Here is a 57,671-nt window from a genome sequence, read left to right as displayed (position 1 = left end):
TCGAGCGCGCAGGTGCGACGGCCGTGCCGGTGCGCACGCCGGACGAACTGGCGCGCGTGGACGGCCTCGTCCTGCCGGGCGGCGAATCGACCACGATGTCGCGCCTGCTGGTCACCTTCGAGTTGCTCGAACCGGTCCGGCAGCGGCTCGCCGCCGGCATGCCCGCGTACGGGTCGTGTGCCGGCATGATCCTGCTGGCCCGTACGGTCCTGGACGGCAGGCCCGACCAGGAACAGCTCGATGCCCTCGACGTCGTGGTGCGGCGCAACGCCTTCGGCAGGCAGGTCGACTCGTTCGAGGCCGACCTCGCCGTCGCCGGCGCCGGGGACGAGCCCGTGCACGCCGTCTTCATCCGCGCGCCGTGGGTCGAGAAGGCGGGTGAGGACGTGGAGGTGCTGGCCAGAGTGCCGCACACCGCGGAGGCCGGGGACGCGGCCGATAGGATCGTCGCCGTCCGTCAGGGCAGGGTGCTCGCAACGGCGTTCCACCCCGAGCTCACCGGGGACGACCGGGTGCACCGGCTGCTGGTGGGCATCGCGGAAGAAGACGTAGATCTGGAGGAGAGATGAGCGGCCACTCCAAGTGGGCCACCACCAAGCACAAGAAGGCCGCCCTCGACGCCAAGCGTGGCAAGCTGTTCGCGAAGCTGATCAAGAACATCGAGGTCGCTGCGCGTACGGGCGGGGGCGACCCGGACGCGAACCCGACGCTGTTCGACGCCATCCAGAAGGCGAAGAAGAACTCGGTCCCCGCCGACAACGTCGAGCGCGCGCGCAAGCGCGGCGCCGGTGAAGAGGCCGGCGGCGCGGACTGGCAGGAGATCACGTACGAGGGCTACGGCTCGAACGGTGTCGCCGTGCTCATCGAGTGCCTCACCGACAACAAGAACCGCGCCGCCGGCGAGGTGCGTACCGCGCTCAGCCGCAACGGCGGTTCGCTGGCGGACCCGGGCTCGGTGGCGTACCTGTTCACCCGCAAGGGCATCGTGCTCATGAACAAGGGCGACAAGTCCGAGGACGACGTGCTCATGGCGGTGCTGGACGCGGGTGCCGAAGAGGTCAACGACCTCGGCGAGAGCTTCGAGATCGTCTGCGAGCCCGGCGACCTGGTCGCGGTGCGCACGGCGGTGCAGGAAGCCGGTTACGACTACGAGTCCGCCGAGCTGAGCTTCCAGCCGTCGGTGAACGTGCCGCTCGACGTCGAGGGCGCCAAGAAGGTCTTCCGGCTGATCGACGCGCTCGAGGACTGCGACGACGTGCAGAACGTCTACACCAACTTCGACGTCTCCGACGAAGTGATGGCCGAGGCGACCGCCTGACCGTACCGGCCCTACGGCGCCCGGAACCACGGGCGTTTCGGGCCCACAGGCGTTTCGGAATCACGGCGCCCGGCGGTGGCGGGCGATACTGCCGCCGCAGGGCGCCGTCGCCGTGTACGGGGATGTGTACTCGCGCGGCGCGGGCGGTGGGATCCGCCGCGGGGGATGGGGCAGAATGCACGCCGTGAGTGTCGAGACGCCGGATTCCGCGAACACCGCCGACCCCGACGACGAGCTCCGGGAGTGGATCGTCGCCGAGGCCGAACGGCGTGGCAACGCGGTGATCAGCGTGGCGGCCGACGAACGCGGCGCCGGCTACGCCTTCACCGTGTGCGCCTGGGCGATGCACGGCATCCCTGAGGCCGTCGTGATAGGACTGCCCGCGGAGCTGGCGCCGGTGCTGCTGGACGCCTACGTCGACCGCGCGGCCACGGGCGAGGAGTTCCGCTGCGGCGAGTTGTACCGCGACTTCTTCGACGGTGTGCCCGTCACCTTCGAACGGGTCAACGCGGGCCACTACCCGGAGTTCTTCGGCAGCGCGTTCGTGGTCTATCCCGAGGGTGACTTCCCCGCACTGCAGATCATCGTGCCGACCCCCGACGGCCACTGGCCGTGGGCCGAGGCCGCGCCCGAGGGGTTCGCCTCGTGGCAGCCGGTGCTCACCGAGAGCGGCAGGCCCGAGAGCTGGACCCCCGGCGTCGACGGCCCCTGATCGCCGGCGACGCGGGCTACGCCTGCGGGCGCGTGGGTCCGGCGCGCCTGTCGGGCCCTCCGCCGGGCGGGCGGTACTGTGACGGCTCGAACGGATGTTCCCGGACAGGGGGAGACAGGTGCGCGTGCTCGGTGTGGATCCCGGGCTGACCCGGTGCGGTCTCGGTGTCGTCGACGGCGGGCTCGGCCGGTCGGTGACGTGCGTGGCCGTCGACGTGGTGCGCACGCCCGCCGACGCCGAGCTGGCGACGCGGCTGCTGCGGATCTCCGACGCGGTCGAGCATTGGCTCGACGTCCACCGTCCCGAGGCGGTCGCCGTCGAACGGGTGTTCAGCCAGCACAACGTGCGCACGGTGATGGGCACCGCGCAGGCGGGCGGTGTGGTGGCGCTGAACGCGGCGCGGCGCGGGTTGCCGGTCGTGTTCCACACCCCGAGCGAGGTGAAGGCCGCGGTGACCGGGTCGGGCCGAGCCGACAAGGCACAGGTCACCGGCATGGTCACACGGCTGCTGAAGCTCGAGTCGCAACCGAAACCCGCCGACGCCGCGGACGCGCTAGCGCTGGCGATCTGCCACCTGTGGCGGGAACCGATGCGCGAACGCCTGGCGGCGGCGGAGGAGAAGGCCGCGCAGCTGGCGCGCGCCCACAAGGCGAAACTCGCCGCGGCGGCGAAGGACAGGGCCCGGCGGGCCGCCGACGACACGAACAGCGGAAGGAACACGCGCCGGTGATCTCCTCGGTGAAAGGTGAGGTCCTGTCGATCGGTCTCGACCACGCGGTCGTCGAGGTCGGCGGAGTGGGCCTCGCGGTGCAGGCCACGCCCGCGACGCTGGCGACGCTCCGCCGCGGCGACGAGGCCCGGCTCGCGACGTCGCTGGTGGTGCGGGAGGACTCGCTGACCCTGTTCGGCTTCGCCGACACCGAGGCGCGCGACCTGTTCGCCCTTCTGCAGACCGTGTCGGGCATCGGTCCGCGGTTGGCGCTGGCGGCGCTGGCCGTGCTCGACCCGGACCAGCTCCGCACCGCGTTGGCCGACGGCAACATCACGACGCTGACGCAGGTGCCCGGAATCGGCCGCAAGGGCGCCGAACGCCTCACGCTCGAACTGCGCGACAAGGTGCTCGCAGGGGATCCGGCCGCCGGCGTGGCCGGTGCTCGGCAGGACGACGGTGCGGCGCGGGCCGAGGTCGTCGAGGCGCTCGTCGGTCTCGGGTTCGCGCAGAAGCAATCCGAGCAGGCCGTGGAGAAGGTCGCCGCCGACGACGCGGGCGCGGACACGTCCGCCCTGCTCCGCGCTGCGCTCACCACCCTCGGCACGAAACGCTGACCGGTCGCCATGCACGATGACGACATGACCGACTTCGGCGATGCGGGCTTCGAGGACGGCCCGGCGGCCGGGTTCGCCGACGCGGCCGCGGAGGCGGCGCTCTCGGCGTTCCCACAGGCGGGCGACCGCGAGGTCGAGACGGCGCTGCGGCCGAAGAAGCTCGGCGACTTCGTCGGCCAGCCGCGCGTGCGCGAGCAGCTCGAACTGGTCCTCGAAAGTGCGAGGAGACGGGGCGTGCCCCCGGACCACGTGCTGCTGTCCGGCCCGCCCGGCCTGGGCAAGACGAGCCTGGCGATGATCGTCGCCGCGGAACTCGGCGCGGCGATCCGCATCACCTCCGGCCCCGCACTGGAACGGGCGGGCGACCTCGCCGCGATGCTGTCCAACCTCGCCGAGGGCGACGTGCTGTTCATCGACGAGATCCACCGCATCGCACGGCCCGCCGAGGAGATGCTGTACCTCGCCATGGAGGACTTCCGCGTCGACGTCGTCGTCGGCAAGGGGCCCGGAGCGACCAGCATCCCGCTCGAGGTCGCACCGTTCACGCTGGTCGGCGCGACCACGCGCTCGGGGGCGCTCACCGGGCCACTGCGGGACCGATTCGGTTTCACCGGGCAGATGGAGTTCTACACGCCCGACGAACTCGGCCACGTGATCGAACGTTCCGCCGCGCTGCTGGGCATCACGATCGACGACGCGGGCCGTGCCGAGATCGCCCACCGGTCCCGCGGCACGCCGCGGATCGCGAACCGGCTGCTGCGCCGGGTCCGCGACTACGCCGAGGTGCGCGCGGACGGTCAGGCGACGCTGCCGGTCGTGCGGGCGGCGCTCGAGGTGTACGACGTCGACGAGCTCGGCCTCGACCGGCTCGACAGGGAGGTGCTCGGCGCGCTCGTGCGGTCGTTCGGCGGCGGTCCGGTCGGCGTGTCGACCCTCGCGGTGGCGGTCGGCGAGGAGCCGACGACCGTGGAAGAGGTCTGTGAGCCGTATCTCGTACGTGCCGGTATGCTCGCCCGTACCCCGCGCGGCCGGATCGCTACGGCGGCCGCCTGGGAGCACCTCGGCCTGGCGCCGCCGTCGGATGCGGCCGGGGTTGACGCCGGTGCGCCGACCCTGTTCGACTGAAACGTTGCCGGGGTGCGGTGGCAGGGGGCCGCCCGTTCGGGCGGCGTTACCTGGCACACTCGAAAGAGCACATCCAGACAAACGTGGACGTACCGCAAGGCGGAGAGACGTCCGGCGAATGGAGAACCATGGAAGGCCTTTTGCTGCCGCTCCTGCTCATGCTCGTGCTCGCGGTCCCGCTGATCATGGGCACGCGCAAGCAGAAGAAGATGGCTGCGCAGCAGCAGGAGCTGCAGAGCAGCCTTGCCCCCGGCGACCGTGTGATGACCACGTCCGGCATGTACGCGACGGTTGCCGACGCGACGGACGAGAGCACGATCGACCTCGAGATCGCCGACGGCATCGTGACGACCTGGCTGCGTCAGGCCATCCGCGAGCGCATCGACCCGGTGGCGGCCGAGGACGAGGACGAGGACTCCGTCGAAGAGGCCGCCGACGAGCAGGCCACCACCACGTCCGACTCCGAGTCCGAGTCCGTGACGACGGCCCAGGTCGCCGAGCCGCTCGAGCACAAGAAGTAAGGCAGCGAGCCCGCGACGTCCGTCGGTTCTTCATCGGATCGGCGGCAATGAATTCGCGGCTTTGCACGCAGCGTTCACGCAGCGCCGAGTAGTGTCTCGGTGCTGCGTGCGTTCGCGTTGAACCGCCTTTCGGTCGGTCCACGTGGAGCGCTGCGCATTTTCGGACTCATCGCAAGCCGCTGAACATCTTCGAGGAGAACCACCGACGTGGCACCACCGGCCGGGACGATCCGCCCGGGACGCTATCTGAGCATTTTCGTCCTCATCGTCGTCGCGCTCTATTCACTGGTGTTCTTCACCGGTGACCGCGAGCCGACCCCGAAACTGGGGATCGATCTGCAGGGCGGCACCCGGGTCACCTTGACCGCACGCACTCCCGACGGTCAGGAGCCGTCGCAGGAACAGCTCGACCAGGCCCGCCAGATCATCGAGACCCGTGTGAACGGCATCGGGGTCAGCGGCGCGGAGGTGGTGCTCGACGGGAACAACGTCGTGATCACGGTTCCGGGCGAGGAGGGTCAACAGGCCAAGAACCTGGGCCGGACCGCCAAGCTCGGCTTCCGCACGGTGATCAATGCTCAGCCGGTGCAGCAAGGCCAACAGGGCCAAAACGGTCAAGGCGGGCAAGGTCAACAGGGCCAGCAAGGCCAGCAGGGCCAAAACGGTCAAGGCGGGCAGGGGCAACAGGGCCAGGGTTCCCCGGATGTCGAGGGCAGTCCCCAGGGCGGCGGTGGCAGCCAGCCGCAGTCGGAAGAGGAAATCGCCCGTGAGATCCGCGAGGCGAAGCAGGTCCGTCAGAACCCGGCGCTGGATCCCGGCCGCAACCCTCAGCAGGGGGCGTCCCAGCAGGCTCAGCAGCTGCAACAGCAGGCAATGGCGAGCGTGACCTGCTCGCCCAACGATCCGCTGGTGGGCAACGACGAGCCGGATCGGCCCCTGGTCACGTGTAACGAAGAGGGCACCGAGAAGTATGTGCTGAGCCCGGTGTTCCTCCAAGGCACACAGATCGAGGACGCCTCGGCCCAGTTCAACCCACAGCAGGGTGGTTGGCTCGTGAACCTGCAGTTCAAGGGACAGGGAACGAGCACCTGGGCGGACTACACCGCGCAGAACACCGGCGCCAACGCCGCCTTCGTACTCGACACTCGGGTGGTGTCGGCACCGACGATCAACGAGCCGATTCCGAACGGCCAGACGCAGATCAGCGGCGAATTCACGGAGGAAGAGGCGCAAAACCTCGCCGACATTCTCAAATACGGCTCGCTCCCGCTGTCGTTCGAATCGTCCGACGCCACGACGGTGTCGCCGACGCTCGGTCTCGCCTCTCTCGAAGCAGGTTTGATCGCCGGTGCGGTCGGTATCGCGCTCGTGTTCGTCTACTGCCTCATCTACTACCGGATGCTCGGCGTGCTGACGGTCCTGTCATTGGCATTGTCCGCTGCGATCGTCTACGGCGTGCTGGTGCTGCTCGGCCGCTGGATCGGATTCACCCTCGATCTCGCGGGAGTGGCCGGATTCATCATCGCCATCGGTGTCACCGCGGACTCGTTCGTCGTCTATTTCGAACGGTTGAAGGACGAGATGCGCGAGGGCAAGTCGTTCCGGTCGGCGGTGCCGCGAGGGTGGATCCGTGCCCGGCGCACGATCCTCGCCTCCGACGCGATCATGTTCCTCTGCGCGGGGGTGCTGTACGCACTGGCGGTCGGTGAGGTCCGCGGATTCGCGTTCACGCTCGGCATGTCGACCGTGCTCGACCTGATAGTGGTGTTCCTCGTGACCCATCCGCTGGTAGCGATGGTGTCGCGGTCGAAGACGCTGTCGAGTCCGAAGCTCTCCGGGCTCGGGACCGTGCAGCGACTCGGCAGCCAGCGGCGCGGCGGTGTCCACGTCGGCCAGACGAAGGCCGCCACGAAGACGAAGGGAGCCTGACGTGTCCGAGGACGACACCAAGACCACGTCGGCTGCCGAGACGGCCGGTTCCGGCGGCGAGAAGACGTCGGTGTTCCAGCGGCTCTACACCGGTACCGGCGCGTTCGACATCGTCGGTCACCGTAAGCGCTGGTTCGTCGCGTTCGGGCTGCTGATCCTGGTGTGCATCGGCTCACTCGGGGTCAAGGGCTTCAACCTGGGCATCGAGTTCGAAGGCGGCACACAGATCCAGCTGCCCGCCCGGGGCGCGGCCGGACCGATCGATGAGGACGAGGCCAGCGACGTCGTCAGCGAGGCAAGCGGTGTCGCCGCCTCGGAAGCACAGGTCGTCGGTGTCGGCAGGTCCGCCACCATCCAGGTGCGCACGAGCACACTGGACTCGGGCCAGGTTGTCGACGTCAAGCGTGCACTGTTCGATGAGTTCCAACCGCTGGCGGCGAACGGTCAGCCCAGTGGATCGGTGATCAGTGACAGCGCGGTCAGTGCGTCGTGGGGTGGCGAGATCTCCCAGCAGGCGCTCGTCGCGCTGGCGGTGTTCCTGGTGCTGGTGACAGTCTTCCTGATCATCTACTTCGAGAAGTGGATGGCCGTGGCGGCGATGCTCGCGCTGCTGCACGACGTCGTCGTGACGGCGGGTGTGTACTCGCTGGTTGGTTTCGAGGTGACGCCTGCGACCGTGATCGGTCTGCTGACGATCCTCGGATTCTCGCTGTACGACACCGTTGTGGTGTTCGACAAGGTGAAGGAGAACACCCGCGGGCTGCTCAACCTGACCCGGCGCACCTACGCAGAAGCCGCCAACCTGGCTCTCAACCAGACGCTGATGCGGTCGATCAACACGTCGGTCATCGCGCTGCTGCCGGTGCTCGGCCTCATGGTGATCGGCTACATCCTGCTCGGTACCGGCACGCTGCAGGACCTGGCGCTGGTGCAGCTGACCGGCATGCTCGCCGGTGTCGTCTCGTCGGTGCTGCTGGCCACCCCGCTGCTCGTGACGTTCAAGATGCGAGAACCCAAGTACCGCGAGCAGGCCGAGCGCGTGGCCGAGCGCCGCGAGGAGCGGGCACGCGCAGCGCAGGCCGAGGGCGAGGCCGACGGCGTCGACCCGGACGACTACTTCGACCCGGGCGACGACGCCCAGCTCGAGAGTGAGCTGCGCAAGGAGAAGGCGGTCGCCGCCGCGGCGTCCGTACCGGCCCGCAACCAGAAGGCCCGCGACCGCAACCGTGGGCGCGACCAGCGGCCGCGGCGCTCGGGCACGCCGACCGGGAAGAGTACGGCGGGCAAGGGCTCGCCGACCGGAAAGAGGAAGCGCTCATGACCCTCGACGAGGCTCTCGGGCTGATCGCCGAACTGCCCGACTTCCCGGAGCCCGGAGTGGTCTTCCGCGACCTGACCCCGTTGTTCGGTGACCCGAAGGCTTTCGCCACGGTGATCGACGCGCTGGCCGAGGCGGTCGGTGACGTCGAGCAGCTGGCGGCGGTCGAGGCCCGCGGGTTCGTGCTCGCCGCGGCCGTCGCCTACGCCAAGGGTGTCGGCGTGACGCTCGTGCGCAAGGCGGGCAAGCTGCCGTCGGTCGGCGGCAGCGTCGACTACGACCTCGAATACGGCACGGCGACCCTCGAACTGCCCGCCGACGCGATCCGGCCCGGGGCGCGCGTGGCTGTCGTCGACGACATCCTCGCCACCGGCGGCACGGTCGCGGCGACGCAGTCGCTGCTCGCGGAAGCCGGCGCGGAGGTGCGATCGGTGGCGGTGGTGCTCGAACTGGCCGCACTCGGCGGTCGTGAGCGGCTCGGCGACGCGCCGCTGCACGTGCTGAAAACCGTGTGACCGCGCGGGCCGGATCCCGCCTGTTCGCGTGACCAGGCGGGATCCGGTCCGCAGCCGGACCGTGAACCCGTCGTGAACGCCGCCGCGCCGACCGCTTCGCACCGGGGTCTACCCTGAAGGGATAGGCACCCCCGCGCGATGAGCTGGAGGTACGGGTGAGCCAAGAGCTCGATTCCGTGGCAGCCCGGTCGAACGACGGCGACGGCCCCGCGCGGACGCAGGGCCGTGACGCTGCCCCGGCAGGCGATGCTGCCCCGGCAGACGATGCGGCACCGGCCGGGAACGGCCCCACGTCCACCGGGACCTCCGCGGCACCCGACGGTACGTCGTCGGGCCAGGCTCCCACGTCCGATCACGACACGACCGCTTCCGCGAACACGGAAGCCACCGCGGCCTCCCGCGGGAACCCGCACCCCGGGGCCACGCGGGCACCGTCCCCGACGCGGCGCGTCCGAGCGCGGCTCGCGCGGCGCATCACCGCGCAGCGCGCCGCGCCCGTCAAACAGGTCCTCGAGCCGCTGGCGGCCATCCACCGCGAACTGCACCCGAGTGCCGACCTCGGCCTGCTGCAACGCGCCTACGACGTCGCCGAACATCTGCACCGCGACCAGCGGCGCAAGTCGGGCGACCCGTACATCACCCACCCGCTGGCCGTGGCGACGATCCTGGCCGAACTCGGGATGGACACCACGACGCTCGTCGCGGCGTTGCTGCACGACACGGTCGAGGACACCGGCTACTCGCTGGACCAGCTCGGCAGCGACTTCGGCGACAAGGTCTCCCAGCTCGTCGACGGCGTCACCAAACTGGACAAGGTCAAGCTCGGCACGGCGGCGGAGGCCGAGACGATCCGCAAGATGGTCATCGCGATGGCCCGCGACCCGCGGGTGCTGGTGATCAAGTTGGCGGACCGGCTGCACAACATGCGCACGATGCGGTTCCTGCCGCCGGAGAAGCAGTCCCGCAAGGCGAAGGAGACGCTCGAGGTCCTCGCCCCGCTCGCGCACCGGCTGGGCATGTCGACGGTGAAGTGGGAACTCGAGGACCTGGCGTTCGCGATCCTGCATCCCAAGAAGTACGACGAGATCGTGCGGCTGGTCGCCGACCGCGCTCCGTCCCGCGACACGTATCTGCGCGGGGTCATCAACGAGCTGAACTCGCACCTCGAGGCGTCCCGGGTGGCAGCGAAGGTCGAGGGCAGGCCGAAGCACTACTACTCGATCCACCAGAAGATGATCGTCCGTGGCCGCGAGCTCGACGACATCCACGACCTGGTGGGCGTGCGCATCATGGTCGACGACGTCCGCGACTGCTACGCGGCCATGGGCGTCGTGCACGCGTTGTGGCAGCCGATGCCCGGCCGGTTCAAGGACTACATCGCCCAGCCGCGGTTCGGCGTGTACCAGTCGCTGCACACCACGGTGATCGGGCCGGACGGCAAGCCGCTCGAGGTGCAGATCCGTACCCACGAGATGCACCGCACGGCCGAGTACGGTATCGCGGCGCACTGGCGGTACAAGGAGACACGGGGCACCCACGGCGGCAACACCGTCGACGTCGACGAGATGGCCTGGATGCGCCAGCTCCTCGACTGGCAGCGGGAGGCCGCCGACCCCGGCGAGTTCCTCGAATCGCTGCGCTACGACCTCGCCACCCGCGAGATCTTCGTGTTCACGCCGAAGGGCGACGTGATCACGCTGCCCGTCGGCTCGACGCCGGTCGACTTCGCCTACGCGGTGCACACCGAGGTCGGCCACCGCTGCATCGGCGCCCGCGTCAACGGCAGGCTCGTCGCGTTGGAGCGCAAGCTCGAGAACGGCGAGGTCGTCGAGATCTTCACGTCCAAGGCCGAGGGCGCCGGGCCGAGCCGCGACTGGCTGCAGTTCGCCGGTTCGCCGAAGGCCCGCGCCAAGATCCGGCAGTGGTTCGCGAAGGAACGCCGCGACGAGGCCGTCGAATCGGGCAAGGAGGCCATCACCAAGGAGGTCCGCAAGGTCGGACTGCCGATCCAGCGCCTGGTGTCGGCCGATTCGATGAGCGCGGTCGCCAAGGAGCTGCGCTACAACGACATCAGCGCGCTGTACGCCGCCGTGGGGGAGAAGCACACCAGCGCCCAGCATGTCGTGCAGCGGCTCACGGCCCTCATCGGCGGTGTCGACGAGGCCGAGGAGGAACTCGCCGAGCGGGCGACGCCGTCGACGGTGACGCGGCGGCGCGGTTCGGGTGACGTCGGCGTGGTCGTGCCCGACGCCAGTGACGTGTGGACCAAGCTCGCCCGCTGCTGCACCCCGGTGCCCGGCGACGAGATCCTCGGGTTCGTGACCCGCGGCGGCGGCGTGAGCGTGCACCGCACCGACTGCACCAATGCCGACGACCTGCGGAGCCAGCCCGAGCGGCTCGTCGACGTCGAGTGGGCGCCCTCGGAATCGTCGGTGTTCCTCGTCGCCATCCAGGTCGAGGCGCTCGACCGGCACCGGTTGCTGTCGGACGTGACGAAGGTGCTCGCCGACGAGAAGGTGAACATCCTGTCCGCATCGGTCACCACGTCGAACGACCGCGTGGCCGTCAGCAAGTTCACGTTCGAGATGGGCGATCCGAAGCACCTCGGGCACGTGCTCAAGGTCGTGCGGAACGTCGAGGGCGTTTACGACGTGTACCGGGTCACGTCGGCGGCCTGAGCAGGCCGCAGGCTTCTAGCCTTACCGTCCATGACGGACGGAATCGACCTCACGCGCGACGGCGACCTCGCCCGGCTGACGCTGACCAGGCCGGCCAAGATGAACGCGATCACTCACGAGATGTGGTCGGCGATCCCGGAGATCGTCGCCGGCGTCGAGGCCGATCCTGCGGTGACGGTGCTGGTCCTGAGCGGGGAGGGCGAGCACTTCTCGGCCGGGGCGGACATCGGGGAGTTCCGGGATCTGCGGTCCACTCCGGAGGGTGTCGCGGCGTACGACAAGGCCGTGGACGCCGCCGTCGACGCGCTGGCCGGGATGGCCAAGCCGAGCATCGCCATGATTCGCGGCAACTGCATCGGCGGCGGTTGCCAGCTCTCGGTGGCCTGCGATCTGCGCTTCGCGGCGCCGGGATCCCGGTTCGGCATCACGCCCGCCAAGCTCGGCATCGTCTACCACTTCGAATCGACCCGGTTGCTCACCGAGCTCGTCGGACCGGCCCAGGCGCGCTATCTGCTGCTGTCCGGAAACCTCGTCGACGCCACCCGGGCCCGGGAGATCGGCCTCGTCACCGACGTGTTCGACGACCTCGAGAGGCAGACGGGAGAGTTCGCGGCCACGCTGTGCTCACGGTCGCAGACGTCGGTACGCGGCATGAACCGCATCATCGGGAAGATCGCCGCGGGCCTGACCGAACCGGACGACGAGGTGCACGCGCTGCGTGACGAGGCGGCCCGCGGCGCGGACTACGCCGAGGGAGTGGCGGCGTTCCTCGAACGCAGGGCCCCGAACTTCACCCACCGGTGAGCGTGAGGCCGAACGTGGCCGGTGCCGCGACGGCCCCGCCTCCCGGCACCGGCTCGCGCGAGTGAGGGAGGCCGGGACCGTCAGCCGGCGACGCTCACGTCGGTGAAGCGGACCTCGGTGTTCGGCTTGCCGCCGCCGGGGGAGGGGTCGAGCGACCCGTCGTGCCCCGCCTTCGCGACCTTGTCCAACACCTTCAGGCCCTCGTCGGAGATGGTGCCGAACACCGTGTAGTCCGGCGGGAGCTCCGCCTGGCCGTAGACCATGAAGAACTGGCTGCCGTTGGTGTCGGGCCCTGCGTTGGCCATCGCGAGGACGCCGCGGCCGTACTTCAGCTGCTGGAACGTCTCGTCGGCGAAGGTGTAGCCCGGGCCGCCCGAACCCTGACCCGTCGGGTCGCCGCACTGCAGCATCTGCAGGCCCTGGGTGCCGAGCCGGTGGCACGTGGTGTCGGTGTAGTAGTCCTGCTCGACGAGGTTCTCGAAGCTGTTGACCGCGCACGGCGCCAGCGAGCGGTCGAGCGTGACCGGGATGTCGCCCGCGGTGGAGGACAGCGTGACATCGACCGTGCCCCGGGACGAGACGTTCTGGCCGTTCGGCGGCTCGACCTGCTTGGCGGCCTCACCGTTCTCGGGGTACTTGCAGTCGGTGGGATTCGGCAGCGGCTTGCTGCGTTCGGGCGGTTCGACCCGCTGGCTGGGGATGGACACGTCCTCCGACGGTGCCGCGCTCGAACTCGCCTCGCCCTGTGCGTTCGCCGCGCCCTGGTCGTCGTCCTGGCCGGTGAACACCACGATCAGTCCCGCAGCCACGACGACGACGCCGACGGCCGCCCCGATGCCGATGATCTTGCGTCGTTTCGCACGTTCGGCCCTGCGAGCGAGCTGCCGTTCCAGCTTGCGCTTCGCTGCCTCCCGGCGCTGCTGGTTGGTCCCCACCTGGCCTCCTCGTTCACCCACGTGTTGGCTGGCGGCAGTCTATGGGCACGGTCTGTAAGACCCCGGTAGAGGGGCCGCTAGGCTGGGCGGGTCGCGGATGCGGAGGTGGGAACGTGCTGGTCGCAGGATTCCCGGCCGGGACGTTCCAGGCGAACTGCTACCTGCTCGCACCAGGTCCGGACCGGGCGTGCGTGATCGTCGACCCCGGTGAGGACGCGGGTGCGCCACTTGACCGGGTGGTCTCCGAGCACCGTCTGACACCCGCCGCGATCCTCGCCACCCACGGTCATCCGGACCATGTCCACGCGGCCGCCGAGACCGCCCGGGCCTACGACCTTCCCGTCTGGATCCGACCCGAGGACCGCCGGCTGTTGAGCAGACCGTGGCTGGGGCTGAACGACGAACTCGCGGCCGGGCTCGGCCACCGCCCGTGGCTCGAACCGGACGCGGTACGGGAACTCGGTGCCGACGGCGATCCGGAACCGGTGCTGGAACTGGCCGGACTGCGCATCGAGGCGCTGCACACACCCGGCCACACGGCCGGTTCGACAGTGTTCCGCCTGGCCACCGGGGAGGGCGGACAGATCGCCCTCACCGGCGACACCCTGCTGCCCGGTTCGGCGGGCCGCACGGACCTGCCCGGCGGGGATCCTACGGCGCTGCGCCGGTCGCTGGCGCGGCTGACGGCGACGCTCCCCGACGACACGGTCCTGCTGCCGGGCCACGGGCCGAGTACGACCATGGGACAGGAGAAGACGTCGAACCCCTGGCTGGCCGCGGAGGGGCGTGGCACCGCGGCTCCCCGCCACGCGGAGCGGGGCGATACGGGCGGCGGCCACGCCGAGCGGGGCGATACGGACGAGAGCGGAGGGCAGGGCCGGGGTCCGGCCCTCCCGCCACGTGGGCCGGCAGCTGCCGGAGAGAGGCGATCATGAACGAACCGGAGCCGACCGACCCCGACCTGCCGGACGTCACCGGTGGCGACAGCGGCGGGAAGGCCGACGACGGCGGTGACGCCGGGAACGCCGGCGGGCCGGTCGGCGCGGGCCGGTCCGCAGGAGGCGGCCACGACCCGGAGCGGATCGTGCTCCACGGCCAGGACGGGAAGCTCCGGCGCAAGCGCGCCGCCGCGGGCCTCGTGGGTGTCCTGCTGTTCGCCGCGGCGTTCGGCGGGGTGGCGGGCCTGATCGGCGGCCTCGGCCCGGGGCTGGTGGTCGCCGTGATCGTCGCCGCGGCACTGGGATTCGTGGTGGCCTCCAACGCGCGGCGGCAGGTGTGGCTCGACGGCAGGACCGTGGTCATGCGCAGCTTCGGCAGCCGCCGCGTGGACCTGGTCACCGCGTCGCGGATCGAGCTGCTGCTCAGCGATGTGCGGGGATCGCGCACCGTGAGCCTGCTCGTGACGTCGGAATCGAACAAGGCCGTGAAGGTCGACCTCGCGATCTACGCCGGCACCGGTGGCCGGGAGCTCGGCATACTGGCGCTCCGCAGGCTCGCGGACGCGCTGGCCGACAACATCGAGGCCAACGGGCTCGTCTTCTCCGAACTGCTGGTGGCGCAGCTGCGGTCAGAGGCGCGCGGCGACGGGGCGGCGGATCGGCCGCTGTACCGCATCGCCTCGCTCGCGCCGCAGGGCAAACTCGCGCAGCGGTTCACGATGGAGGCGGTGAGTCGGTTCGTCGCGTCGCTGGAGTGATGCGACGGGGCGGAGCTCCGCGGCCCTCCGCGACGTCGGCGGCGGTGGCACCGTCGCCCGGCGGGTCCCCGGACTCGTCGCCCACGTCCGCCCGGCCCGCGTCGGCGGGATCGGCCGGACAGGGGGCGGGGGAATCGGCGCGGTCGTCGGCCGCGGGGACGACGGGGTTCTCCTCCCGCACCACGATCACCGCGGCGAGCAGCGTTGTCACCGGCACCGCCGCGATGATCCCGATGCTGCCCGCGAGCGTGCGCACGATCTCGGAGGCCAGCTCCTGCGACGTCAGGATCGACCCCAGCCCGACGTCGGACAGCGACGCCAGCAGCAGCGCGGGCAGCGCCGCACCCGCGTACGCCATGACCAGCGTGTTGACGGCCGACCCGACGTGGGCGCGCCCGATCCGCAGCGCGGCGCCGTACAGCTCCCGCCACGACTGCCGCGGGTTCACGCGGTGCAGTTCCCAGACGGCGCTCGCCTGGGTGACCGTCACGTCGTCGAGCACACCGAGCGCGCCGATGACGATCCCCGCCAGCAGCAGGCCGCGCGCGTCGATGCCGTGCCCGAGCGACCCGATCAGGGTGGACGTGCTCTCGTCGAGGCCGGTCAGGCGTGCGGCGCCGGCGAACACCGCGGCGATCAGTCCGATGAGCGACAGGCTCACCATCGTCCCGAGTACTGCGGCCGACGTGCGCGCCGAGAAGCCGTGGGTCGTGTAGAGCGCGACGAACATGATGAGCCCGGCGCCGGCGATCGCCACGAGCAGCGGGTCCCCGCCGTGGAGGATCGACGGCAGCACGAACAGTCCGATGATCACCGCGGTGACGGCCAGTGCGCCGAGCGCCGCGACACCCCGCCACCGGCCCAACACCACGACGGCGAGTGCGAACAGGCCCGCCAGCAGTGCGAGCGGCAGACTGCGCTGGAAGTCCTGAACCTGGTAGGACGATCCGGCCTGCGCGTCGGCGCCGCTGTAGGACAGCACGACCGCATCGCCCGCGGCGAACCGCGGATTGCCCTGTCCCGCTGGCAGGCTCTGGGTGATCGTGCGGCCGTCGGCGGGCCCGTCGGTGAGCCTGATCTCGATCTGCTGGCACGGCCCGCCCTGACCCGGGTCGCCGACCTGTACCTGGCCCGGGGACAGACACGGGCCCAGTTCGGAGGAGATCACGTCGCCGTGGACCGGCTCACCCACGGCGTAGCCGCTGACGTCCGGCTCGCCCCACGGATACAGCAGCACGACGCCGGCCAGTGCGGCGAGGGCGAACGGCGCGAGCAGGGAGATCAGCAGGGTCCGTACCCGGCGCGAGGCCGGTGCCGCAGGCTCGTGTCCGTGTCCGTGTCCGTGTCCGTGTCCGGCTGCGGCTGTGGCTCCGGTCGACGGGGTCTGCTCGCCGGAGTGGGTGCGGCCGCCCGACCTCTCCGGCCTGTCGGCGGGCCGTGCGGTGCCTGTGCGCCGCGGACCGGTCTCCCGGCCGGGCTCGCGGCGCGACCGCGCGTGGGCGGGGTCGCGCCCGTCGGCGGCGTCGCGGACATCGGGACGTGCGCGCGGCTCGCGTCGAGGCGCCGGGCGGGAGCCCGGGTCACCGGGCCGCCTGCCGCGTACGGGCCGATCCGCGGGTGCCCTGCCGTCGTCGGTTCCCCGGCCGGGCGGGCTGCCGTCCGTCCCGGGCCGGCGTGCCCGCCGCCGCTCGTCAGCGGGACCCGCCCCGCGCCGGACACGCGGCCCGGGCCCGGGGCCGTCGGCGCCGGGCCCCTCGTGGGGCGGGATCGGTTCGGGCAGGACCGGGCCCGTGTCGTCGTCGGAGAAGTCGCGGGGCACGGGGACATCCTCGCGGGCGGGCGCGGCGGGCCGGGTGCCAGGTCCCGGAGCCGGGACGAGACACGGCGTGACAACCGGGTGAGGCCGACGGCGGGCGGGAAACCTGGTGGCGATGCGCCACGGGCGGTTCGTTAACCTGGGCCGTCGGCGGTATCGCCGCCGTCCGACTCCGTCCGACTGTATCTTTCGCTTTCCGAGAGGACCCTGCGCAGTGCTTCGCACTCACGACGCCGGCACGCTGCGTGCCGAGCACGTTGGCCAGACCGTCACCCTGACCGGCTGGGTGGCCAGGCGGCGCGATCACGGCGGGGTGATCTTCGTCGATCTGCGGGACGCCAGCGGCGTCGCCCAGATCGTGTTCCGCGAGGGCGAGATGGCCGAGCGCGCGCACAACCTGCGGGCCGAGTACTGCGTCAAGGTCACCGGCGAGGTGTCCAAGCGCCCGGAGGGCAACGAGAACCCGGAGATCACGACCGGCGACCTCGAGGTGTACGTCAACGACCTCGAGGTGCTGTCGGAGGCGGCGCCGCTGCCGTTCCCGGTGGACGAGCGCCTCGACGTCGGCGAGGAGGTGCGGCTCAAGCACCGTTACCTCGACCTGCGCCGCGACGGTCAGGCCCGCAACATGCGGCTGCGCAGCGACGTCAACCGCGTCGCGCGGAACGTGCTGCACGATGCGGACTTCGTCGAGGTCGAGACGCCCACCATGACACGGTCGACGCCCGAGGGTGCCCGGGACTTCCTCGTGCCCGCCCGGCTGCGGCCCGGCTCCTGGTACGCCCTGCCGCAGTCGCCCCAGCTGTTCAAGCAGCTGCTGATGGTCGGCGGGCTGGAGCGCTACTTCCAGATCGCCCGGTGCTACCGCGACGAGGACTTCCGCGCCGACCGGCAGCCCGAGTTCACGCAGCTCGACATCGAGATGAGCTTCGTCGAGCAGGACGACGTGATCGCGCTCGGCGAGAAGATCGTCCGCGAGCTGTGGACGCTGATCGACGTCGAGCTGCCCGAGACGTTCCGTCGGATGAGCTACGCCGAGGCGATGTCCAAGTACGGCTCGGACAAGCCCGACCTGCGGTTCGGCCTGGAACTGACCGAGCTGACCGAATTCTTCGCGAACACGCCGTTCCGCGTGTTCCAGGCGCCCTACGTCGGTGCGGTCGTCATGCCCGGCGGTGCCGACCAGCCGCGGCGCACGCTCGACGCCTGGCAGGAGTGGGCCAAGCAGCGCGGGCACAAGGGCCTCGCGTACGTCCTGGTGGGCGAGGACGGCACGCTGTCGGGACCGGTGGCCAAGAACATCTCCGACGAGGAGAAGGCCGGCCTGGCCGACGCCGTCGGGGCGAACCCCGGCGACTGCATCTTCTTCGCCGCGGGCCCGCCGAACAGTGCGCGCGCCCTGCTCGGTGCGGCGCGCGGCGAGATCGCCGACCGGCTCGACCTCGTCGACGAGAACGCCTGGTCGTTCGTGTGGATCGTCGACGCCCCGATGTTCGAGTCGGCCGACGAGACCGACGACGTCGCGGTCGGCACCGGCCAGTGGACGGCCCTGCATCACGCGTTCACCTCGCCGAAGCCCGAGTGGGTCGACACGTTCGACAGCGACCCCGGAAACGCCCTCGCCTACGCCTACGACCTCGTCTGCAACGGCAACGAGATCGGCGGCGGTTCGATTCGTATCCACCGCGGGGACGTGCAGCGCCGCGTGTTTCAGGTCATGGGCATCTCGGAGGAGGACGCGCAGGAGAAGTTCGGATTCCTGCTCGACGCGTTCCAGTACGGCCCGCCGCCGCACGGCGGCATCGCGTTCGGCTGGGACCGCATCGTGATGCTGCTTGCGGGTGCCGACTCGCTGCGCGATGTCATCGCGTTCCCGAAGACAGGCGGCGGATTCGACCCGTTGACCAGCGCGCCCGCGCCGATCACCGCGCAGCAGCGGAAGGAGGCGGGCGTCGACGCGAAACCCGCCAAACCGGCGCAGCCCGCCGAGCACGGGGCCGCCCAGTAGCGCACGCGGTCGTGGGCGGCTGCGGAGCGAGCGTTCCGGCAGTCGGGGGACGCGGGTGGGCTCCGCGACCGTTCGCGACGTGACGCCGCATGGGCCGCACGGTCGAATGTCGCCGTGTGGCGCGGATTGCGGTCATCTGATTGTGGTCACTGTTCCCGTCGCACTAGTAGGGTCGGAGCCAATGACTGTGGACACCCCTCCCGCTGACGATTCGACCGTCGGCGCAGGAGCGGACTCTTCCTCCAGTGATACCGCCATGGCCGCGGTGACGGCTGCGGAGGCGGTTCTCGCGCAGCGATTCGGCAGCACGATCTCCCTGGTCGACGCCGAGGACCTCGCCGGGAGCGGCCCCGCGACGGTGGTGCGCGCCCGGGTGGCGTCCTCGCCGTTCTCCCTGCCCCGCACGCTCGTCATCAAGCACTATCCCGACGAACCGGGCGAGGGCGAGGACGACGCGTTCGCCCGGGAGGCGGCCAGCTACCAGCTGTTCACGGCGCTGTCGGCCGACGACCGCACCTGCCCGGAGATCCTCGCGCACAGTGCGGACCATCGGCTGCTCGTGATCGACGACCTGGGCCGGGCGCCGACGCTGCAGGACAAGCTGAGCGGATCCGACGCCCGCGCGGCGGAAACCGCCCTGCTGTCCTGGGCACGGTCGCTGGGCCGGATGCACTTCAGCACGGCCAACCGCGAGGCGGACTTCAACGCCCTGCTCCGAAGGCTCGGCAAGGCCGGATCGGGCTCGGGCCAGTCGGAACAGTCCGCGCCGCCCGTCGCGGCCACGGCAGCCGTCGCGCCAGCGGCGTGCGAGCCCGCGGATGCCGCGGGCGAGGCACCCGCGCTGCTCGGGGAGACGCTCGGCATCGACACGCCACCCGACGTCGTCGCCGCGGCGCAGCGCGCCGCGGAGCAGGCGCGGTCGGCGGCGTTCCGCGCGTTCAGCCCGGTGGACCTCTGGCCCGACAACAACCTCGTCACCGGCGAGGGCGTGCGGTTCCTCGACTTCGAACGGGGACGCGTGCGCAGTGCGCTCGTCGACGCGGCACACATGCTGGTGCCGTTCGTGTCCGGCCCCGAGCCGCTGGCCCTGCCTCCGGGTGTCAGCGAGGCGATGATCACGTCGTGGCGCGCCGAGGTGGCCGACCTGTGGCCGTCGCTGGCCGAGGACGACACGCTCGACCGATATCTCGCCGACGCCGCACAGCTGCTCGTGTGGGAGGCGACGTGCCGGTGGCTGCCCGCGCTCGCCGGCGCGGAGCGCGCGTCCGGCGAGACCCGTGACAACGGCGATCGCGCACGTGGTCACGAGCCCGGCACGGCCACGGCGCGCGCGGCCGCACTCGCCACGTGGTGGCGCGACCTCGCCGACCACGTGGGCCGTGCTGGTGATCCGGCCGACGGCGCCGCTGTCGCCGCCCATGCCGGGGCCGTCGCCCGCGCGCTCGACGGGCGGTTCGGCCCGGACCTCGAACTGCCGCTGTACCCGGCGTTCCGCTGACCGTTCCCGCGCCGGGTGCGGCAGCGGTGGCGTCAAGGTTCGCCGGCCCGTATCCACCCCGTTACCCGGGTCTCACCGCGGGTGCGCACGGGCGCGCGACCGTGCCCCTGTGACGCTCGACAGCCGCGTACAGCCGGACCTTGGTCCGCGCCCCGCCGTCCTGCCCGACGCCCCCGATCCCTCCGCACAACCCGTCCAGCCCCTCCCGCACGCTCGCCCGGTGTCGCCCGCCGCGGACCCTCCGGTCGTCGAGGAGGTGCGGCCCGCGACTCCACGACGGGTGCAGCGGCTCGCCGTCCTGGGTGACTCGACGGCCGTCGGCCTCGGCGATCCGCTGCCCGGCGGCGCCTGGCGCGGCGTCGGCCCGCTGGTCGCCGAGGCGCTCGGCGTCCCGCCGGACCGCTACGCCAACGTGTCGTTCACCGGCGCGCGGGTCGGCTGCGTGCGCACCGTCCAGCTGCCCGGCGTGCTCGAGGTCGCCCCGGACGTCGCCGTCGTCATCGCGGGGATGAACGACACGCTGCGGTCCGACTTCGACACCGCGACGCTGGCGGACGACCTCGACGCCACGGTCGTCGGCCTGCAGGAGGCAGGCACGACGGTCGTCACGGTCCGCTTCCACGACCACGGGCGCGTGTTCCGGCTGCCCGGCCCGCTGCGCCGGGCGCACGCGGCCCGGGTGGGCGCGCTCAACGACGCCGTCGACACGGTCGTGGCGCGCCGCGGTGCGCTGTGCGTCGACCTCGACGTCCTGCCCGGTGCCTACGACCTGGACTCGTGGAGCGTCGACCGACTCCATCCCTCCGAACGGGGCCACCGGTTGCTGGCCCTGGCCGTCACCGACGTGCTCGCCGGCTCGGGATTCGCCGTCCCGGCGCCGGTGTCGCTCGCGTGCTCGGGAGGCGCCGCCTCCGGGACCGTCGACCACGTCGCCTGGCTGCTCGGCAAGGGGGTGCCGTGGTTGTGGCGCCGCGGCAGGGACCTGGTGCCGCACGCGGCCGGGATCGTCGCGCGCGACCTGCTCCGGTCCGGTGTACGAGCCGCGGGGACCGGCCGGGTGCCCGTCGTGTCACTACTGCGGGCGCTGCCGATTACGGTCGAGGGGTGCAGCAAGACGAACTCTTCACGGTGAACGAGGACGTGGCGCCCCCGCCGGTGTCGGACCAGCCGCAGGCGCCACCGGAGCCGCCACCCGGCTCGCCGCTGGCCGTCCGGATGCGGCCCGCGTCGCTCGACGAGGTCGTCGGCCAGCAGCATCTGCTCGGCGAGGGCGCGCCACTGCGCAGGCTCGTGGAGGGTGCGGCCCCGGCGTCGGTGCTGCTCTACGGCCCGCCGGGCACGGGTAAGACGACGCTCGCGAACCTCGTGTCGACGGCTACGGGCAGGCGGTTCGTCGCGCTGTCGGCGCTGTCGGCGGGCGTGAAGGAGGTCCGCGGGGTCATCGAGGAGGCCCGCAGGCGGCGCAAGTACAACGCCGAGGACACCGTGCTGTTCATCGACGAGGTGCACCGGTTCTCCAAGACCCAGCAGGACGCGCTGCTCGGGGCCGTCGAGGACCGAACCGTGCTGCTCGTCGCGGCCACGACGGAGAACCCGTCGTTCTCGATCGTCTCGCCGCTGCTGTCGCGGTCGCTGGTGCTGCAGCTGCGGCCGCTCACCGACGACGACGTCGCCGAGTTGCTCGGCCGGGCGCTCACCGACGAGCGTGGCCTGGGGGGCCGGTTCGAGCTCACCGACGAGGCCCACGGCCACCTCGTGCGGCTCGCCTCCGGCGACGCCCGGCGCGCCCTGACGGCCCTGGAGGCCGCCGCGGATGCGGTGAGCGTCTCTGCGGCCCCGGACGAGACGGCCGTGGTCGGCCTGGAAACCGTCGAGGCGACCGTGGACAAGGCCGCCGTCCGCTACGACCGGGACGGCGACCAGCACTACGACGTGATCAGCGCGTTCATCAAGTCGATCCGCGGCTCGGACGTCGACGCCGCCGTCCACTACCTGGCGCGGATGATCGAGGCGGGGGAGGACCCGCGGTTCATCGCCCGCCGCCTCGTCGTGCACGCGAGCGAGGACATCGGCATGGCGGACCCGACGGCGCTGCAGTCCGCGGTCGCCGCCGCCCACGCGGTGCAGTTCATCGGCATGCCCGAGGGCAGGCTCGCGCTGGCGCAGGCGACCGTGCACCTGGCGACCGCGCCGAAGTCCAACGCCGTCATCGCAGCCATCGACGGTGCGCTCGCCGACGTCAGGGCCGGTGGTGCCGGAACGGTGCCGCCGCACCTGCGGGACGGCCACTACACCGGAGCCGCGGCACTCGGCCACGCGCAGGGTTACCGCTACCCGCACGACGTGCCCGAGGGCGTGCTCGCCCAGCAGTACCCGCCGGACGAGCTGGTCGGCCGCGACTACTACGCCCCCACGCAGCGCGGCGCCGAGCGGACGTTGGCCGAGCGCGTGCCGCGGCTGCGGCGCACCATCCGCGGCGAACGTGGGGACCCGGGGGAGGGCCGGTGACGACCGCGTGCATGCGTACTCGCCCCGCCGCGACCGCCCCCGCACGAGCCCGTACGACGCACGGGTGCGACACGCTGGGTCACCGAGAGGCAGGGCTGCCGGTCCGAACGGGGTGGCGCACGGTAGCCTCACAGTTCCCATCGACCCAAGGGACCGTCTCACCGATCCATGAATAGGGAGGGCACGTGTCGGCAGGGCAGATCGCCGCACTGGTCGCCGCGGGCGCCTTCGTGCTGCTGGTGTTGTTCTTGGTGATCGCGCTGGTCAAGCTCGGTCGTACGCTCGACGAAGCCACGGTCGCGATCCGCAAGGCGCACGAGAACACCGACCCGCTGTTGCACGGGGCCAGCGACACGATCACGCACGTCAACACCCAACTGGAACGGGTCGACGGCATCACGTCCGATGTGCGGACCGTATCCGGCAACGCCTCCGCGCTGTCGTCGGTGTTCACCGCGACGCTCGGCGGGCCGCTGGTGAAGACCGCGGCGCTGTCGTACGGCATGAGCAAGGCGATCAAGGCGCGCCGCGCGGCGAAGGCCGAGAACGGCAAGCACACGCTCCGGCGCGGGAGGAAGAGCAAGCGATGAAACGCCTGTTCTGGCTGGGAGTCGGCGTGGCCGCAGGCGTCACGCTGTCCCGCAAGGCCAGTGAGACCGCTCGTCAAGCCACTCCGGTGGGCGTAGCCTCGAACCTGGGTGACGCCGTGCGTGAACTCGCCGGCGCCGTCGGCGCGTTCGGGGCGGACGTCCGGGCCGGCATGAGTGAGCGGGAGCAGGAGCTGAATCGGGTCGTGGACCGCCCGGTGACGCAGGTCCGGCCCCCGGAGCCCGGCAAGCCGGCGCAGGAGGCGCGGGTGCCGTATCCGGAGTCGGCGCCCCCGCAGGCGGGTGCGCCCGGTCAGTCCGCTGGACGCCCGCCGCGCCCCGCTCGCCCCGCGGGCCAGGCCGGTCAGCAGGGCCGCCCCCAACAGGGACGTGGCCAGGGTGGCAGGCCGTCGGCGCAGCGCAGGCCCCGAGCTCCGCGGGCGGAAGGCTGAGGCCACCAGGCCACCAGGCCACCAGGCCACCGGGCGCCGACGCCCACCCGCGCCTTCCGCCGCCCCCGGTCCGACGCCGTAGGCGGTCTGCCGAACCAGACCGCCGCTCCCACCGGCGGCGCACTCCCCGGCGATGCCGTCGCTCATACCGCTGCGACGGTCGGGGAACCCGGAACCGGCGACCACCCCGGTGCACCCGCCGGCCCGGAACCGCCGCCACATCTGCGAGGAAGCTCCAGTGGAAACACACGAAATCAGCAAACGGTTCCTCGACCACTTCGAGAACCACGGCCACACCCGCGTGCCCAGCGCGTCCCTGATCCTGGACGACCCGACGTTGCTGTTCGTCAACGCGGGCATGGTCCAGTTCAAGCCGTACTTCCTCGGCGAGGTCCCGCCGCCGTACCCGCGTGCGACGAGTGTGCAGAAGTGCGTGCGCACCGGCGACATCGACGAAGTCGGCAAGACCACGCGCCACAACACGTTCTTCCAGATGGCCGGGAACTTCTCGTTCGGCGACTACTTCAAGGAAGGCGCCATCGAGCGGGCCTGGGAGCTGCTGACGTCCTCGCAGGACGCCGGCGGCCTCGGCTTCGACCCGGCACGGCTCTGGGTGACCGTCTACGAACACGACGCCGAGGCCGCGGGCCTGTGGCGGGAGATCACCGGCATCCCGTCCGAGCGCATCCAGGTGCGTGACGGCAAGGACAATTACTGGGACATGGGTGTGCCCGGTCCCGGTGGCCCGTGCTCGGAGATCTACTACGACCGCGGCCCGGAGTACGGCCGCGACGGCGGCCCCGTGGTCGACGAGGACCGGTACCTCGAGATCTGGAACCTCGTGTTCATGCAGGACATCCGCGGCGAACAGAGCCCCAAGCTGGGCCACGCGCCGATCGGTGAGCTGCCGCAGAAGAACATCGACACGGGCATGGGCATCGAGCGGGTCGCGTTCCTGCTGCAGGGCGTGGACAACGTCTACGAGACCGACCTGGTGCGCCCGGTGATCGCGCGGGCCGAGGAGTTCTCGGGCAGGCGGTACGGTTCCGACCACGCCGACGACGTGCGCTTCCGCGTCATCGCAGACCACGCCCGTTCCGGCGCGATGCTCATCGGCGACGGCGTCACGCCCGGTAACGAGGCCCGGGGCTATGTGCTGCGGCGGCTGCTGCGACGGATCGTCCGCGCCGTTCGGCTGCTCGGTGTCCACGAACCGGTGCTGCCCGAGTTCGCCCAGGTGGTGCGCGATGCAATGGCGCCGTCCTACCCGGAGATCGCCCGCGACTTCGACCGCATCAGCGACGTCATGCGCCAGGAGGAGGAGTCGTTCCTGGCGACCCTGACCAGCGGCTCGCGCATCTTCGACCTGGCCGCCCAGGAGACGAAGCGCTCCGGCGGGGCGATCCTGGCCGGTGACAAGGCGTTCCAGCTGCACGACACCTACGGCTTCCCGATCGACCTGACCCTCGAGATGGCGGCCGAACAAGGCCTGTCCGTCGACGAGGACGGCTTCCGCACGCTCATGGAGGAACAGCGGCAGCGGGCGAAGGCCGACGCGGCCTCGCGCAAGACCGGTCACGGTGACCTGTCGGTCTACCGGCGCCTGCTCGAACAGCACGGCGAAACGGAGTTCCTCGGGTACACCGACCTGCAGGCCGCGGCCAAGGTCCTCGGACTGCTCTCGGACGGTCAGCCGGTGTCCGTCCTCGGCGAGGGCAGCAAGGCCGAAATCATCCTCGACCGCACCCCGTTCTACGGCGAGAGCGGTGGTCAGATCGCCGACACCGGCGTGCTCGTGGGCCCCGGCGTCGAGGTCACGATCACCGACGTGCAGAAGCTCGTGCCGGGCCTGTTCGTCCACCGCGGCGAGGTCACAGGCGGTGAGCTCGCGCTCGACACGGAGCTGACGGCGTCGGTCGACGAGACGCGGCGGCAGTCGGTCGCGCGGTCGCACTCGGCGACGCACCTGGTGCACGCCGCGGTCCGGGGTGCGTACGGGAACCGCGCCGCGCAGGCCGGTTCGCTGAACTCGCCCGGCCGGATGCGGTTCGACTTCACCACGCCGGGCGCCGTCTCGTCGGACGTGCTGACCGAGGTCGAGGAAGAGGTCAACGACTACCTGCAGACCGACGTCGAGGTGTCCGCGTACACGACGACGAAGGACAAGGCGCTCGAACTCGGCGCGATCGCGCTGTTCGGTGAGAAGTACGGCAACGACGTGCGGGTGGTCGACATGGGCGACTACTCGCGCGAACTGTGCGGCGGCACCCACGTCGGCCGGATCGGTGAGCTCGGCCTGGTCAAGCTCGTGTCCGACGCGTCGATCGGTTCGGGCGTGCACCGCGTCGAGGCGCTCGTCGGCACCGACGCTCTCCGTCAGGTGCGGAAGGAGCAGCTCCTCGTGTCGCAGCTGGCGGGCACGCTGAAGGTGCCCGCCGAGCGGGTTCCCGAGCGCATCGAGGACGTGCTGGCGCGCCTGCGCAGTGCGGAGAAGGAGATCGAGCAGCTCAAGACCCAGCAGGTGCTCGGTTCGGCGGGCTCGCTGGCCGACGGCGCCGAGGACGTCGCGGGTGTCGCTCTGGTCGCGCGGAAGCTCGACGGCGGCGTCGACGCGGCCGGGGTGCGCGCCCTCGCGGGCGAGGTTCGCAACCGGCTCGGCTCCCGCCCCGGTGTCGTCGCGCTGTTCGCACCGTCCGACGACGGCAAGGTCAGCTTCGTCGTCGCGACGACGTCGGCCGCCCGAGACAAGGGTCTCGCCGCGGGCAAGCTCGTCCCGTCGTTCGCCGAGGCCGTCGGCGGCCGTGGCGGTGGCAAGCCGGACATGGCGCAGGGCGGCGGCAGCAACCCGGCCGGTATCGACCAGGCGATCGCGGCGTTGCGGAACGCCCTCACGAACGGGTGAGCGACGTGGAACCGGACCGGCCCGGGGTCGACGACCCCGGGCCTGGTCGTCGGCTCGCCGTGGATGTCGGCTCCGTCCGGGTCGGGGTGGCACTGAGCGATCCCGGGCCCATGCTGGCGACTCCGCTCGTTACGCTGGCCCGGGACTCGGAGGGGAATACCGACATCGGCGAGCTCGCGGGGCTCGCCGCCGAACACGACGTGGTCGAGGTGATCGTGGGACTCCCCAGGACGTTGGCCGACCGGCACGGTTCCGCCGCCGAGATCGCGGCGGAGTACGCGCGGCGACTCGGCGAGCGGATCGCGATTCCGGTGCGACTGGCGGACGAGCGGCTGACGACCGTCACCGCGAGCCGGATGTTGTCGCAGCGCGGTGTCAAAGGCAAGAAGCAGCGTGCGGTCGTGGACCAAGCCGCGGCCGTGGAGATCCTGCAGGCGTGGCTCGACGCCCGTGGCGCGGCGATCGCGAGGGGGACCGGACCGGCATGACGAGCCCGCACGACGGACCCCCGCCGCGCGACCCGCGTGACCCCCGTCCTCCCCGCCGCCGTGGCACGGCGGCGCCGAGCGCGAACGAGCCCCCGCAACCGGACGCCCCCCGGCCTTCGGAGCCACGGCATTCGGACTCCCGGCCTGCTGAGCCACCGCGTCCGCCCGCTGCCCGTCGTCCGGACGGGCAGCCCCCGCGCGGTCCGTCCCACGATCGGCAGCAGCCCCCGGGGCCGCCGCCCGGCCCGCCGCCGAAGCATCCGCGCAGGCAGCCGCCGCCCGAGGGTGGGGCGCGCCGCGGCCCACAGGAACCACCATCGGCGCCTCCACGTCGGCCCGAACCGCCGCGCACCCCGCAGGAGGAGGCGCCGCAGGAGCGCGGCGACCGCTCGCGGCCGTCGATGCCCCCCGCCGGATCCGTGCCTCCCGCGGGCGAGGACGGGCCGCGTCCGCCACGGCACGCGCGACACCGCGCAGACGGCGCCCCGCCGGAGCCTCCGCGCGCGCCCCGGCCCCGCCGCGCGCCGGGTCACGACCCCGCCGCCCGGCGGAGCGAGCCGCATCCCGGTCCGAACCACGGTGTGCACCCGGACGAACGACCGACGCAGAGCTTCGACTTCGTCGTCGACGAGGACCCGGTCGCCGATCCGCATGCCGCCGACCCGTATTTCGACGACGGGTACGACGATGGCGACGTGGCTCGCTACGACGACGGTGACGACGGTGCGGCTCGCTACGACGAGTACGAGGACGCCGACCACGACGACGGCCATTACGACGACGGCCATTACGACGACGGCTACTACGACGACGACTACTACGACGACCACGGCGAGGACGGAGACCGCGCTGAGCCGTCGTACATCCTCGGTGGCGACGACGGTGACGATCCGCCGCCGCCGAAGCGGCGCCGTGGCCGGCGTGCCTTCCGGTGGGTGGCGGCGCTCATGGTGCTCGCGCTCCTCGCGGGCGGCGCCTACATCGGCGCGCGGGAATTGCTCGGTTTCGGCTACGAGGACTACGAGGGTTCCGGCGACAAGGACGTCCTGCTGCACGTCGAACAGGGCGATTCGACGGGTGCCATCGCGTCGAAGATGGCGAAACTCGACGCCGTGGCGAGCCCCGACGCGTTCGTGGAGGCGGCGAAGGACGACCAGCGGGTGTTGGCGATCCAGCCCGGTTACTACGTGGTCAAGACCAAGGCCGCCGGCACGAGCGCGGTCGAGACACTCGTCGGGCCGGACGCCCAGGTGGGACAGGCCGAGATCCGTGCGGGCACGCGGTTGACCGACCGGGGCGGCGACAGTCCGAAACCCGGTGTGCTGAGCCTGCTCTCCGAGGCGTCGTGCGCCGATCTCAACGGCGAGAACACGTGCGTCAGCGTCGAGGAGATGCAGGAGACGGTCCGGTCGACCGACCTGGCGGAGTTGGGCGTGCCCGAGTGGGCGGCGAAGCCGGCCCAGCAGAAGGCGCCGGAACATCGCCTCGAAGGCCTCATCACGCCCGGGATCTACGACGTCCGGCCGGGCTGGGATGCCCGCAAGCTGCTCACCGAGGTCCTGACGACGTCGGCGACTCGGCTGGAAGCCGCCGGCCTGCCGGACGCCGCGCAGGGCTCGGGGCATTCGCCGTACGAGGTCCTGACCATCGCGTCGATCGTGCAGGTCGAAGGCGTGCAGGCCGACTTCTCCAAGATCGCCCGGGTGATCGAGAACCGGCTGGGCGCGGGAATGGCGCTGGAGATGGACTCCTCCATCAACTACGCGCTGAAGAACCCCACCATCCGCACGAAGCGAGACGCGCGGGACGTGGACGGGCCCCACAACACCTACACCCGGAAGGGCCTGCCCGCGACACCGCTCGGCGCGCCGAGCCAGGAGGCGATCATCGCGGCGGAGTCCCCGCAGGAAGGCCCGTGGAAGTACTTCGTGCTGTGCGAGGAGAACGGCCTCTCGTGCTTCAGCGAGACGTACCCCCAGCACAAACAGGAAGTCGAGCGGGCACAGAACAAGGGGGTGTGGTGAGCGGAGGCGTACGTCGGGCCGCGGTGCTCGGCAGGCCCGTCGACCATTCGCTCTCGCCCGTGTTGCACGGTGCGGCGTACCGGGCACTGGACCTGCCCGGCTGGACCTACGAGCGCATCGACATGGACGACGCGGGGCTGCCCGCGTTCGTCGACGGCCTCGGTCCGGAGTGGGCAGGGCTGTCGGTGACCATGCCCGGAAAACGTGCGGCGCTGGCGCATGCCGCGGAGGCCACGCCACGGGCGCGGGCCGTGGGCGCGGCCAACACGCTCGTCCCCGGCGACCGCGGGTGGCGGGCCGATTGCACCGACGTCGACGGCGTCGTCGGCGCCCTGCGGTGTGCGGGCGGGTTCACCGGTGGCGGCCGGGCGGTGGTGATCGGCGCGGGCGGCACGGCCGCGGCCGTGGTCGTGGCCGCCGCGGAGCTGAACCTGACCTCGGTCGCGCTGGTCGTGCGTGAACCGGCGAGGGCCGCGGAGACGACAGAGGCCGCGCGGCGCGTGGGGCTCGACGTCGAGGTGTTGCGCTGGTCGGACGTCGATGTCGCCGCACTCGCCGCCGGTGCGGACCTGCTGGTCAGCACCGTGCCGTCCGAGGCGCTGACCGCCGACTTCGAGGCGCTGGCCGGCGTGCCGTGCGTGCTCGACGTGATCTACCACCCGTGGCCGACCCCGCTGGCACAGGCCGTGACGGCGCGCGGCGGCCGCATTGCGACCGGTCTGGACATGCTGTTGCACCAGGCGTTCGGCCAGGTGGAGCAGTTCACCGGCCGCGCGGCGCCACGTGAGGCGATGCGCGACGCGTTGCGGGAGGCCACCGGCGGCGAGGTCCCGCTGCCGCTCGACTGAACCTCCGCTCCCCATCGCACGCAGCCCCGGCGCGGCCGGCGGCCCCTCGTTCCCCGAACGACGCCCGGAGTTCACCCCTCACTCGTAAGGTGGGGCGCGACTTCCGGGAGGTAACCGTGCGTCGATCGCGTTGGCTGTCAGGGTTCGTCGGTGTGGCCGCATCGGCAGGGTTGGTCATCTCGTCCGTTCCGGCGACGGCCGATCCGGGTTCGGGCCGAGGAACCCCGGAGGACGTGCGGTTCGCGACCTTCAACGCGTCGCTGAACCGGGCGACCGAGGGGCAGCTGCTGCGGGACCTGTCGACCGGCGACGACGAACAGGCGCGCAAGGTCGCCGAGGTCGTTCAGCGCAACCGGCCCGACGTGCTGCTGCTGAACGAGTTCGACCACGTCGCCGGCGGCGCGGCGGCCGACGCGTTCCGCGAGAACTACCTCGAGGTGGGCCACAACGGCGCCGCGCCGATCGACTACCCGCACGCCTACACCGCACCGGTCAATACGGGCGTGCCCACGGGCTTCGATCTCAACCGCGACGGCGGGACCGGCGGACCCGACGATGCGCACGGCTTCGGCGACTTCGAGGGCCAGTACGGGATGCTCGTGCTGTCGAAACACCCGATCGACACCGGCGCCGTGCGGACGTTCCAGAAGTTCCGCTGGAAGGACATGCCCGGCGCGACGCTGCCCGACGATCCGGCCACGCCCGAGCGCGGCGACTGGTACTCCGACGAGATCCTCGACGTACTGCGGCTGTCGTCGAAGTCGCACTGGGACGTGCCGATCGACGTCGGCGGCCGCACCGTCCACTTCCTCACCGCGCACCCCACCCCACCGAGCTTCGACGGCGAGGAGGACCGCAACGGCACCCGCAACCACGACGAGATCCGCTTCTGGGCGGACTACGTGACCCCGGGCGAGGGCCGTTACATCTACGACGACGCGGGCGGTCGCGGCGGTTTGCAGCCGGGGGAGCGGTTCGTCGTCGCGGGCGACTACAACGCCGACCCGCACGACGGCGACAGTGTCGACGCGGCGGCCACGCAACTGCTCGACGCGCCGCTCGTACGTGACACCCGCCCCGCCAGTGAGGGCGCCGTCGCGGCCGCCGAGCAGCAGGGCGGGGCCAACGACGAGCACGTCGGCCCCGCACGACTCGACACCGCCGACTTCGCCGACGAATCACCGGGCAACCTGCGGGTCGACTACGTGCTGCCGTCCCGCGGGCTGCTTCCCCACGACGACGGCGTGTTCTGGCCGGAGCCGGGCAGCGAACTGGCCCGGCTGAACGACACGTCCGACCATCACCTGGTGCGCGTCGACCTGCTCGTGCCCTGATCCGGTCGGACGGCGGGGCCGCACCGGCACGGCCGTGGCCGTGGCGGGAGACGAGGGTGCGCGTCACTCGGTCTCCCGCCGCGCAGGCGTTAGCGTGTGGGCATGAAGATCGCGATTCTCGACGACTATCAGAACATCGCGCGCGAGCTGGCCGACTGGGACTCGCTCGGCGCCGAGGTGGACGTGCTGACCGAGCACATCGCCGATCCGGACGCCCTCGTGGACCGGCTCGCCGGGTGTGAGGTCGTGGTCGCCATGCGCGAGCGCACCGGGTTGCCCGGTGACGTGCTGCGGCGGCTGCCGGACCTGCGGCTGATCGTCAGCCTCGGTGGTGCGCGGAATCCGGCGATCGATCTGGCGGCCACCGACGAACTCGGCATCGTCGTATCGCACACCGGTTACCTGCCCCACCCGACCGCCGAGCACACGTGGGCACTGATCCTGGCGGCGATGCGCGGACTGCCGGACGAGACGAGATCCGTGCGCAACGGCGGTTGGCAGACGTCGGTCGGCCGCAGCCTGCAGGGCGCCACGCTGGGCATTATCGGTCTCGGCAGGCTCGGCGGTCGTGTCGCCCGGATCGGCCAGGCGTTCGGAATGCGCACCATCGCGTGGAGCACCAACCTCACCCAGGAGAAGGCCGACGAGCACGACGTCCTCGCCGTCCCGAAGGAGCAGCTGCTGGCCGAGTCCGACGTCGTGACGATCCACCAGGTGCTCAGCGCGCGCACCCGGGGCCTCGTCGGCGCGCCGGAACTGGCCGCGATGAAGCCGGACGCGTGGCTGGTCAACACCTCACGCGGGCCGATCATCGACGAGGCCGCGCTGCTCGATGCGCTGCGCGAGCGCCGTATCGGCGGTGCCGCACTCGACGTCTACGACACCGAGCCGCTGCCCGCCGACCACCCGCTTCGGAGCGTGCCGAACACCGTGCTCACCCCGCACATCGGCTACGTCGTGCGGGACCTGTACGAGGTGTTCTACCGCGACGCGGTCGAGGACATCGCCGCGTACCAGGCCGGCAAGCCGATCCGCGTGATGTCGTTGTAGTCCACGGCAGCGCTGCTCCCGGGCCCGGACGGTTCAGAGCTCGGCGAGCACCGCGTCGGTGAAGGCGGGCCAGGCTTCGACGGCCCACGGCCCGAAGTCCCGGTCCGTCAGCGCGATGCACGCAGCGCCCGCGTCCGGGTCGAGCCACAGGAACGTGCCGGACTGTCCGAAATGGCCGAACGTGCGCGGCGAGCTGTTCGTGCCCGTCCAGTGCGGGCTCTTGCCGTCGCGGATCTCGAAGCCGAGGCCCCAGTCGTTCGGCTTCTGGTGCCCCAGGCCGGGCAGGACCCCGTTGAGACCGGGGAACTGCACCTGGGTCGCCGCGTCCAGAGTGGACCGCGCGATCAACTTCGGTGTGAACAGCTCCGCGGCGAACCGAGTCAGGTCGTCCACTGTGGAATCGGCGCCCGCGCCGGGGGAGCCGGTGAGCGTCGTCGACGTCATCCCGAGCGGGGTGAGCACGCCCTCGGTCAGGTACTCGCCGAACGGAATCCCGGAGTGCTCGGCCAGGGCGTCGGCGAGCTGTTCGTAGCCGGAGCTGGAGTAGAGCCTGCGCTGGCCGGGCGGCGCCTGCACCTTGTGCTCGTTGAACGCCAGCCCCGCGGTGTGTGCCAGCAGGTGCCGGATCGTCGCGCCCTCGGGCCCGGCCGGCGTGTCGAGTTCGACGGCGCCCTCCTCGACGGCCACCAGCGCGGCGTAGGCCGTGAGCAACTTCGTCACCGACGCGAGCGGGAACACGCGCTCCGTGTCGCCGTGGGCGGCGCGCACGGCGCCGTCCGCGCCGACGACCGCCGTCGCCGCATGGGGCACCGGCCACTGTTCGATCAACCGCAGGCTGTCCATGCGCACCACCCTAGGCAGGCGGACCGGGCCGCGGCCGGGAGGGTTCGGACGTATCCACCCTCGTCAGGCAGGAGGGGTCCGGCGCCGGAGCGGGCCGGCGCCGGACCCCGGGGGTGCGTCAGGTGCCGATACCGCCCGCAGAGCCTCCCGCACCGCCTGCGGAGTCCGGGCCGGTCCGAGTCGCGGTCTCGGAGGCGGTTCCCGCGTCGACCTTCGACGGTGCCTGCGCATCCTCGGCACCGTCGGCGTCGTCCTCGCGACCCGGCGTGCGCATGTTCCACTTGGTGATCACCCAGCGGAAGACGACGTAGTAGATCGCCGCGTACACCAGGCCGATCGGGATCAGCAGCCACGCCTTGTTGGCCGCCGGGGCGGTCATGTTGAGCAGGAAGTCGATCCCGCCCGCCGAGAACGAGAAGCCCAGGTGGATGTCGAGGGCGTTGACGAGCATCATCGACGTACCGGTCAGCACCGCGTGGATGAGGTAGAGCGGCCACGCCACGAACATGAACGCGAACTCGATCGGCTCGGTGATGCCGGTGAGGAACGCGGTCAGGGCCGAGGAGAGCATCACGCCGCCGACGAGCTTCTTCTGGCTCGGCTTGGCAGTCTGCCAGATCGCCAGCGCCGCCGCGGGCAGCGCGAACATGAAGATCGGGAAGAAGCCCGTCATGAACGCGCCCGCGTTCGGGTCGCCCGCGAAGAAGTTGTTGATGTCGCCGCCGTCGAAGACGAACCACAGCGGCACGTTGAGCAGCTGGTGCAGGCCCACCGGGATGAGCAGCCGGTTGAGCGTGCCGTAGAGGCCGCCGCCGATGACGGCGTCGCTCGTCGCGGCTTCGCCCGCCGCCTGGATGCCCGCGTCGATGACCGGGAACGCCAGGCCGAACACCACGCCGAGCAGCAGCAGCGCGAACGAGTTGATGATCGGCACGAACCGGCGGCCGCCGAAGAAGGCGAGGTAGGGCGGGAGTTTCACCCGGTGGAACCGCTGCCACAGCACCGCCGTCACCAGGCCGACGACGATGCCCGAGAGCACACTGTAGGGCCATTTGATCGGCTGGAGCATCCAGGCCGGCTCGTAGCCTTCGAGCTCCTCGAGCGGGGCGAACACCTGCACGACCTTGTTGAACACCACGAAGCCGACGGCCGCGGCCACACCGGTGGAGCCGTCGCCCTTGCGCGCGAAGCCGACGGCGATACCGACCGCGAACAGCAGCGGCAGCCAGTCGAACAGTCCGCCACCGGCGGCGACGAAGACGTCGGCGATGCCCGACGTGGCGTCCCAGCGACCGAGCATGTCGGCTTGGCCGAGACGGTTCAGCAGGCCGGCCGCGGGCAGCGTGGCGATGGGCAGCATGAGACTGCGCCCGAACCGCTGGAGGCCGGCCAGGCCTCTGCGGTTGCCCTGCGCTCGATCGCTCATGAGCGTCCTTCCGGTGGATACGTGATCGACGGGTTCGTGTTGTCGGGCGTGCGCTGGTCGCAGGTGCGACCGGAGAAGGTGCGACCGGAAAGACTAGCGGGAATCGGGCGCTCACCGTGGCGATTCGCGAAGGCGGCGCCGAATCCGGTCACGGTGATAGATTCCGGTCTAGACCACTCGGTCGGAGCGAGAATGCTCCGTCGCTCGACCGGGTGTCAACCCGCTACTGTTCGTGCGGAGGCGGCGCCGGCCGCGGGCGGCCGCAGGACGCGGCACGCGGCGCGCCCGCCGTCGCATCGGTACCGGCGAACACGGCGGAACCACGGAACACGGCAGGACGGAACAGGAGGCCGCGATGGCGGACGAGAGGCCGGGGCAGATCCTGGCGGCCCTGGGCGGCGCGGACAACGTCGTCGAGATCGAAGGGTGCATCACGCGGTTGCGGTGCGAGCTCGAGGACGGCTCCGTCGTCGACGAGGCGGCGCTGAAGCAGGCGGGTGCGCACGGCGTCATGAAGAGCGGCGCGGTCGTGCAGGTCGTGGTCGGCCCCGAGGCCGACGCGATCGCCGAGGACATCCAGGACCTGTTGTGACGGGTGCGGCGCGCGTCGTGTGCAGCCCGGTCGGCGGCACGGTGACGGCGCTGGCCGACGTGCCGGACCCGGTGTTCTCCCAGGCGATGGTCGGCCCGGGGATCGCGGTGGAGCCGCGTGACGGCCACGGTGACGCGGTGTCGCCGATCGACGGCACGCTGACCACCGTGCACGCGCACGCGTTCGTCGTCGCCGGTGACGACGGGGAGGCCGTCCTTGTGCACCTGGGTATCGACACGGTCAAACAGCAGGGCGAGGGCTTCACCCTGCACGTCGTCAAGGGCGAGCGGGTACGGGCCGGGCAGCCCGTGGTCGGCTGGGACCCGGCGGCGGTGCGGGAGGCGGGCTACGCGCCGATCGTGCCGGTGATCGCGCTCGACGCGCAGCAGGAGGCCCTGCGGGCCGCCGACACCGGCTCGGAGGTCGGCGCAGGCGACGAACTGTTCACCTGGACCGGCTGACCGGCCCTGCCGCGCCGCAGTACGGCACGGGAACGTGACCGCGGCGGCGGTCGGAGCGGGGTGAGACGCGAAGGGTCCCCTCGTGACGGCGGCCGTCGCCCGCCCGAGTGGTCGTCGCCGTCACCGTGACAGGGGTGGTACCCCTCGTGCCACGACCGCTTGGTCACGCGGTCACCGCCGCGCACGCTGACGGGCGTGTGGTGGCAGGTGATGAGCGCGATCGCCGTCGGCCTCGCCGGTGCGGCGGTCGCGGCAGCGGCGTGCCGATTGTCGGCGCGCGCCGCGCGTCCGGCCGTCGTGCCCGCAGGCCGGTGCGCCGTGGTGACCGCGGGCTGCTGGGCCTGGCTCGGCTGGCGCTGGTCCGCGGGCGGGCTGCCGGGCTGGTGGTTGCCCGTGCCCCTGGCGGTGTTTGCCGTGGCCGCACCGTTGGCGCTGGCCGACCTGCGGTATCGCAGACTGCCGGACGTGCTCACCGCGGCCCTCGCGGTGCTCGTCGGCGTGGCCGTCGTGGTGAGCGCCGTCGCTGTGGGTTCCGAGGCCGTGAGCACCGGGACGGCGGGCACCGGCCTGGTGGTGCGCGGCGTCGCCGGCGCGGTCGCCTTCGCCGGCGTGCACGCGCTGGTGCGTGCGGTCTCGCCCCGCTCGCTGGGTGCGGGCGACGTCAAGCTGGCCGTCGGACTGGGAGGCGGAGCGGCGGCCGTGGGCTGGCCCGCGCTCGTGGTCTCCGCGGGCGTGGCCTCGCTGGTGACACTCGTGGGTGCCGGCATCGTGCGGTGGGCGACCCGCGGGCCTCCCGGGCGCGGCGTGCCGCACGGACCGGGGATGCTGCTCGGAGCCTGCCTGGTCGTGGCCTTCCCGGGCGCCGGACTCGACGTCGTGGCGGGGCAGGCCGCACGTGCGGTGGCGGTCCCCGGCATGGGCGGGGTCACGCCTGGTCCCGGGTAGCTGCGGTCACGTCGCCGCGGCGTGACAGGATCGGCGGTGTGTTGCGCTGGATAACCGCAGGTGAGTCCCACGGCCCGGGCCTGTCCGCGATCCTCGAGGGCATGGTCGCGGGCGTCGAGGTCACGACGTCCGACATCGGCGAGCAGCTCGCCCGCAGGAGGCTCGGTTTCGGCCGGAGTCCGCGGATGGGTTTCGAGACCGACCAGGTCGAGTTCGTCGGCGGAGTCCGCCACGGCACGACCCAGGGCGGTCCGATCGCCGTGCAGATCGACAACTCCGAGTGGCCCAAGTGGGAAAAGGTCATGTCGGCAGACCCGGTCGACCCGGCGGAGCTCGACGGGCTCGCACGGAACGAGCCCCTGACCCGGCCGCGGCCGGGCCACGCGGATCTGCCGGGCATGCAGAAGTACGGGTTCGCCGAGGCGCGGCCGGTGCTCGAACGCGCCAGCGCCCGTGAGACGGCCTCCCGCACCGCGCTCGGCACCGTCGCGCGGGCGTTCCTGCGGCAGCTGCTCGGCGCCGAGGTGGTCAGCCACGTCGTGTCGATCGGCGGGGCGGAGGTACCCGAGGGGCCGCTGCCGCAGCCCGGCGACCTCGCCGCGATCGACGAGAGCCCGGTGCGGGCGTTCGGCGACGCCGCGACCGACGCGATGGTCGCCGAGGTCGATGCGGTGCGGAAGGCGGGCGACACCGTCGGCGGCGTCATCGAGGTCATCGTCCACGGGCTGCCGCCGGGACTCGGTTCCCACGTCCACTGGGACCGCAGGCTCGACGCGAAACTCGCGGGCGCGCTCATGGGTGTGCAGGCGATGAAGGGCGTCGAGGTGGGCGACGGCTTCACCACGGCGCACCGCTGGGGCAGCCAGGCACACGACGAGATCGACCCCGGCGACGGCCCGACGGGCGTGACCCGGCGGTCCAACCGGGCGGGCGGCCTCGAAGGCGGCATCACCAACGGCGAGCCGCTGCGGGTCCGCGTGGCCATGAAGCCGATCTCCACCGTGCCCCGGGCGCTGTCCACGGTGGACGTGGAGACCGGGGAGCCCGCCGTCGCGATCCACCAGCGCTCCGACGTGTGCGCCGTGCCGCGGGCCGGGGTGGTGCTGGAATCGGTCGTCGCCCTCGTCGTGGCCGACGCCGCGCTGGAGAAGTTCGGGGGCGACTCGCTCGCCGAGTCCCAGCGCAACGCGGACGGGTATCTCGCCGGGCTGGCCGAGTGGTGGCAGCGCGGCGGCGAGGAGTGACGGCGATGCAGGGACCGGTCGTCGTGGTGGGCCCGCCCGGATCGGGCAAGAGCACGGTCGGACGGCTGCTCGCCGAGCGGCTCGGTGTGGGCTTCCGGGACGCCGACGCCGACATCGAGGCCGCGGAGGGACGCGCGATCAGCGACATCTTCGCCGACGACGGCGAACCGGTGTTCCGGGAGATCGAGGAACGCACCATTGCCCGGACCCTCACCGAGCACGACGGCGTCTACGCCCTGGGCGGCGGCGCGGTGCTGGCGGAGGGGACGCGGCGCAGGCTCGCGGGCCGCACCGTGGTGTTCCTGTCCGTGGGCATGGCGGAAGGGGTGCGGCGCACCGGGCTGTCGAGCGCCCGTCCGCTGTTGACGGGCGTCAACCCGCGGGCCACGTACAAGACGCTGCTGGACGAGCGGTTGCCCGTCTACCGAGAGGTCGCGACCTGCGAGGTCGACACCGACGACCGCACCCCGGACGACATCGTCGCCGAGGTGATCGAGCGCCTCGATCCGGACAGCGGCGACCCGACGAACATGGTGAGGAGCAGGGGATGACCAGCGAACCGGTCCGCATCGAGGTCCGCACCGCGCGGCCGTACGAGGTCATGGTGGGCCGCGGACTGCTCGGGGAGCTCACGCAGGCCGTCGGCGACGCATCGACGGTCGCGCTGATCCACCCGCCGTCGCTGACCACGACCGCCGAGGCGGTCCGCGCCGAACTGGCCGAGGCGGGCCTGGACGCCCACCGCGTCGAGATCCCCGACGCCGAGGACGGCAAGGCGCTCAAGGTCGCCGACTTCCTGTGGGACGTGTTCGGGCAGATGGGGCTCGACCGTCGCGGTGTCGTCGTCGGACTGGGCGGCGGCGCTGTCACCGACGTGGCGGGCTTCGTCGCGGGCACGTGGATGCGTGGCGTGAGGCTGGTGAACGTGCCGACGACGCTGCTCGGCATGGTCGACGCCGCCATCGGGGGCAAGACCGGCATCAACACCGAGGCGGGCAAGAACCTGGTCGGCGTGTTCCACGAGCCGTCGACCGTGCTCGCAGACCTCGCCACCCTGGACACGCTCCCGCCGAACGAGCTCGTCGCAGGCATGGCCGAGATCGTCAAGGCCGGCTTCATCGCCGACCCGACGATCCTCGACCTCATCGAGGCCGACCCGGCCGCGGCCGTCGACACCCAGGGCGAGGTGCTGGGCGAGCTGGTGCGCCGGGCCGTCCAGGTGAAGGCGGACGTCGTCGCCTCGGATCTGCGCGAGTCGGACCTGCGCGAGATCCTCAACTACGGCCACACGCTCGGCCACGCCGTCGAACGCCGCGAGCGTTACCGCTGGCGCCACGGCGCGGCGGTCAGCGTCGGACTCGTGTTCGCCGCCGAACTGGCCCGCCTCGCGGGCAGGCTCGACGACGAGACCGCCGACCGGCACGCCAGGGTGCTGCAGGCACTGGGCCTGCCGACCAGCTACGACGCCGACGCGCTGCCGCAGCTGCTGGAGAACATGCGCTCGGACAAGAAGACCCGTTCGGGCACGCTCCGGTTCGTCGTGCTCGACGGGCTCGCCAAGCCGGGCAGGCTCGAAGGTCCGGACCCCGCGCTGCTGGCCGGGGCGTACTCGGTCGTGGCGGCCGACGAGGCCCCGGGCACGACCGGGAGCGGAGGGCTGCTGCTGTGAGGGTCCTGGTGCTGAACGGTCCGAACCTCGGCAGGCTCGGCACCCGCGAACCCGGCGTGTACGGCTCGACGACCTACGCCGGGCTCGTCGAGCTGTGCACGGAGACCGGCTCGGAGCAGGGGCTCGACGTGGACGTGCGGCAGACCGACCACGAAGGGGAGATGGTCGGCTGGCTGCACGAGGCTGCCGACCTGGGCGCCCCCGTGGTGCTGAACGCGGGCGCGTGGACGCACTACTCGATCGCCGTCCGCGACGCCGCCGCGCAGCTGCCGGCCCCACTGCTGGAGGTGCACATCTCCAACGTGCACCGGCGCGAGGAGTTCCGGCACCACAGCGTGCTGTCCGACATCGCGACGGGTGTACTGGCGGGGTTCGGCGTCGAGGGTTACCGGCTCGCCCTCGAGTGGCTGGCGCGCCGCGCGGACCGGTCCTCGTAGGACGACGGCCACGTCCCGCCACTACCGGGTGACGGTGGCCGTACACTGAGCGTCCGCGCGGGCCCCGGCACGGGACGCGCCCGAGACGGTGACGTTGGCGTGGCGTTCGGGGAGACGTACGGGGGAGGGACGGAGTTTGGTCGGGGCGAAGGAGCGGCCTCGGGGCCGGGACGGGCGCACGCGGCGATCGCGCATCCGCCGTGTAAGGCCGATCGCGGCCCTCGTCGTGGGCATGGCGGTCGTCGCCGCCTGCACCCCCAGCGACGCCCGCACCCGTGGCGGTGACGACGACACCCGCGCGTCGCGGTCTCCCCGCACCCCGGCACAGCCGGAACAGGTGGTGCTGGAGGTCGACCGGAACCGCGAGAGCCGCGGCGTGGTCGCCTACGGCGGCGCGGACGCGCCGTACAACTACGGCCCCACGGTGATGCGCGACGGCGACAAGACCCGCATGTGGTGGTGCAGCCAGTACGGCAGGGCCCGCCCGCCGGGCGACGACGTGCTGCACGCGCGGTCCGCCGGGCTCGACGGCCCGTTCCGCGCTCCCGGCGGCGGCATCCCGGAGGCGGTGCTGTCGGGGGCGCCCGGGTCGTTCGACGGCAAGCACACGTGCGATCCGTCGGTCATCCGCGTGAACGGGATGTACTACATGTACTACACCGGCGCGGCGGGCAGCCACGACCACGGCAACGCCATCGGCCTGGCGACCAGCACGGACGGCCGCAGCTGGAAACGCACCGGTACGCCGATCGTGCGGGCGTCGCACGACACGGCCAGGGACAACACCTACGGCGCGGGGCAGCCCGCCGTGGTGCACGTCGACGGCTGGTTCTACCTCATGTTCACCGACACCACCGGCGAGGCGGCGGGCTGGAACGGCGCGGGCCAGTTCGTGCTGCGCGCCAAGCAGCCCACGTTCTCGGGCAACGTCGAGGCGCTCGGCCGCGAGGGGTTCACCCCCGTCGACGGCACCGCGGCGACCCGAGCCCGGTCGGTCGTGGACGCCTTCAGCGCCGACCTGATGTGGATCGACGCGATGGACTCCTTCGGGATCGCGCACCAGACCGACAGCGGCACGACGATCACGTTCTGGAACCGGGACTTCTCGGCCCGGCCGTACGAACCCGTGGTGCTGCCGGTGCCGTGGAAGGAGGGCCCCGGGCTGCTCCGCAGTCCCGAGGGTCACGCGCTCGTGTCCCGCGAGGACCCGTGCGGCCGCCTCCCGATCGACGTCGTGCAGGCCACGCGCACCGGCAGGTCCGGTGCGCCGACCGGCTTGCGCCACTTCGGCGCGGACGCCCACGGGTTCGAGGGCTGCCGCACGGTGGCCGGTGCGCTCGCGGCACTCGACGGGTTCGCGGTGCCGTCCCCGGAGCGGACCATGGACGTGATCGCGGGTGGCCGTGTGCTGCGCGTGGAGCGGCGGTCGGTGGCCGAGGCGCTCTCGTCACGCGTGCTCGAACAGCGGCTGCCGATACTCGACGAGGCGGAGGTCGCCGGGCGCCTGCCCGCGGAGGCGCCCGTGGTCGCATCCCCCGAGGGACGCGGCTTCCTCCTCGGCGACACGATCTGGCCGGTGACCGGTGCATCGGCCGGGAACGCGTTCGCGGCGAACTCCTCCGAACCGGAGTCGATCAGCAGCGACCAGTGGCGCACGCACACGCTCGGACCGGTCCTCGGCTCCTGAACGGCCCGGGTCGCCTGTTCGGGGGGGGGCGGACCCCACCGCCGGCTCGGGCGGTCGTACCCCCGTCGGCTGCTGCGCTCAGTGGCCGGTGTCGTCGCCCTCTTCCGCGGCGTCGCGGTCGGCGCGACGCGCTCGCAGTCGGGGAGTGGGGCGCGGGCGGCGGTCCGGCCGGGGTTTGGTGAGCAGAACGGTCTCGTTGCGCTCGTCGCGGCCCGCGGGCGTCGGTGCCGCGGAGCCGGTCGCGGCAGGGGTGTCCGTCGCGGGCGCGGAGCGGGAGCCGCGCCGACGGGAACGGTTCCCGCGGACGGGCCCCTCGGTGGCCGGGGCCGACGCGTTCCGACCGGTGGCGCTCCTTCGACCGGAGGGCTCGTCCGCGACGTCCTCGTCGCCGGGTTCACCGTCCAGGTCGGACCCGGGCCGGGGGAGTCGGGAACCGACGACCAGCCCGAGGCCGGCGGGGACGAGCACCAGCAGCGCGGTGAACGCGGCGCCGCTCGTCAGCGCGGCGCCGAGTTCGCTGGTGCCGGTGCGGTCGACCAGTACGGCCTTGCCGATGACGCTGAGCACGCCTGCGGCCGGGCCGGTGACCAGGCCCGCGATGAACCAGGTGCGGCCGCCGTCGGGGCGGCGTGTCCAGCCGTCCAGCGCGCTCCACAGCGCGGCCGCGCCGACGAGCAGGGCGATCGCGGTCGAGCGGGCGAGCGTCGTCTCGCCGGGCTGGAACACGGCGATCTTGGCGAGCGCGACCGTGGCGGCGGCATGCAGCACCGACATGCCGAGCGCGCGGAGGACCCAGTGCGGCATCGGCCCACTGTAACGGGCACCGCCGCGCCGTCACCCGATCCGGGCTTAAGCTGTCCGCCGTGTCTGACTCGTCCCCCTACACCCACGCCGACGCGCACCGGCGCCGCCGCGGCGCCCTCGCCGAGCTGCTGCAGACCGCGGAGCTCGACGCGCTGCTGGTCACCGATCTGCGCAACATCCGCTACCTGACCGGGTTCACCGGGTCGAACGCCGCGCTGCTGGTGCACGCGAGTGGGGACGACGCCACGGTGTTCTGCACCGACGGCAGGTACACCACCCAGGCCGCCTCCGAGGTGCCGGACCTGACCACGGTCGTCGACAGGGGGAGCGCACTCGCCCTGGCACGGCGTGCGGCCTGCGACCCCGCGCGGTACGGCCGAACCGGGTTCGAGAGCCAGTACGTGAGCGTCGAGGAGCACGCGGGGCTCGACGAGGCGGCGGGCGACTTCGAGCTGCGCCGCAGCCCCGGCCTGGTGGAGCGACTGCGCATGGTCAAGGACGAGCTCGAGATCGACGCGCTGCGCCGGGCGTGCGCGGCGGCCGACCAGGCGCTCGCCGGACTGCTCGCCGACGGCGGGCTGCGACCGGGCCGCAGCGAACGCGAGGTGGCCCGCGACCTGGAGTCGCGTATGCTCGACCACGGGTCGGAGGGGCCGGCGTTCCCGTCGATCGTCGCGGCCGGTGCGCACTCGGCGATCCCGCACCACCGGCCCACCGGTGCGGTCCTCGCCGCGGGTGACCTCGTCAAGCTCGACTTCGGGGCCACGGTCGACGGGTACCACTCGGACATGACGCGCACCGTCGTGCTGGGGCGGCCCGCCGCGTGGCAACAGGAGATCCACGACCTGGTGCTGGAGGCGCAGCGGTCCGGGGTCGCGGCCGCCGTTCCCGGGGCCGGCACCGCGGCGGTGGACGCTGCCTCACGGGACGTCATCGCCGGGGCGGGGCGCGGCGACGAGTTCCTGCACGGCCTCGGCCACGGCGTCGGCCTGGAGGTTCACGAGGCTCCGAGCTTGGCCAAGACCGGCGCCGGTACACTGGCTGCCGGTATGGCGGTCACCGTCGAGCCCGGCGTGTACGTCGCCGGCCGTGGTGGAGTCCGCATCGAGGACACGCTCATCGTGCGGGAGTCAGCTCCCGAGCTCCTCACCCTCAGCACGAAGGAACTCGTGGTCGTCTAAGCACGCGGCCCGACCCCGATACAGGAGAACTCACAGCAGTGGCCACCACCAACGACCTGAAGAACGGCATCGTCCTCAACCTGGACGGCCAGCTCTGGTCCGTCGTGAACTTCCAGCACGTCAAGCCGGGCAAGGGCGGCGCGTTCGTACGCACCACGCTCAAGAACGTGCTCTCCGGCAAGGTCGTGGACAAGACGTTCAACGCGGGCACGAAGGTCGAGACGGCGAACGTCGACCGCCGGACGATGACGTACCTGTACAACGACGGCACCGACTACGTGTTCATGGACGGCGACACCTTCGACCAGGTCTCCGTGCCGCCGCAGACCGTCGGCGACGCCGCGAAGTTCATGCTGGAGAACAGCGAGGTGCAGGTCGCACAGCACGAGGGGGAGACGCTGTACGTCGAGCTGCCCGCGTCGGTCGAGCTGATCATCGAGCACACCGACCCCGGCGTGCAGGGCGACCGCTCCACCGGCGGCACCAAGCCCGCGCAGCTGGAGACCGGTGCCGAGGTCCAGGTGCCGCTCTTCGTCAACAAGGGCGAGAAGATCAAGGTCGACACCCGTGACGGCCGCTACCTCGGCCGAGTGTGAGCACCGCGGTGAGCCCGGAACCGGAGTCCCGGCGCGGCGGCAGGATCGGCCGTCGTGCCGCCCGTCGGCGTGCGGTCGAACTGCTCTACGAAGCGGCGCAGCGTGAACTCGACCCCGCGGCCGTGTTGAAGGAGCACGCCGGCAGCCCCGACGTCGACATCGTCGGCGACTACACGTTCACCGTGGTCGAGGGCATGTCCGCGCACCAGGAGCGGGTCGACGAGCTGCTCGCCGAGCACGCGCAGGGTTGGACGCTCGAGCGCATGCCGCCGGTCGACCTGGCGATCCTGCGCGTGGGTGTCTACGAGATGCTCTGGTCCGCCGACGTGCCCGACGCCGTGGCGATCGACGAGGCGGTCGGCCTGGCGAAGGAGCTGTCCACGGACGACTCGCCCCGGTTCGTCAACGGCGTGCTCGGCCGGATCGGCAACATCGCCGACCGCCTGCGCGCCGTGCTCTGAGGCACACTTCCACCCAGCGGCGGCCGTTCCGAGCCGCAGCTGTCGACGAAACCGCCTGGGCCGGGTGACGGCCGCAGGCGGTTTCGTCGTTCAGTCCTCCTTGGAGGGACGTGCCTCGGGAGGAAGGACACCCCAGTCGATGAGCTGTTCGGTCAGCTCGCCGGGTGTCATGTCGTAGATGATCGCCAGCGACCGCAGGTCCTCGGTCCGGATGGACAGGACCTTGCCGTTGTAGTCGCCGCGCTGGCTCTGGATCGTGGCGGCGTAGCGTGCGAGCGGGCCGACCTTCTCCGCGGGCAGCTGCTGCAGCCGCTCGAGGTTGATGACGATCTTCGTCGCGGGTTCGGCGCCGGACGGCACGCGGCCCTCGGGCAGGAGCTCGACCACGGGCACGCCGTAGAAGTCGGCCAGCTCGGCCAGCTTCTGGACGGTCACGGCACGGTCGCCCCGTTCGTAGGAGCCCACCACGACCGCCTTCCAGCGGCCGCCGGACTTCTGCTCGACTCCATGCAGGGACAGGCCCTGTTGCTGGCGGATGCCGCGGAGCTTCGCCCCGAGCGCCTTGGCGTAATCGCCCATGTGGTGGTTCTCCGTTTCCTTCCCCCGGATCGGCCCGGCTGACCGACAGGGAACTCGTGAGTCGAATACTCAGAGTAATGGTTACGCGTTGTCGTCACCAGGTCAAGCAGGTCGTCGCACCCGGTGAGTTGTTTGCCACAGATGGACCACTCGTTCGGGGAGCCGGTGACGGCTGCTACCGTCTGTGCCGGACCTCCGAACGTGGGGCCGTACAAGCAGCAGGGCACGCAGCCGGGGACATACGATCCGTATCCCCTTGGCCTGTGCAGTCTTCGCAGATCCGACAGTCCTTTAAAGACCCGTCCGGTGAGGCGGGAAAGGAGCTCACACCGTGGCACCACCTCGTGGTGCGGCGGCACCGGCCGAGCGGGAACTGCTCTCGGCCGGTGATGTCGCGCGCACAATCGCCCGGATGGCCCACCAGGTCATCGAGAAAACGGCCCTCGACGGCCCCGCCGACAGGAGCGAGGGCGCCCACGACGTCGGCAGCGCCGACGACGCCGGGCCGCCGCTGCCGCCCGTCCTGCTGGGCATTCCCACCCGCGGCACCCCGCTGGCACACCGCCTCGCCGCCCGGATCGAGGAGTTCTCCGGAGTGGCCGTTCCCGCGGGAGCGCTCGACGTGACGCTCTACCGCGACGACCTGCGCCGCAAACCCACCCGCCCGCTCGAGGAGACCGACGTGCCCGCGGGCGGCATCGACGACCGGATCGTGATCCTCGTCGACGACGTGCTGTTCTCCGGCCGCACCGTCCGTTCGGCCCTCGACGCGCTGAGCGACCACGGCAGGCCCCGAGCGGTGCAGTTGGCGGCGCTGGTCGACCGCGGCCACCGCGAACTGCCGATCCGAGCCGACTACGTCGGCAAGAACGTGCCCACCTCGCGCACGGAGGAGGTCTCGGTCCTGCTGGCCGAGACCGACGGCCGTGACGCCGTGCTGATCAGGGGGCAGTAGATGCGGGACCTGCTCACGACCGACGGGCTCGGCCACGACGAGGCCACCGCGATCCTCGACACGGCCGACGAGCTCAAGCGCACGCTGCTCGGCCGCGAGGTCCGCAAGCTGCCGACGCTGCGCGGGCGCACCGTCATCACGATGTTCTACGAGAACTCCACCCGTACCCGGGTCTCGTTCGAGATCGCGGGCAAGTGGATGAGCGCCGACGTGATCAACGTGTCGGCGGGCGGATCGTCGGTCGGAAAGGGCGAATCGCTGCGCGACACCGCGCTGACACTGTCGGCCGCGGGCGCGGATTGCGTGATCGTCCGTCACCCGGCCTCGGGGGCACCCCACCGGCTGTCCGGCTGGCTCGCCGAGACTCGCACGTCCGTGGTCAACGCGGGCGACGGCATGCACGAGCACCCGACACAGGCGCTGCTCGACGCTGCGACCCTCCGCGAGCGGCTCGGGAGCATCGAGGGACGGCGGATCGCGATCGTCGGCGACGTGCTCCACAGCCGGGTGGCGCGCTCGAACGTGCACCTGCTGGCGACGCTCGGGGCCGAGGTGGTGCTGGTCGCACCGCCGACGCTGCTGCCGCACGGCGTGGAGCAGTGGCCCGTGACCACGGCGTACGACCTGGATTCGCAGCTCCCCGGTATCGACGCGGTGATGATGCTGCGCGTGCAGGCCGAGCGGATGCGCGGGGGCTTCTTCCCGTCGGCGCGGGAGTACTCGATCGCGTACGGGCTGAACGAGAAGCGGCTCGCGATGCTGCCGGATCACGCCGTCGTGCTGCATCCGGGGCCGATGCTGCGGGGGATGGAGATCGCCTCGCCGGTGGCCGACAGTCCACGGGCCGCGATCACCGAGCAGGTCTCCAACGGCGTCCACGTGCGCATGGCCGTGCTGTACCACCTGCTGGCAGGGGAAGAACTATGACGGAACTGCTGATCACGGGTGCCCGGCCGTACGGCGAGGGCGACCCTGTGGACGTACTGGTGGCCGACGGGGTCATCGCCGAGATCGGCGAGCGGGGAGCGTTGCGGGCGCCGTCCTCGGCCGAGGTGCTCGACGCCGCGGGACAGGTGCTCCTGCCCGGGCTGGTCGACCTCCACACCCATCTGCGTGAACCCGGCCGGGAGGACACGGAGACGATCGAGTCCGGGTCGAGGGCCGCGGCGCTCGGCGGTTACACGGCCGTGTTCGCGATGGCCAACACCGACCCTGTGGCCGACAACGCGCTGGTCACGGGCCACGTGCTGCGGCGGGGTCGGGAGGCCGGTCTGGTCGACGTTCACCCGGTCGGGGCGGTCACGGTCGGGCTGGCCGGGGAGCGGCTGGCGGAGATGGGCACCATGGCGACCGGCGAGGCCGGGGTGCGGATCTTCTCCGACGACGGCAAGTGCGTGGCGGACCCGCTGCTGATGCGGCGCGCGCTCGAGTACTCGACCTCGCTCGGTGTGGTGATCGCGCAGCACGCGGAGGAGCCACGGCTGACCGGCGGGGCGCAGGCGCACGAAGGGGAACGGGCGTCGCGGCTCGGGTACGTGGGCTGGCCCGCGTCGGCGGAGGAGTCGATCGTCGCCCGCGACTGCGTGCTCGCGCGCCACGCCGGCGCGCGGCTGCACGTCTGCCACGTGTCGACCACGGGTACTGTGGACGTGCTGAGCTGGGCGAAGGGACTCGGCGTCGACGTCTCGGCCGAGGTGACGCCGCATCATCTGCTGCTCACCGACGAGCGCCTGGAGACCTACGACCCGGTGAACAAGGTGAACCCGCCGCTGCGGGCCGAGCCGGACATCGAACGGCTGCGGCAGGCACTGGCGGACGGCGTTCTGGACTGTGTCGCCACGGACCACGCGCCCCACGCCGAGCAGGACAAGAGCTGCGAGTGGGACGCCGCGCGCCCGGGGATGCTGGGCCTGCAGACGGCGCTGTCGATCGTCGCGGACACGATGGTGCGCACGGGGCTGCTGGACTGGCGCGGCGTGGCGCGGGTGATGAGCGAGCGGCCCGCGGAGATCGCAGGGCTGTCCGATCAGGGACGGCCGCTGGCGGAAGGTGAGCCGGCGAACCTGGTGCTCGTCGATCCGGACGCCGAATGGACCGTGCGGGGTGCGGAGCTGGCGAGTATCGCGGGCAACACTCCGTACGACGGGATGCGACTGCCCGCCGTGGTGACGGCCACGCTGTTGCGTGGGCGCCTCACGGCTCGTGAAGGGAAGATTGACTGATGGACAGGCTGTTGCTGACGCTGTTGTTCGTCGCGCTGCTGGTGCTGTGCGTGTACGGCATGTGGAAGGGCTGGCGACGACAGGCGCGGGCGCAGAGCGTGCGCATCCCTCCGTTCCCCGCGCGCCCGGCCGAGCCGGGGACGCCGTCGCTGGAGACGCCGGGCCTGTACGTGACGACGACGTACGCGGGGCACTGGCAGGAGCGGATCGTCACCCGCGGCGCGGGCCTGCGCGGCCCCGCGACGCTCCGGCTGTACGACGACGGCATCGACGTCGACCGCGACGGCATGCCGGGCTTCTGGATTCCCCGCGAGGCGATCAGCGGCATCGCCACGGGCAAGGGCATGGCGGGCAAGGTCATGGGGACCGACAGCCTGCTGATCGTGACCTGGCGCGCGGGCGAGTCCGACGACGCCGTCGAACTCGACACGGGATTCCGTGCCGATGATCGCGGCGTCTATCCGAAGTGGATCACACAGGTCGAACGCGCCTCGGAACGCGAAGCCGGGACCGAGAGCGACGACGAGCGCATCGTGGGAGGTGCACAGGCATGAGCGCGACACGCACTCCGGCGGCACTCGTGCTCGAGGACGGCCGGATCTTCCGGGGCAGCGCCTACGGGGCACGGGGCCGCACCCTCGGCGAGGTCGTCTTCTGCACCGGCATGACCGGGTACCAGGAGACGTTGACCGACCCCTCGTACCGCAGGCAGATCGTCGTGCAGACGGCGCCGCAGATCGGCAACACCGGGTGGAACGACGAGGATGACGAGTCGTCCCGCATCTGGGTGGCAGGCTACGTGGTGCGCGACCCCGCGCGGACGCCGTCGAGCTGGCGGTCGAAGCGCGGGCTGGACGAGGAGCTGGCGGCGCAGGACGTCGTCGGGATCTCCGATGTGGACACCCGCACCCTCACCCGCCACATCCGCGAGCACGGCGCGATGCGCGCCGGCGTGTTCTCCGGTGACGGCCTGGTGGCCGACGACGAGATGGTCGCCGCCGTCGCTGCGAGTCCGGCGATGGCGGGCGCCGATCTCGCGGGCGAGGTGACGACGGCCCGGCCGTACGTCGTGCCTGCGGTCGGCGAGACCCGCTTCCGCGTCGCGGCGCTGGACCTGGGCATCAAGGCGAACACGCCGCGGCAGCTGGCCCGCCGGGGGATCGAGGTGCACGTGCTGCCCGCGACCTCCACGGTGGACGACCTGTTGGCCGTGGGCGCCGACGGGGTGTTCCTGTCCAACGGTCCCGGCGACCCGGAGACGCAGAGCCACGCGATCGAGCTGACGAAGGCGACCCTGCAGCGGGAGATCCCACTGTTCGGCATCTGCTTCGGCAATCAGATCCTCGGCCGCGCGCTGGGGCTGGGCACCTACAAGATGCGCTACGGCCACCGTGGCATCAACATCCCGGTGATCGACGCGGCGACCGGCCGCGTCGCGATCACCGCGCAGAACCACGGGTTCGCCCTCGAAGGGGAACCGGGCGGGCGGTTCGACTCGCCGTTCGGCACCGCCGAGGTGAGTCACCACTGTGCCAACGACGGCACGGTCGAAGGCCTGCGCTGTGTGGACGTGCCCGCGTTCTCGGTGCAGTACCACCCCGAGGCCGCGGCGGGGCCGCACGACGCGAACCCGCTGTTCGACGACTTCGTCTCACTCATGCAGAACCGCCGGCCGAGCACGGCACAGGAGGCGCGCCAGTAATGCCCAAGCGTACGGACATCGAGCACGTGCTCGTGATCGGCTCGGGGCCGATCGTCATCGGCCAGGCGGCCGAGTTCGACTACTCCGGCACACAGGCGTGCCGCGTGCTGCGCCAGGAGGGCCTGCGCGTCAGCCTGATCAACTCCAACCCGGCGACCATCATGACCGACCCGGAGTTCGCCGACTCGACCTACATCGAGCCGGTGACGCCGGAGTTCGTGGAGAAGGTCATCGCCGCGGAGCGCCCGGACGCGCTGCTGGCGACCCTCGGCGGTCAGACGGCGCTGAACTGCGCGGTCGCGTTGCACGAGAACGGCGTGCTGGAGAAGTACGGCGTCGAACTGATCGGCGCCGACATCGACGCGATCCAGCGCGGCGAGGACCGGCAGAAGTTCAAGGACATCGTCCGGCAGGTCGGCGGCGACGTGCCCCGGAGCGCGGTGTGCCACTCGATGGCGGAGGTCCGCCAGACGGTCGCGGAGGTCGGCCTGCCGGTCGTCATCCGCCCGTCGTTCACCATGGGCGGCCTCGGCTCGGGCATGGTGCACACCGAGGAGGAGATGGAGCGGCTCGCCTCGCTCGGCCTCGAGGAGAGCCCGGTGACCGAGGTGCTCATCGAGGAGAGCGTGCTCGGGTGGAAGGAGTACGAGCTCGAGCTGATGCGCGACGGCCACGACAACGTCGTGGTGGTCTGCTCCATCGAGAACTTCGACGCGATGGGCGTGCACACCGGTGACTCGATCACCGTCGCCCCGTCGATGACCCTGACCGATCGCGAGTACCAGCACATGCGCGACGTCGGTATCGACGTGCTGCGCGCCGTGGGCGTGGAGACCGGCGGCTGCAACATCCAGTTCGCGATCAACCCGGTCGACGGGCGCATGGTCGTGATCGAGATGAACCCGCGGGTGTCGCGGTCGTCGGCGCTGGCGTCGAAGGCGACGGGGTTCCCGATCGCCAAGATCGCGGCGAGGCTCGCGATCGGCTACACGCTCGACGAGATCAGCAACGACATCACCGGTGAGACGCCCGCCAGCTTCGAACCGACGCTCGACTACGTCGTGGTGAAGGTTCCGCGGTTCGCGTTCGAGAAGTTCCCCGGCGCCGATCCGGAGCTGACGACGACGATGAAGAGCGTCGGCGAGGCGATGGCGATCGGACGCAGCTTCCCCGAGGCGCTCGGCAAGGCGATGCGGTCGATGGAGACCAAGCGCGTCGGCTTCTGGACCCGGCCGGACCCGGAGGGCGCCACGGCCGAGTCCACTCTGGACGAATTGCGCACGCCGCACGACGGTCGGATCTACGCCGTCGAGCGCGCACTGAGGCTGGGCGCAACGCCGGAACAGGTGCAGCGCGCCAGCGGCGTCGACCCGTGGTTCATCGACCAGATCGCCCTCATCGGCGAGGTCGGCGCCGAGGTCCGCGACGCCCCGGTGCTGTCGGGAGACCTGCTGCGCCGCGCCAAGCGGACGGGCCTGTCCGACCGGCAGATCGCGGCCCTGCGGCCGGAACTGGCCGGCGAGGACGGTGTCCGTTCCCTGCGGCAGCGGCTCGGCGTGCACCCGGTGTTCAAGACCGTCGACACGTGTGCGGCCGAGTTCGCCGCCCGCACGCCGTATCACTACTCGGCCTACGAGGCCGACCCCGGAGCCGAGACCGAGGTCTCCCCGCAGCCGGACAAGCCGAAGGTGCTGATCCTCGGCTCGGGCCCGAACCGCATCGGCCAGGGCATCGAGTTCGACTACTCGTGCGTCCACGCGGCGTTGGCGCTGCGGGAGGCCGGGTTCGAGGCCGTGATGGTCAACTGCAACCCGGAGACGGTCTCGACGGACTACGACACCTCGGACAGGCTGTACTTCGAGCCGTTGACGTTCGAGGACGTCCTCGAGGTGGTGCGCGCCGAACAGGAGTCCGGCACCGTCGCGGGCGTCATCGTCCAGCTCGGCGGGCAGACGCCGCTCGGACTGGCCCAGCGGCTCTCCGACGCGGGCGTGCCCGTCGTCGGTACGCCGCCGGAGGCGATCAACCACGCCGAGGACCGCGGAGCGTTCGGCGACGTGCTGACCGGCGCGGGACTGCCCGCGCCGAAGTACGGCACCGCCACCTCGTTCGAGGGTGCGAAGCAGATCGCCGACGAGATCGGTTATCCGGTGCTGGTGCGCCCGTCGTACGTGCTCGGCGGCCGGGGCATGGAGATCGTCTACGACGAGTCCTCGCTCGAGAACTACATCGCCCGCGCCACCGAGGTCACGCCCGAGCACCCGGTGCTGGTCGACCGATTCCTCGACGACGCGATCGAGATCGACGTCGACGCGCTCTACGACGGCGAGGAGCTGTTCCTCGGCGGCGTGATGGAGCACATCGAGGAGGCGGGCGTGCACTCGGGCGACTCGGCGTGCGCCCTGCCGCCCATCACGCTCGGCCGGACGGACCTGGAGCAGGTGCGCCGGTCGACCGAGGCGATCGCCCGCGGTGTCGGCGTGCGCGGACTGCTCAACGTGCAGTACGCGCTCAAGGACGACGTGCTGTACGTGCTCGAGGCGAACCCTCGCGCGTCGCGGACGGTGCCGTTCGTGTCGAAGGCGACGGCCGTGCCGCTGGCGAAGGCGGCGTCCCTGGTCATGACGGGCTCGTCGATCAAGGCCCTGCGTGGCCGCGGCGTGCTGCCCGCCGAGGGCGACGGCGGCGACCTGCCCGTCGACGCTCCGGTGGCGGTCAAGGAGGCCGTGCTGCCGTTCCACCGCTTCCGCACGCCCGAGGGGCACGGCGTCGATTCGCTGCTGGGCCCGGAGATGAAGTCCACGGGCGAGGTGATGGGCGTCGACACGGCGTTCGGCACGGCGTTCGCCAAGTCGCAGTCAGGCTCGTACGGTTCGCTGCCGACGAGCGGGACGGTGTTCGTCTCCGTGGCCAACCGTGACAAGCGGTCGCTCGTGTTCCCCGTCAAGCGGCTCGCCGACCTGGGCTTCGAGGTGGTCGCGACGGCGGGTACGGCCGAGGTGCTGCGCCGCAACGGGGTGCCGTGCGGTGTGGTCCGCAAGCAGCACGAGGACGCCGACGCACCGGAAACGACGGACCCGGACGCCCCGAACATCGTGGACCTGATCCTCGACGGCGGCGTCGACATGGTCATCAACACCCCCTACGGCAACAGCGGCCCCCGGATCGACGGCTACGAGATCCGCACCGCGGCCGTCACGCGCGGCATCCCGTGTGTGACGACCGTGCAGGGCGCGTCGGCGGCGGTGCACGGGATCGAGGCGATGATCCGTGGCGACGTCGGAGTGCGCTCGCTGCAGCGGCTCCAGGCGTCGCTGCGGGACGGCTCGTGACGGAGCGGTTCGGGGCCCGGCTGGCCCGCGCGGTCGCCGCGCGCGGGCCGCTGTGCGCCGGCATCGACCCGCATCCGGGGCTGCTGGCCGAGTGGGGACTGCCCGGCGACGTCGCCGGGCTCGAACGGTTCGCGTTGACGGCCACGGAGGCGCTCGCCGGCGAGGTCGCGGTGGTCAAACCCCAGTCGGCCTTCTTCGAGGCCCACGGTGCGGCCGGAGTGGCCGTCCTGGAACGGGTCGTCGCGGAGTGCCGCGCCGCGGGTGCGCTCGTGCTGCTCGACGTGAAGCGGGGCGACATCGGATCGACGATGGCCGCGTACGCGGCCGCCTACCTGTCCGACGGTTCGCCGTTGGCTGCGGATGCCGTCACGGTGTCGCCGTACCTCGGGTTCGGGGCGCTGGAGCCGGCGTTCGAGGCCGCGGCGGCCTCGGGCAGGGGAGTGTTCGTGCTCGCCCGCACGTCGAACCCGGACGGTGAGGCGCTGCAACGCGCCGACGAGGGCGGCCGGTCGGTCGCGCAGTCCATTGTGGATGACGCGGCGGCCCGCAACGCGGGCGCCGAGCCGCAGGGCGACGTCGGCGTCGTCGTGGGTGCGACGAACGTCCCTGGTGAGCTTCGCCTCGCCGGGCTGAACGGGCCGGTGCTCGCGCCCGGTTTCGGCGCCCAGGGCGCGACGGCGGCCGACCTCGCGACCGTGTTCGGGTCCGTGTTGCCCGCCGTGTTGCCCGCCTCGTCACGGGCACTGCTGCGGTGCGGTCCGGACGGCGGAGCCATGCGTGGAGAGCTGCGCCGGGTGCAGGCCGAACTGACGGCCGGTACGAGGTCCGACGGGACGTCGTGAGCCCGGGTGTCCGGTTCGCGTACGCGAATGGAAGCCCTGGTCCGAGCCGATGTTGATCTTGCACTAGGCTGTCGGTGCAAGTGGCGCAGCGGGGGCAGGCGGTGCCACATTCACCCGCAACCGGCGACGGGAATTCCGGCCTTGTGCCGTCCTGCGTCGGCCGCTGTGGGTAGGGTCTTCTCCGGTGCGAGTGCCGCGGCCTCCAGTCGCGGCGCTCCGGGAGCGGATCGGCCGCGTGTGCGGGCATTTTCCGGCATGCACAGGCCGGGTTCAGCGCTCACCCCCGCATTGTGAGTCCAGGTCAGGGGTGGGTACGGTCGCCACACCCACCCAGAATTTTGAGTAATACCGGAGGAAAACGTGGCACTTCCCCAGCTCACCGAGGAACAGCGTGCTGCGGCGCTGGAGAAGGCCGCCGCCGCCCGTCGCGCCCGCGCGGAGCTCAAGGAGCGGCTCAAGCGCGGCGGTACGACCCTCGAGGATGTGCTGAAGCAGGCCGACGAGGACGAGGTGCTCGGCAAGATGAAGGTCTCCGCACTGCTGGAGGCTCTGCCGGGCGTGGGCAAGGTACGTGCACAGCAGACGATGGAGCGCCTCGAGATCGCGGCCAGCCGTCGTCTGCGCGGCCTCGGTGAACGGCAGCGCAAGGCGCTGCTCACCGAGTTCAGCGGCGAGTGAGCGAGCAGCGACAGCGCGGCTCGAACCAGGCCGGCGTGCGCGGCGGCCGGAGGGCATCCGGTGAGCCGGTGCCGGGCACGACCGCCCGGCGCCGGCTCACCGTCGTCTCGGGCCCGTCCGGGGTCGGCAAATCGAGCGTCGTCGGCGAGCTGCGCGCACTCGATCCGGACATCTACTTCAGCATCTCCACGACCACGCGCGCTCCGCGCGAGGGCGAGGTCGACGGGGCGCACTACCACTTCGTCGATCGCCCGACGTTCGACCGGATGGTCGCCGACGGGCAGTTTCTCGAGTACGCGGAGTTCGCGGGCAACTGCTACGGCACACCCCGTGCGCCGGTCGAACGAGCCCTCGACCAGGGCAGGCCCGCCGTGCTCGAGATCGAACTCCAGGGTGCGCGCCAGGTGCGTGAGGCGATGCCCGACGCGCAGCTGGTGATGCTGTTGCCGCCGTCGTGGGGCGAACTGGTCGACCGGCTCACCGGACGCGGCACCGAGGCCATGGAGGCCGTGCAGGCACGGCTCAGCGAGGCCGAACGCGAACTCGCGGCAGCCAGCGAGTTCGACGCGCAGGTCGTCAATGCCGATGTGAAGACCGCCGCGCAGGAGTTGTTAGACTTGGTCAGAGGCCCGTCCGGGTCACAGGACTGAGTCCGGGGCTGCGCCTCGGGCGCGTCCCGCCGGTCCACCCGGCCGTCGGACTCGGGCCGACACGGACCGGCCGACACAGAACTTCCGACACCGACCCTTCCGCAGATTCGGAGCAGTAGTGACCGCGTTCACGTTGGGCCCGCAGAGCGAGCAGCTCGAGGGCATCACGAACCCGCCCATCGACGACCTGCTCGACAAGGTCAGCTCCAAGTACGCGCTCGTGGTCTACTCGGCCAAGCGCGCCCGCCAGATCAACGACTACTACGCGCAGCTCGGCGAGGGTCTGCTCGAGTACGTCGGCCCGCTCGTCGAGCCGGGCCCGCGGGAGAAGCCGCTGTCGATCGCTCTCCGGGAGATCCACGCGGGTCTGCTGGAGCACACGGAAGGCGAGTGAGCCGACGGCTCACCCGACGTGACGAAACCGGCGACGCCGGTCACCGCCAGACGGTGCCGGTCGCCGGTTTTCGTCGTCTCGGACGGGCCCGCGTGACGCCCCGCACGTTGCGGCGCGGCCACCGGGGCCGTAGGACCTACTGACTATGAAGCGGATCGTTCTCGGGGTCGGCGGTGGCATCGCGGCCTACAAGGCGTGCGAGGTCCTGCGCGGACTGACCGAATCCGGCCACGACGTCCGCGTCGTGCCCACCGACGCGGCTCTGAAGTTCGTCGGCGCGGCGACGTTCGAAGCGCTGTCCGGACACCCGGTGGACACGGGCGTGTTCACCGCGGTCCACGAGGTGCAGCACGTGCGCATCGGCCAGGAGGCGGACCTGGTCGTCGTCGTGCCCGCCACCGCCGACCTGCTCGCGCGCGCCGCCCACGGCCTCGCCGACGACCTGCTCACCGGCACACTCCTGACGGCTCGTTGCCCGGTGGCGTTCTTCCCCGCGATGCACACCGAGATGTGGGAGCACCCGGCGACGCGGGACAACGTCGCCACCCTGCGGTCCCACGGCGCCGTCGTCGCCGAGCCCGCCGCGGGCAGGCTCACCGGCGTGGACAGCGGCAAGGGCCGCCTCGCCGATCCGCGCGAGATCGTCGACGTCGCCAGGCTGTTGCTCGCACGGGGCGACGCGCTGCCGCGCGACCTGGAGGGCCGTCACGTCGTCGTCTCGGCGGGCGGCACGCGGGAGCCGCTCGATCCGGTGCGGCATCTCGGCAACCGCTCCTCGGGCAAACAGGGTTACGCGCTCGCCCGGGTCGCCGCCCAACGGGGCGCGCGGGTGACGCTCGTGTCCGCCCACACCGACGCGCTGCCCGAGCCTGCAGGCGTCGACCTGGTCCACGTGTCCACCGCGGCGCAACTGGGGGAGGCGGTCGACACGGCCGCAGCCGGCGCCGACGTGGTCGTGATGGCCGCTGCCGTGGCCGACTTCCGCCCGGCGGGCACGTCCGGGCACAAGATCAAGAAGAGCGACGACGACCCCGATCCGGCCGTCGAACTGGAGCGCAATCGCGATGTGCTCGCCGGCCTCGTGGCGCGGAGAACGCCGGGGCAGATCATCGTCGGGTTCGCCGCCGAGACCGGCGACGCCGAGGGCAGCGTGCTCGACCACGCCCGCGCCAAACTCGCCCGCAAGGGCTGTGACCTGCTCGTCGTCAACGCCGTCGGAGAGGGCGGTGCGTTCGATGCCGACGACAACACCGGCTGGCTGCTCGCCTCCGACGGCGCCGAGGACCGCATCCCGCTCGGAGCGAAGTCCGAACTCGCGGCCACGGTCTGGGACGCGGCCACGCGGCTGCTGGGCGGCGCTCCCGTCCGGTGACCCCTCCCGGCCTGCGTGTTCCCAGATAACGGGACGTGCAACGGTGCCGCCGATAGGGTGAGGCCATTCCCCGACGTCGAGAGGTGAGGTGCAGCCGGTGGCCGCCGTGCAGGGCAGGTTGTTCACGAGTGAGTCGGTGACTGAGGGTCACCCGGACAAGATTTGTGACGCGATCAGCGACACGATTTTGGATGCGATGTTGGCGCA

54 protein-coding genes and 1 pseudogene (1 of these 55 running past the window's edge) are annotated in these 57,671 nt (G+C 71.7%); 49 read left to right on the top strand and 6 right to left on the bottom strand.

The window, feature by feature from the left end; all coding sequences use genetic code 11:
• The 12 genes from pdxT to FHS23_RS21090 all read left to right on the top strand — a co-directional run.
• Positions 1 to 569: the 3' portion of a pyridoxal 5'-phosphate synthase glutaminase subunit PdxT gene (gene pdxT / locus FHS23_RS21145; protein ID WP_183658876.1), read on the top strand. Its footprint begins 67 nt before the window's first position; the window shows 569 of its 636 coding nt (coding positions 68–636); the start codon falls outside the window, past its left edge; its stop codon occupies positions 567 to 569.
• Positions 566 to 1,318 carry a YebC/PmpR family DNA-binding transcriptional regulator gene (locus tag FHS23_RS21140; RefSeq protein ID WP_183658874.1) on the top strand — a complete coding sequence of 251 codons (753 nt, stop codon included), beginning with the start codon at positions 566 to 568 and terminating at the stop codon, positions 1,316 to 1,318. The genes pdxT and FHS23_RS21140 overlap by 4 nt, the downstream gene beginning before the upstream one ends.
• 175 nt (positions 1,319 to 1,493) lie before the next feature.
• Positions 1,494 to 2,030 carry a DUF4262 domain-containing protein gene (locus FHS23_RS21135; RefSeq protein ID WP_183658872.1) on the top strand — a complete coding sequence of 179 codons (537 nt, stop codon included), beginning with the start codon at positions 1,494 to 1,496 and terminating at the stop codon, positions 2,028 to 2,030.
• Positions 2,031 to 2,148: 118 nt separating this feature from the next.
• Complete coding sequence (gene ruvC / locus FHS23_RS21130; RefSeq protein ID WP_183659007.1) at positions 2,149 to 2,760, top strand: crossover junction endodeoxyribonuclease RuvC; 612 nt, start codon at positions 2,149 to 2,151, stop codon at positions 2,758 to 2,760.
• A complete protein-coding gene (ruvA, locus tag FHS23_RS21125; protein WP_183658870.1) occupies positions 2,757 to 3,356 on the top strand; it encodes a Holliday junction branch migration protein RuvA in 600 nt (199 codons plus the stop codon). Before ruvC ends, ruvA begins: the two co-directional genes overlap by 4 nt.
• 9 nt (positions 3,357 to 3,365) lie before the next feature.
• Positions 3,366 to 4,481 carry a Holliday junction branch migration DNA helicase RuvB gene (gene ruvB, locus FHS23_RS21120; RefSeq protein WP_183658868.1) on the top strand — a complete coding sequence of 372 codons (1,116 nt, stop codon included), beginning with the start codon at positions 3,366 to 3,368 and terminating at the stop codon, positions 4,479 to 4,481.
• A gap of 128 nt (positions 4,482 to 4,609) precedes the next feature.
• Complete coding sequence (gene yajC, locus FHS23_RS21115; protein WP_183658867.1) at positions 4,610 to 5,002, top strand: preprotein translocase subunit YajC; 393 nt, start codon at positions 4,610 to 4,612, stop codon at positions 5,000 to 5,002.
• Positions 5,003 to 5,209: 207 nt separating this feature from the next.
• Entirely contained in the window at positions 5,210 to 6,931 is a 1,722-nt protein-coding gene (gene secD / locus FHS23_RS21110) for a protein translocase subunit SecD (protein WP_183658865.1), read from the top strand.
• Position 6,932: 1 nt separating this feature from the next.
• The gene (gene secF / locus FHS23_RS21105) at positions 6,933 to 8,252 is read left to right on the top strand and encodes a protein translocase subunit SecF (protein WP_183658863.1); all 1,320 of its coding nucleotides are present in this window, start codon (positions 6,933 to 6,935) and stop codon (positions 8,250 to 8,252) included.
• On the top strand, positions 8,249 to 8,764 hold the full coding sequence (locus FHS23_RS21100; RefSeq protein WP_183658861.1) for an adenine phosphoribosyltransferase: 516 nt from the start codon (positions 8,249 to 8,251) through the stop codon (positions 8,762 to 8,764). Before secF ends, FHS23_RS21100 begins: the two co-directional genes overlap by 4 nt.
• Before the next feature lie 155 nt (positions 8,765 to 8,919).
• Positions 8,920 to 11,442: a RelA/SpoT family protein gene (locus FHS23_RS21095; RefSeq protein ID WP_343054151.1), complete on the top strand. Its 2,523-nt coding sequence runs from the start codon at positions 8,920 to 8,922 to the stop codon at positions 11,440 to 11,442.
• Between the two features lie 30 nt (positions 11,443 to 11,472).
• The gene (locus FHS23_RS21090) at positions 11,473 to 12,246 is read left to right on the top strand and encodes an enoyl-CoA hydratase-related protein (protein ID WP_183658859.1); all 774 of its coding nucleotides are present in this window, start codon (positions 11,473 to 11,475) and stop codon (positions 12,244 to 12,246) included.
• Positions 12,247 to 12,326: 80 nt separating this feature from the next.
• Here FHS23_RS21090 and FHS23_RS21085 read toward each other — a convergent pair whose 3' ends face one another.
• Positions 12,327 to 13,181: a peptidylprolyl isomerase gene (locus FHS23_RS21085; protein WP_183658857.1), complete on the bottom strand. Its 855-nt coding sequence runs from the start codon at positions 13,179 to 13,181 to the stop codon at positions 12,327 to 12,329.
• A 113-nt stretch (positions 13,182 to 13,294) separates the two neighbouring features.
• On the opposite strand from FHS23_RS21085, the gene FHS23_RS21080 reads away from it, so the two are divergent.
• Positions 13,295 to 14,116, top strand: coding sequence for an MBL fold metallo-hydrolase (locus tag FHS23_RS21080; protein ID WP_183658854.1), 822 nt, complete (start codon positions 13,295 to 13,297; stop codon positions 14,114 to 14,116).
• Positions 14,113 to 14,877, top strand: coding sequence for a hypothetical protein (locus FHS23_RS21075; RefSeq protein WP_246382549.1), 765 nt, complete (start codon positions 14,113 to 14,115; stop codon positions 14,875 to 14,877). The genes FHS23_RS21080 and FHS23_RS21075 overlap by 4 nt, the downstream gene beginning before the upstream one ends.
• On the opposite strand, the gene FHS23_RS21070 is transcribed toward FHS23_RS21075, so the two are convergent.
• Complete coding sequence (locus FHS23_RS21070; protein ID WP_343054149.1) at positions 14,834 to 16,696, bottom strand: YibE/F family protein; 1,863 nt, start codon at positions 16,694 to 16,696, stop codon at positions 14,834 to 14,836. The two genes, FHS23_RS21075 and FHS23_RS21070, sit on opposite strands and share 44 nt — an antisense overlap.
• 211 nt (positions 16,697 to 16,907) lie before the next feature.
• Between FHS23_RS21070 and aspS the strand changes: the two genes are divergently transcribed.
• The 12 genes and pseudogenes from aspS (at position 16,908) to FHS23_RS21010 (ending at position 32,392) form a co-directional block, all read left to right on the top strand.
• Positions 16,908 to 18,701 carry an aspartate--tRNA ligase gene (gene aspS / locus FHS23_RS21065; RefSeq protein ID WP_183658852.1) on the top strand — a complete coding sequence of 598 codons (1,794 nt, stop codon included), beginning with the start codon at positions 16,908 to 16,910 and terminating at the stop codon, positions 18,699 to 18,701.
• Between the two features lie 181 nt (positions 18,702 to 18,882).
• Complete coding sequence (locus tag FHS23_RS21060) at positions 18,883 to 20,199, top strand: phosphotransferase (RefSeq protein ID WP_183658849.1); 1,317 nt, start codon at positions 18,883 to 18,885, stop codon at positions 20,197 to 20,199.
• Between the two features lie 220 nt (positions 20,200 to 20,419).
• Positions 20,420 to 21,331, top strand: a complete 912-nt coding sequence (locus FHS23_RS21055; RefSeq protein WP_425501159.1) for an SGNH/GDSL hydrolase family protein — start codon at positions 20,420 to 20,422, stop codon at positions 21,329 to 21,331.
• Entirely contained in the window at positions 21,304 to 22,707 is a 1,404-nt protein-coding gene (locus FHS23_RS21050) for an AAA family ATPase (RefSeq protein ID WP_183658845.1), read from the top strand. The genes FHS23_RS21055 and FHS23_RS21050 overlap by 28 nt, the downstream gene beginning before the upstream one ends.
• Before the next feature lie 185 nt (positions 22,708 to 22,892).
• The gene (locus tag FHS23_RS21045) at positions 22,893 to 23,297 is read left to right on the top strand and encodes a DUF948 domain-containing protein (protein WP_183658843.1); all 405 of its coding nucleotides are present in this window, start codon (positions 22,893 to 22,895) and stop codon (positions 23,295 to 23,297) included.
• Positions 23,294 to 23,498: pseudogene (locus FHS23_RS21040) on the top strand (hypothetical protein); the annotation flags it as partial. The gene FHS23_RS21045 and the pseudogene FHS23_RS21040, both read left to right, overlap by 4 nt.
• 486 nt (positions 23,499 to 23,984) lie before the next feature.
• Entirely contained in the window at positions 23,985 to 26,648 is a 2,664-nt protein-coding gene (gene alaS / locus FHS23_RS21035) for an alanine--tRNA ligase (RefSeq protein WP_183658841.1), read from the top strand.
• A complete protein-coding gene (gene ruvX, locus FHS23_RS21030) occupies positions 26,645 to 27,136 on the top strand; it encodes a Holliday junction resolvase RuvX (protein WP_183658839.1) in 492 nt (163 codons plus the stop codon). The genes alaS and ruvX overlap by 4 nt, the downstream gene beginning before the upstream one ends.
• A 581-nt stretch (positions 27,137 to 27,717) precedes the next feature.
• Positions 27,718 to 29,160, top strand: a complete 1,443-nt coding sequence (locus FHS23_RS23425) for an endolytic transglycosylase MltG (protein ID WP_343054148.1) — start codon at positions 27,718 to 27,720, stop codon at positions 29,158 to 29,160.
• Positions 29,157 to 30,008 (top strand): shikimate dehydrogenase, encoded by an 852-nt coding sequence (locus tag FHS23_RS23420; RefSeq protein WP_425501158.1) that lies wholly within the window; start codon positions 29,157 to 29,159, stop codon positions 30,006 to 30,008. The genes FHS23_RS23425 and FHS23_RS23420 overlap by 4 nt, the downstream gene beginning before the upstream one ends.
• A gap of 152 nt (positions 30,009 to 30,160) precedes the next feature.
• Positions 30,161 to 31,342 (top strand): endonuclease/exonuclease/phosphatase family protein, encoded by a 1,182-nt coding sequence (locus FHS23_RS21015; protein WP_425501157.1) that lies wholly within the window; start codon positions 30,161 to 30,163, stop codon positions 31,340 to 31,342.
• A 102-nt stretch (positions 31,343 to 31,444) separates the two neighbouring features.
• Positions 31,445 to 32,392 (top strand): D-2-hydroxyacid dehydrogenase family protein, encoded by a 948-nt coding sequence (locus FHS23_RS21010; RefSeq protein ID WP_183658835.1) that lies wholly within the window; start codon positions 31,445 to 31,447, stop codon positions 32,390 to 32,392.
• 33 nt (positions 32,393 to 32,425) lie between these two features.
• On the opposite strand, the gene FHS23_RS21005 is transcribed toward FHS23_RS21010, so the two are convergent.
• The gene (locus FHS23_RS21005) at positions 32,426 to 33,235 is read right to left on the bottom strand and encodes a serine hydrolase domain-containing protein (protein WP_183658833.1); all 810 of its coding nucleotides are present in this window, start codon (positions 33,233 to 33,235) and stop codon (positions 32,426 to 32,428) included.
• A gap of 118 nt (positions 33,236 to 33,353) precedes the next feature.
• Entirely contained in the window at positions 33,354 to 34,661 is a 1,308-nt protein-coding gene (locus FHS23_RS21000; RefSeq protein ID WP_183658831.1) for a PTS transporter subunit EIIC, read from the bottom strand.
• A gap of 295 nt (positions 34,662 to 34,956) precedes the next feature.
• On the opposite strand from FHS23_RS21000, the gene FHS23_RS23635 reads away from it, so the two are divergent.
• The 8 genes from FHS23_RS23635 (at position 34,957) to FHS23_RS20960 (ending at position 41,696) form a co-directional block, all read left to right on the top strand.
• Positions 34,957 to 35,253 (top strand): PTS sugar transporter subunit IIB, encoded by a 297-nt coding sequence (locus FHS23_RS23635; RefSeq protein ID WP_343054160.1) that lies wholly within the window; start codon positions 34,957 to 34,959, stop codon positions 35,251 to 35,253.
• Positions 35,250 to 35,714, top strand: coding sequence for a PTS sugar transporter subunit IIA (locus FHS23_RS20990; RefSeq protein WP_343054146.1), 465 nt, complete (start codon positions 35,250 to 35,252; stop codon positions 35,712 to 35,714). Before FHS23_RS23635 ends, FHS23_RS20990 begins: the two co-directional genes overlap by 4 nt.
• 210 nt (positions 35,715 to 35,924) lie before the next feature.
• Positions 35,925 to 36,659, top strand: coding sequence for a prepilin peptidase (locus FHS23_RS20985; protein WP_183658827.1), 735 nt, complete (start codon positions 35,925 to 35,927; stop codon positions 36,657 to 36,659).
• A gap of 38 nt (positions 36,660 to 36,697) precedes the next feature.
• A complete protein-coding gene (gene aroC, locus FHS23_RS20980; protein WP_183658825.1) occupies positions 36,698 to 37,903 on the top strand; it encodes a chorismate synthase in 1,206 nt (401 codons plus the stop codon).
• Between the two features lie 5 nt (positions 37,904 to 37,908).
• A complete protein-coding gene (locus FHS23_RS20975) occupies positions 37,909 to 38,454 on the top strand; it encodes a shikimate kinase (RefSeq protein WP_183658824.1) in 546 nt (181 codons plus the stop codon).
• Positions 38,451 to 39,572 (top strand): 3-dehydroquinate synthase, encoded by a 1,122-nt coding sequence (gene aroB / locus FHS23_RS20970; protein WP_183658822.1) that lies wholly within the window; start codon positions 38,451 to 38,453, stop codon positions 39,570 to 39,572. The genes FHS23_RS20975 and aroB overlap by 4 nt, the downstream gene beginning before the upstream one ends.
• Positions 39,569 to 40,009 carry a type II 3-dehydroquinate dehydratase gene (aroQ, locus tag FHS23_RS20965; RefSeq protein ID WP_183658820.1) on the top strand — a complete coding sequence of 147 codons (441 nt, stop codon included), beginning with the start codon at positions 39,569 to 39,571 and terminating at the stop codon, positions 40,007 to 40,009. The genes aroB and aroQ overlap by 4 nt, the downstream gene beginning before the upstream one ends.
• 232 nt (positions 40,010 to 40,241) lie before the next feature.
• Positions 40,242 to 41,696: a family 43 glycosylhydrolase gene (locus tag FHS23_RS20960; protein ID WP_183658818.1), complete on the top strand. Its 1,455-nt coding sequence runs from the start codon at positions 40,242 to 40,244 to the stop codon at positions 41,694 to 41,696.
• 78 nt (positions 41,697 to 41,774) lie between these two features.
• Here FHS23_RS20960 and FHS23_RS20955 read toward each other — a convergent pair whose 3' ends face one another.
• The gene (locus FHS23_RS20955; protein ID WP_183658816.1) at positions 41,775 to 42,500 is read right to left on the bottom strand and encodes a B-4DMT family transporter; all 726 of its coding nucleotides are present in this window, start codon (positions 42,498 to 42,500) and stop codon (positions 41,775 to 41,777) included.
• 59 nt (positions 42,501 to 42,559) lie between these two features.
• On the opposite strand from FHS23_RS20955, the gene FHS23_RS20950 reads away from it, so the two are divergent.
• From FHS23_RS20950 to nusB, 3 genes are read left to right on the top strand one after another with little or no spacing between them, the layout of a single operon-like run.
• On the top strand, positions 42,560 to 43,681 hold the full coding sequence (locus FHS23_RS20950) for a M24 family metallopeptidase (RefSeq protein ID WP_183658814.1): 1,122 nt from the start codon (positions 42,560 to 42,562) through the stop codon (positions 43,679 to 43,681).
• Positions 43,682 to 43,719: 38 nt separating this feature from the next.
• The gene (gene efp / locus FHS23_RS20945; protein ID WP_183658812.1) at positions 43,720 to 44,277 is read left to right on the top strand and encodes an elongation factor P; all 558 of its coding nucleotides are present in this window, start codon (positions 43,720 to 43,722) and stop codon (positions 44,275 to 44,277) included.
• Complete coding sequence (nusB, locus tag FHS23_RS20940; RefSeq protein ID WP_343054145.1) at positions 44,274 to 44,738, top strand: transcription antitermination factor NusB; 465 nt, start codon at positions 44,274 to 44,276, stop codon at positions 44,736 to 44,738. Before efp ends, nusB begins: the two co-directional genes overlap by 4 nt.
• A gap of 90 nt (positions 44,739 to 44,828) precedes the next feature.
• Here nusB and bldD read toward each other — a convergent pair whose 3' ends face one another.
• Positions 44,829 to 45,317, bottom strand: a complete 489-nt coding sequence (gene bldD / locus FHS23_RS20935) for a transcriptional regulator BldD (protein WP_003096372.1) — start codon at positions 45,315 to 45,317, stop codon at positions 44,829 to 44,831.
• Positions 45,318 to 45,648: 331 nt separating this feature from the next.
• Between bldD and pyrR the strand changes: the two genes are divergently transcribed.
• The 12 genes from pyrR to FHS23_RS20875 form a co-directional block, all read left to right on the top strand.
• Complete coding sequence (gene pyrR / locus FHS23_RS20930) at positions 45,649 to 46,272, top strand: bifunctional pyr operon transcriptional regulator/uracil phosphoribosyltransferase PyrR (RefSeq protein WP_183658809.1); 624 nt, start codon at positions 45,649 to 45,651, stop codon at positions 46,270 to 46,272.
• A complete protein-coding gene (locus tag FHS23_RS20925; protein WP_183658807.1) occupies positions 46,273 to 47,199 on the top strand; it encodes an aspartate carbamoyltransferase catalytic subunit in 927 nt (308 codons plus the stop codon).
• A complete protein-coding gene (locus FHS23_RS20920; RefSeq protein WP_183658805.1) occupies positions 47,196 to 48,494 on the top strand; it encodes a dihydroorotase in 1,299 nt (432 codons plus the stop codon). Before FHS23_RS20925 ends, FHS23_RS20920 begins: the two co-directional genes overlap by 4 nt.
• The gene (locus tag FHS23_RS20915; RefSeq protein WP_183658803.1) at positions 48,494 to 49,048 is read left to right on the top strand and encodes a PH-like domain-containing protein; all 555 of its coding nucleotides are present in this window, start codon (positions 48,494 to 48,496) and stop codon (positions 49,046 to 49,048) included. The genes FHS23_RS20920 and FHS23_RS20915 overlap by 1 nt, the downstream gene beginning before the upstream one ends.
• On the top strand, positions 49,045 to 50,196 hold the full coding sequence (gene carA, locus FHS23_RS20910; protein WP_183658801.1) for a glutamine-hydrolyzing carbamoyl-phosphate synthase small subunit: 1,152 nt from the start codon (positions 49,045 to 49,047) through the stop codon (positions 50,194 to 50,196). The genes FHS23_RS20915 and carA overlap by 4 nt, the downstream gene beginning before the upstream one ends.
• A complete protein-coding gene (carB, locus tag FHS23_RS20905) occupies positions 50,196 to 53,528 on the top strand; it encodes a carbamoyl-phosphate synthase large subunit (protein WP_183658799.1) in 3,333 nt (1,110 codons plus the stop codon). Before carA ends, carB begins: the two co-directional genes overlap by 1 nt.
• Entirely contained in the window at positions 53,525 to 54,370 is an 846-nt protein-coding gene (pyrF, locus tag FHS23_RS20900) for an orotidine-5'-phosphate decarboxylase (RefSeq protein WP_183658797.1), read from the top strand. The genes carB and pyrF overlap by 4 nt, the downstream gene beginning before the upstream one ends.
• Positions 54,371 to 54,730: 360 nt before the next feature.
• Entirely contained in the window at positions 54,731 to 55,048 is a 318-nt protein-coding gene (mihF, locus tag FHS23_RS20895; RefSeq protein WP_183658795.1) for an integration host factor, actinobacterial type, read from the top strand.
• Entirely contained in the window at positions 55,045 to 55,698 is a 654-nt protein-coding gene (gmk, locus tag FHS23_RS20890; RefSeq protein ID WP_183658793.1) for a guanylate kinase, read from the top strand. Before mihF ends, gmk begins: the two co-directional genes overlap by 4 nt.
• Before the next feature lie 118 nt (positions 55,699 to 55,816).
• A complete protein-coding gene (gene rpoZ, locus FHS23_RS20885; RefSeq protein WP_030531793.1) occupies positions 55,817 to 56,092 on the top strand; it encodes a DNA-directed RNA polymerase subunit omega in 276 nt (91 codons plus the stop codon).
• A gap of 145 nt (positions 56,093 to 56,237) precedes the next feature.
• On the top strand, positions 56,238 to 57,464 hold the full coding sequence (coaBC, locus tag FHS23_RS20880; protein ID WP_183658791.1) for a bifunctional phosphopantothenoylcysteine decarboxylase/phosphopantothenate--cysteine ligase CoaBC: 1,227 nt from the start codon (positions 56,238 to 56,240) through the stop codon (positions 57,462 to 57,464).
• 97 nt (positions 57,465 to 57,561) lie between these two features.
• Positions 57,562 to 57,671: S-adenosylmethionine synthetase N-terminal domain-containing protein (locus FHS23_RS20875; RefSeq protein ID WP_183658789.1), on the top strand; the 110-nt coding region annotated here is incomplete at its 3' end.

The organism is Prauserella isguenensis (genome assembly GCF_014191605.1).
Taxonomy (GTDB): domain Bacteria; phylum Actinomycetota; class Actinomycetes; order Mycobacteriales; family Pseudonocardiaceae; genus Prauserella; species Prauserella isguenensis.
The sequence above is the reverse complement of the archived record's forward strand: the minus strand, read 5'-3'. Positions and strand labels throughout refer to the sequence as shown.

Bases quoted from the DNA above. Each gene is read 5' to 3' on its own strand.
- FHS23_RS20925 (WP_183658807.1), top strand. From the start codon at position 46,273: ATGCGGGACCTGCTCACGACCGACGGGCTCGGCCACGACGAGGCCACC.
- FHS23_RS21000 (WP_183658831.1), bottom strand. From the start codon at position 34,661: ATGAGCGATCGAGCGCAGGGCAACCGCAGAGGCCTGGCCGGCCTCCAG.
- FHS23_RS20960 (WP_183658818.1), top strand. From the start codon at position 40,242: ATGGCGGTCGTCGCCGCCTGCACCCCCAGCGACGCCCGCACCCGTGGC.
- FHS23_RS20985 (WP_183658827.1), top strand. From the start codon at position 35,925: ATGAGCGCGATCGCCGTCGGCCTCGCCGGTGCGGCGGTCGCGGCAGCG.
- FHS23_RS20975 (WP_183658824.1), top strand. From the start codon at position 37,909: ATGCAGGGACCGGTCGTCGTGGTGGGCCCGCCCGGATCGGGCAAGAGC.
- coaBC (WP_183658791.1), top strand. From the start codon at position 56,238: ATGAAGCGGATCGTTCTCGGGGTCGGCGGTGGCATCGCGGCCTACAAG.
- FHS23_RS20955 (WP_183658816.1), bottom strand. From the start codon at position 42,500: ATGCCGCACTGGGTCCTCCGCGCGCTCGGCATGTCGGTGCTGCATGCC.
- FHS23_RS21100 (WP_183658861.1), top strand. From the start codon at position 8,249: ATGACCCTCGACGAGGCTCTCGGGCTGATCGCCGAACTGCCCGACTTC.
- FHS23_RS21090 (WP_183658859.1), top strand. From the start codon at position 11,473: ATGACGGACGGAATCGACCTCACGCGCGACGGCGACCTCGCCCGGCTG.
- FHS23_RS21135 (WP_183658872.1), top strand. From the start codon at position 1,494: ATGCACGCCGTGAGTGTCGAGACGCCGGATTCCGCGAACACCGCCGAC.
- yajC (WP_183658867.1), top strand. From the start codon at position 4,610: ATGGAAGGCCTTTTGCTGCCGCTCCTGCTCATGCTCGTGCTCGCGGTC.
- carB (WP_183658799.1), top strand. From the start codon at position 50,196: ATGCCCAAGCGTACGGACATCGAGCACGTGCTCGTGATCGGCTCGGGG.
- FHS23_RS21140 (WP_183658874.1), top strand. From the start codon at position 566: ATGAGCGGCCACTCCAAGTGGGCCACCACCAAGCACAAGAAGGCCGCC.
- FHS23_RS21060 (WP_183658849.1), top strand. From the start codon at position 18,883: ATGACTGTGGACACCCCTCCCGCTGACGATTCGACCGTCGGCGCAGGA.
- ruvB (WP_183658868.1), top strand. From the start codon at position 3,366: ATGCACGATGACGACATGACCGACTTCGGCGATGCGGGCTTCGAGGAC.
- carA (WP_183658801.1), top strand. From the start codon at position 49,045: ATGAGCGCGACACGCACTCCGGCGGCACTCGTGCTCGAGGACGGCCGG.
- FHS23_RS21075 (WP_246382549.1), top strand. From the start codon at position 14,113: ATGAACGAACCGGAGCCGACCGACCCCGACCTGCCGGACGTCACCGGT.
- FHS23_RS21005 (WP_183658833.1), bottom strand. From the start codon at position 33,235: ATGGACAGCCTGCGGTTGATCGAACAGTGGCCGGTGCCCCATGCGGCG.
- FHS23_RS20915 (WP_183658803.1), top strand. From the start codon at position 48,494: ATGGACAGGCTGTTGCTGACGCTGTTGTTCGTCGCGCTGCTGGTGCTG.
- FHS23_RS21010 (WP_183658835.1), top strand. From the start codon at position 31,445: ATGAAGATCGCGATTCTCGACGACTATCAGAACATCGCGCGCGAGCTG.
- bldD (WP_003096372.1), bottom strand. From the start codon at position 45,317: ATGGGCGATTACGCCAAGGCGCTCGGGGCGAAGCTCCGCGGCATCCGC.
- aroB (WP_183658822.1), top strand. From the start codon at position 38,451: ATGACCAGCGAACCGGTCCGCATCGAGGTCCGCACCGCGCGGCCGTAC.
- FHS23_RS20920 (WP_183658805.1), top strand. From the start codon at position 47,196: ATGACGGAACTGCTGATCACGGGTGCCCGGCCGTACGGCGAGGGCGAC.